This window comes from Pantoea pleuroti (assembly GCF_014156615.1).
Taxonomy (GTDB): domain Bacteria; phylum Pseudomonadota; class Gammaproteobacteria; order Enterobacterales; family Enterobacteriaceae; genus Pantoea; species Pantoea agglomerans.
On sequence record NZ_SBFD01000009.1, the window covers coordinates 115344 to 156323 of the forward strand.

A 40980-nucleotide genomic window follows, 5' to 3' on the forward strand; every position below is an offset into this window, starting at 1 on the left:
ATGACGCATGCGAGCCAGATCGCGCGGACGTGCGGTGCGCAGGGCCAGGCGAGCCAGGATTCGCTCCAGATCGCCGACCTGACGCAGCACCGGTTGCAGCACGTCGCTGAGATTTTGCAGCTCAGCAATCGACTCCTGACGCTGGTTAATGATGCGCGCATCGCGCAGCGGCATATGCAGCCAGCGTTTCAGCATCCGGCTACCCATCGGGGTGACCGTTTTATCCAGCACCGCCGCTAAGGTGTTGTCGGTGCCGCCTGCCAGGTTCTGGGTGATTTCCAGATTACGGCGGGTGGCCGCATCCATGATGATACTGTCCTGCTGCCGCTCCATGCTCAGCGAGCGGATGTGGGGCAGCGTGGTGCGCTGGGTATCTTTGGCATACTGCAGCAGGCAGCCCGCCGCGCTCAGTCCGAGGTGCGCATTCTCCACGCCGAAGCCATTGAGATCGCGGGTGCCGAACTGCAGGTTCAGCTGCTGGCGCGCGGTATCGATCTCAAACTCCCACAGCGGACGGCGTCGCAGGCCGCGTCGCTGATCGATCAGCGACATCGCCTGGAAATCTTCGGGGTAGAGCAGCTCCGCCGGATTGGTGCGCTGCAGCTCTGCCGCCATGGTTTCCGCATCGGCAGGTTCGCTGAGGCGAAAACGGCCTGAGCTGATATCCAGCGTGGCGTAGCCAAAACCGCGCGGGCTTTGCACAATCGCCGCCAGCAGATTGTCGTGTCGCTCCTGCAACAGCGCCTCATCACTGATGGTACCTGGAGTAACGATGCGCACCACTTTGCGTTCGACCGGGCCTTTGCTCAGCGCCGGATCGCCTATCTGCTCGCAGATGGCAACGGATTCGCCCAGCTGCACCAGTTTAGCCAGGTAACCTTCAACCGCATGATAGGGCACACCCGCCATCGGAATCGGCTCGCCCGCTGACGCACCGCGCTTGGTGAGTGAAATCTCCAGCAGCTGCGAGGCACGTTTTGCATCGTCATAAAACAGCTCGTAGAAGTCACCCATACGGTAAAACAGCAGAATGTCAGGATGCTCCGCCTTGAGGCGCAGGTACTGCTGCATCATCGGCGTATGGGAAGGAAAGTCCTTTTCGGTTGGCTCTTGCATAAGGTTTTAGCTCATCTTTAATGCGGTGAATTTCTGGCGGTCAACGCCCATGAAACCGAAAGGGATTCCAGGCGCGCAGGATAATCAGATGATAACGAATAGGGCAGGGCATATGCCAGCGTGATGCACAGCCGCGATCCTGACCGGGTGTAACCTGACGGGCATCCTGGCAAATGTGGCGGCGGCTGGCGACAAAAAAGTGCCTGTTCTCATGACGCTGATGCGGGGCTGCGAGGCGGCACGCGATTTTTGCGGCAGTTTACGGCCGGCAGGAGGGTACTGCGCCACATCTGGGAAGGGAGAAGGGTCAGTGCAGCCCGTTCTGCAGCGCCCAGACGGCGGCTTCAAGTCGGGATTTAAGGTTCATCTTCTTCAGCAGATATTTAACGTGAACCTTAACCGTGCTTTCACTGATGGCGAGCTTGCGGGCAATCGCTTTATTGGTCATCCCGTCGCTGATCAGTTGCAGAATATCGCGTTCGCGCCGGGTCAGCTGATTGATGTCGCGCGTCTGAGCAGGCTGCGCTTCACGCAACCGGGCGACCAGAATCGGGGTTAACGCCTCGCTCAGCACGATCTGACCGGCAGCAGCCTGATGCAGCGCTTTCAGTAAGGCTTCCGGTTCCATATCTTTAAGCAGATAACCATCAGCGCCGCGCTTCAGCGCGCTGACCACATCCTCTTCATTATCTGAAACGCTGAACACCACCACCCGGCCAGAAAGAGCTATCTCACGCAGCTGGGTCAGGGTATCCAGTCCGTTCAGACCTGGCATATTAAGATCAAGCAGGATCAGGTCGGGATCATGCTGCTGCGCCAGCGCCAGGCCATCAACACCATTACCCGCTTCGGCAACCACCTGTAGCCTTTCATCCAGCGCAATCAGCTGCTTCAGGCCGTTGCGCAGCATGGGATGGTCGTCGATCAATAAAAGCGTAAATTTCTCTGCCGTCACAATGGCTCCTGTTCCTGTTACATACGCCAGCCCTGAGCGGGCGAAGAGCCTATCTTACCGGTGAAGCGGGGTCGCTATATACCCCCAATGGACTACTCCTTTATTTCCAGTCGGACACCCTTTTACAGAAGGCATGGGCGGCCGTGTTTAAACCTTATGATTTATAAGGATTATCTCAATTCAGTCAACTACTTAACCGGGGTGAATAGAGGGCGGCGTGCCTCTGTAACCTGCATTGCCGTTGATTTGTATCAAGCCCGACACCACGCCGGATGCGCAGGATACGCACAATTATTATTCTGCTGATGAGAGATTTATGACCCAATCCACCTCTTTGCAAACCCCGACGCGCGGCGCGTTAATTCAGGACTGGCAACCGGAAAACGACGCGTTCTGGCAGGCGCGTGGTAAACGTATCGCCAGCCGTAACCTGTGGATTTCTGTCTTCTGCCTGCTGCTGGGCTTCTGCGTCTGGATGCTGTTCAGCACCGTTGCGGTTAACCTGAATAAAGTTGGCTTTACCTTCAGCACTGAGCAGCTCTTTTTACTGACCGCGCTGCCGTCGGTTTCTGGCGCGTTGCTGCGTGTGCCTTACTCTTTTGTTATTCCCATCTTTGGGGGACGCCGCTGGACCGCCTTCAGCACCGGCATCCTGATTATCCCCTGCCTGTGGCTCGGCTTTGCCGTACAGGACAGCCAGACCTCATTCACCACTTTTATGGTGATTTCCCTGCTGTGCGGTTTTGGTGGCGCTAACTTCGCGTCGAGCATGGGCAATATCAGCTTCTTCTTTCCCAAAGCCCGTCAGGGCGGCGCGCTGGGCATCAACGGCGGCCTCGGTAACCTTGGCGTCAGCGTGATGCAGTTTGTCGCCCCGCTGGCGATCTCCTGTGCCATTTTTGGTTTTGCCGATGTGGGTCAGACCACCGTCACCGGCGATAGCATCTGGCTGGAAAATGCCGCCTGGATCTGGGTGCCGTTCCTGGCGATCGGCACGCTGGCGGCCTGGTTCGGCATGAACGACCTGGCGGCGGCGAAATCCTCGCTGCGTGAGCAGTTGCCGGTACTGAAACGTCCACACCTGTGGGTTATGGCGCTGCTCTATCTGGCCACCTTTGGCTCATTTATCGGTTTCTCTGCCGGTTTTGCGATGCTGACGAAGACGCAATTTCCTGATGTCGTGATCATGCATTACGCCTTTTTCGGCCCCTTTATTGGCGCGCTGGCCCGTTCAGCAGGCGGCATCATTTCTGACCGCTTCGGCGGTACCCGCGTCACGCTTGTCAACTACGTGCTGATGGCGCTGTTTGCTGCGCTGCTGTTCCTCACCCTGCCGGGTGCCGGACATGATGGCTCGTTCGTTGCCTTCTTCGCCGTGTTTATGGGTCTGTTTCTGACCTCCGGTCTGGGCAGCGGCTCCACCTATCAGATGATTGCGGTGATCTTCCGTAAGCTGACGCTGGAACGTATCAAAGCTGAGGGCGGCGACGATGCGCTGGCACAGCGCGAAGCGGCAACAGAAACCTCTGCTGCGCTCGGCTTTATCTCCGCCATTGGCGCGCTGGGCGGTTTCTTTATTCCGCAGACTTTTGGCCTGTCGCTCGCCATGACCGGTTCACCCGCCGGCGCGATGAAAATCTTCCTGGTCTTTTATCTCTGCTGCATCGCGGTGACCTGGCTGGTTTATGGCCGAAAAGCACGCGCCTGATAACGACAAAGCCGGTATGGCGCACCGGCAAAATTTCACTTTCTGTGTCGGTACAGATGCAGAGTCAGCAATGTCACATTAAGCCTTCAGGAGTATTCCGGATGAGCAAGTTTCTTGATCGGTTTCGCTATTTCAAACAGCTGGCCGAGCCCTTTTCCGGCCAGCATGGCCAGACGTTAAACAGCAACCGCGACTGGGAAGATGGCTATCGCAGTCGCTGGCAGCACGATAAAATCGTGCGCTCCACGCACGGTGTTAACTGTACCGGCTCATGCAGCTGGAAAATCTACGTCAAAAATGGACTGGTCACCTGGGAAACCCAGCAGACCGACTATCCGCGTACCCGTCCCGATCTGCCAAACCATGAGCCGCGTGGCTGCCCACGCGGTGCCAGCTACTCGTGGTATCTCTACAGCGCTAACCGCCTGAAATATCCGTTGATGCGCAAGAAGCTGATTCAGCTCTGGCGCGACGCGAAAGCGCAGCACAGCGACCCGGTGGACGCCTGGGCATCCATCATCAGTAATCCTGAAAAGGCCAGAAGCTACAAACAGGCGCGTGGACGCGGCGGCTTTGTCCGCTCCAGCTGGCAGGAAGTCAACGAGATGATCGCCGCCGCGAACATCTGCACCGCGAAGACCTACGGCCCTGACCGCATTATGGGATTCTCACCGATTCCGGCAATGTCGATGGTCTCTTACGCTGCGGGCGCACGTTACCTGTCACTGATTGGCGGCACCTGTCTGAGCTTCTACGACTGGTACTGCGATCTGCCGCCGGCCTCACCGATGACCTGGGGCGAGCAGACCGACGTGCCGGAATCGGCTGACTGGTACAACTCCTCCTACATTATTGCCTGGGGCTCTAACGTGCCGCAGACCCGTACCCCGGATGCGCACTTCTTTACGGAAGTCCGCTATAAAGGGACGAAAACCGTGGCGATCACGCCGGACTATGCTGAAGTCGCGAAGCTGTGTGACCAATGGCTGAGTCCGAAGCAGGGCACCGACAGCGCGATGGCGCTGGCGATGGGCCACGTGATGCTGAAAGAGTTTCATCTTGATCGCGAAGTTGGCTATTTCCGCGACTACGTGCGCCGTTACACCGATATGCCGATGCTGGTGCTGCTGGAACCCCGTGAGGGCGGTTTTTACGCAGCCGGCCGTCAGCTGCGTGCCAGCGATCTGGTGGATGGGCTGGGTCAGGAGAATAACCCTGAGTGGAAAACCGTCGCGATCAACGAGGCGACCGGGGAGCTGACCGCGCCGCAGGGATCTATCGGCTTCCGCTGGGGCGAAAAAGGCAAATGGAACCTTGAGCAGCGTGATGGGGCATCACATCAGGAAGTTGAACTGCAGCTCAGCCTGCTCGGGAGCCACGATGAGGTGGTCGAGGTCGGTTTCCCTTACTTCGGTGGTATTACCAGCGAGCATTTCAACAGCGTTGCGCTGGACGAAATCCTGCTGCACAAGCTGCCGGTGAAACGCCTGCAACTGGCGGATGGCAGTGAAGCGCTGGTTACCAGCGTCTACGATCTGACGCTGGCGAATTATGGTCTGGATCGCGGTCTGGATGATGCCAACTGCGCGCAAACCTACGACGACATCAAAGCGTACAGCCCGGCCTGGGCGGAGCAGATTACGGGTGTCTCCCGTCAGAACATCATTCGCATTGCCCGTGAATTTGCCGAAAACGCCGAGAAGACCCGCGGTCGTTCAATGATCATCGTCGGTGCCGGTATGAACCACTGGTATCACATGGACATGAACTATCGTGGCCTGATGAACATGCTGATTTTCTGCGGCTGCGTCGGTCAGAGCGGCGGTGGCTGGGCGCACTATGTCGGCCAGGAGAAACTCCGTCCGCAGACCGGCTGGACCCCGCTGGCCTTCGGCCTGGACTGGCAGCGTCCGCCACGTCAGATGAACAGCACCTCCTTCTTCTACAACCACTCCAGTCAGTGGCGCTATGAAACCCTGGCCACCAGCGAATTGCTCTCCCCGCTGGCGGATAAAAGTCGCTACAGCGGCAGCCTGATCGACCTTAACGTCCGTTCCGAACGTATGGGCTGGCTGCCTTCAGCGCCGCAGCTTAACGTCAACCCACTGCACATCGCGGCGCAGGCGAAAGCCGCCGGTCAGTCGCCGCTGGATTACACCGTGGAAAGTCTGAAGCAGGGCACCATGCGGTTTGCCGCTGAACAGCCGGACGATCCGCAGAACTTCCCGCGTAACCTGTTTGTCTGGCGCTCCAACCTGCTCGGCTCATCCGGTAAAGGGCATGAGTACATGCTGAAGTATCTGCTGGGCACGGAAAACGGCATTCAGGGCAAAGATTTAGGCCAGCAGGGCCGCGTGAAGCCGGAAGAGGTGGAGTGGCTGGATCAGGGCGCCGAAGGCAAACTGGATCTGGTGGTCACACTCGACTTCCGCATGTCGAGCACCTGTCTCTACTCCGATGTCGTGCTGCCAACGGCGACCTGGTATGAAAAGGACGATATGAATACTTCGGATATGCATCCGTTTATTCATCCGCTCTCGGCGGCCGTCGATCCTGCCTGGGACTCAAAAAGTGACTGGGAGATCTACAAAGGCATCGCCAAAGCCTTCTCCGATCTCTGCCCGGGTCATTTAGGCGTTGAAACAGACATCGTTACTCTGCCGGTGTTGCATGACTCGCCCGCGGAACTGGCGCAGCCTTTTGAGGCGAAAGACTGGAAAAAAGGCGAATGCGACCTGATTCCGGGTAAAACCGCGCCACACATTATGGTGGTGGAGCGCGACTATCCGGCGACCTGGGAGCGCTTTACCTCGCTGGGACCGTTGCTGGAGACTCTGGGTAACGGCGGCAAAGGTATCAGCTGGAACACCAGCAAAGAGGTCGATTTCCTCAAGCAGCTGAACTACGTCAAAGCGGATGGCCCGGCAGCGGGACGGCCGAATATCGACACGGCGATTGATGCGGCAGAAGTGATCCTGGCGCTGGCACCGGAGACCAATGGTCAGGTGGCGGTGAAAGCCTGGCAGGCGCTGGGCGTAATTACCGGGCGTGACCACACCCATCTGGCGCTCAATAAAGAAGATGAGAAGATCCGCTTCCGCGATATCCAGGCGCAGCCGCGCAAAATTATCTCCAGCCCGACCTGGTCAGGGCTGGAAGATGAACATGTCTCTTACAACGCCTGCTACACCAACGTTCATGAGCTGATCCCGTGGCGAACTCTGAGCGGCCGTCAGCAGCTCTATCAGGATCATGAGTGGATGCGCGCCTTTGGCGAGAGCCTGATGGTCTATCGTCCGCCAATCGATACCCGTGCGGCGAAACCGTTGCTGAACAGCAAACCCAACGGTAACCCGGAGAAGGCGCTGAACTTCCTGACGCCACACCAGAAGTGGGGCATTCACTCCACCTACAGCGACAACCTGCTGATGCTGACACTGTCGCGCGGCGGACCGATTGTCTGGATGAGTGAAGATGACGCCCGTGAGCTGGGTATTGTGGATAACGACTGGATCGAGGCGTTCAACGCCAACGGTGCGCTGACCGCACGTGCAGTAGTGAGCCAGCGTATCCCGGCGGGTATGACCATGATGTACCACGCGCAGGAACGTATCGTGAATATCCCTGGCTCGGAGATCACCAGCCAGCGCGGCGGGATCCATAACTCGGTGACGCGTACCTGCCCGAAACCGACCCATATGATCGGCGGTTATGCGCAGCTCTCCTGGGGCTTTAACTACTACGGCACCGTCGGCTCGAACCGCGATGAGTTCGTGGTAGTGAGAAAAATGAACAACGTTAACTGGTTAGATGGGGAAGGCAACGATGCCTGCCAGGGCAGCCAGCAGGAGGTAAAACCATGAAAATTCGTTCACAGGTCGGCATGGTGCTGAACCTCGACAAATGTATCGGCTGCCACACCTGCTCGGTGACCTGTAAAAACGTCTGGACCAGCCGCGAGGGCATGGAGTACGCCTGGTTTAACAACGTCGAAAGTAAACCGGGCGTTGGCTATCCGCACGCCTGGGAAGATCAGCAGAAGTGGAAGGGCGGCTGGATCCGTAAGATCAACGGTAAGCTGGAGCCGCGCATGGGCAGTCGCATCGGTCTGCTGTCGAAGATCTTCGCCAACCCGGATGTGCCCGCGCTGGATGATTACTATGAACCGTTCGATTTTGATTATCAGCATCTGCACAATGCGCCCGCCGGTAAGCATCAGCCGATTGCGCGTCCGCGCTCGCTGATCACCGGTCAGCGGATGAAAAAGATCGAAAACGGCCCGAACTGGGAAGAGATTCTCGGCGGCGAGTTTGCCAAACGTTCGCAGGATAAGAACTTCGATAACATCCAGAAGGAGATTTACGGTCAGTTTGAGCACACCTTCATGATGTACCTGCCGCGCCTGTGTGAGCACTGCCTCAACCCGGCGTGTGTGGCGACCTGCCCAAGCGGCGCGATCTACAAGCGCGGCGAAGATGGCATTGTGCTGATCGACCAGGATAAATGTCGCGGCTGGCGGATGTGCCTCACTGGCTGTCCGTACAAGAAGATCTACTTCAACTGGAAAAGCGGCAAATCAGAAAAATGTATTTTCTGTTATCCGCGCATTGAAGCGGGCCAGCCCACCGTCTGTTCAGAAACCTGTGTCGGCCGTATCCGCTATCTCGGCGTGTTGCTCTATGACGCTGACCGGATTGAACAGGCGGCCGCAGCGGAAAACGAGAAAGATCTCTATCAGAGCCAGCTGGACATCTTCCTCGATCCCAACGATCCGGTGGTGATTGCGCAGGCGCTGAAAGATGGCGTTGCGCAGAGCGTGATCGACGCAGCACAGCGTTCACCGGTCTATAAAATGGCGATGGAGTGGAAGCTGGCGCTGCCACTTCACCCTGAATATCGCACGCTGCCGATGGTCTGGTATGTGCCACCACTGTCACCGATTCAGTCGGCGGTGGATGGCGGGGCGCTGGCGCACACCGGCGTGCTGCCGGATGTGGAGAGCCTGCGCATTCCGGTTGAGTATCTGGCGAACCTGCTGACCGCAGGCGACACCGCACCGGTGCTGCTGGCACTGAAGCGGATGCTGGCGATGCGTCATTATAAACGCGCAGAAAGCGTGGACGGTGAGCATGATATCCGGGCGCTGGAGCAGGTCGGCCTGACCGAAGCGCAGGCGCAGGAGATGTACCGCTATCTGGCGATCGCGAACTATGAAGATCGCTTTGTGGTGCCCTCCAGCCATCGCGAACTGGCGCGTGAAGCCTTCCCGGAAAGCAAAGGCTGCGGTTTTAGCTTTGGCGATGGCTGTCACGGCAGTGACAGCAAATTCAACCTGTTCAACAGCCGCCGTATTGATGCCATCGACATCAGTAAGAAAACCATCCGTCCGGAGGATGCCTCATGATGACGTTACGTATTCTTTCGCGGCTGCTGGACTACCCGGACGAGGCGCTGTTCACCCACTCTTCCGACCTGATCGCGGCGCTGGATGACGCCACTGAACTCAACCTGCAGCAGAGCGCACGGCTGGTGCGGTTTATCAATCAGCTCTGTGCCCGGCCACTGCTCGACGTGCAGGCTGACTACTGCGAACTGTTTGATCGTGGCCGCGCCACCTCGCTGCTGCTGTTTGAACACGTGCACGGTGAGTCACGCGATCGCGGTCAGGCGATGGTTGATCTGCTGGAACAGTATCGTGCCGATGGTCTGGAGCTGGACAGCAAAGAGCTGCCCGATTTCCTGCCGCTCTACCTGGAGTATCTCGCCTGTAAAAGCGATGAGGCCGCGCGTCAGGGACTGGACGACATCGTGCCTATCCTGGCCTTGCTGGCGGCGCGGCTTGAAGAGCGTCAGAGCCCCTACGCCGATCTCTTCACAGTGTTACTGACGCTGTCCGGTAGCGCGGTTGATCCTGCAGCCCTAAAACCACAGGTGGCGCAGGAAGCACGCGACGATACGCCGGCAGCACTGGATGCTGTCTGGGAAGAGGAGCAGATTAAATTTCTCGGCGAACAGGGCTGCGCCTCGGCGCAGCAGGCGATGCATCAGCGTCGCTTCGCCGATGCGGTCGCGCCGCAGTATCTGGACATCGCCGCGGCGACGGCGCGTACCACAGGAGAATCAGCATGAATTTTATTAACACTTTCTTCTTCGATATTTACCCCTATCTCGCCGGAACAGTCTTCCTGGTGGGAAGCTGGCTGCGTTATGACTACGGGCAGTACAGCTGGCGTGCCGGTTCCAGTCAGATGCTGGACAAAAAAGGGATGCGTCTCGCTTCCAACCTGTTCCACATCGGCATCATCGGTATTTTCTTCGGTCACATCGTCGGAATGCTGACGCCGCACTGGATGTATGAATCCTTCCTGCCGATCGACGTGAAGCAGAAACTGGCGATGATCGCTGGTGGCCTGTTCGGGGCGATGACCCTGCTGGGCGGTGGACTGCTGCTGAAGCGCCGCCTGACCAATCCACGGGTGCGGGCGACCAGTAGCGTCGGTGATATTCTGATCATGACCCTGCTGGTGGCGCAGGCGACGCTGGGCCTGCTGACCATTCCCTTCTCCGCCCAGCACATGGACGGCAGTGAAATGATGAAGCTGGTGGGCTGGGCGCAGGCGGTGGTGACCTTCCACGGTGGCGCTTCGCAGCATCTCGACGGCGTGGCGTTTATCTATCGCGTGCACATGGTGCTGGGAATGACACTGTTCCTGCTGTTCCCGTTCTGCCGCCTGGTGCATATCTGGAGCGCGCCGGTTGAGTATCTGACCCGTCGCTATCAGCTGGTGAGAAACCGCCGCTAAGCGCATGATGGCTGCGGGACAGAGAGAGACCCGCAGCCATTTTAGCCCACGGTTGCCTTGACGTTTTTTTAAGATTTTGCCCTGTATGTCATTGCGCTGAACGTCTACTATTACCGCATCTGAAATTACCCCTCGTTTATGGATAACCGATGCGCCTCAAGTTAGCCTTCCTTGCGTTCATCCCGCTTCTGGCCTCCTGCAGCAGCAAACCTGAAGTCCCGTCCCAGCAGAAGATGCTGGCTGCGCCACAGGGCGGTTTTTTACTGCAGCCGTCGCACAGCGGACAGGCGATGTTTGGCGACTTTGCCGGTAACCCGGCAGCAGAGCAATTTATCGATAAGATGGTGGAGAAGCATGACTTTGACCGTCAGCAACTGCACAACATCATCGGTCAGGCCAAACGACTGGATTATGTGCTGCGACTGATGGACCGTCAGGCACCAAGCTATACGCCAGCGCCAGGCCCTAATGGCGCCTGGATCCGCTATCGCAACAAGTTCATTACGCCCGATAACGTGCAAAATGGGGTGGCGTTCTGGAATCAGTATCAGGATGCCCTGCAACGCGCACAGCAGGTTTATGGCGTGCCGCCAGAAATTATTGTGGGCATCATTGGCGTGGAAACCCGCTGGGGTCGCGTGATGGGGAAAACGCGGATTCTGGATGCGCTTGCGACCTTATCCTTTAATTATCCGCGCCGCGCAGAGTACTTCAGCAGCGAGCTGGAAACCTTTCTGTTAATGTCGCGCAAAGAGCAGGATGACCCGCTGGCGCTGAAAGGCTCTTTTGCCGGGGCGATGGGCTATGGTCAGTTTATGCCCTCCTCTTACAATGATTATGCGGTTGATTTCAACGGCGACGGTCATGCAAACCTGTGGGATCCGGAGGATGCTATCGGCAGCGTGGCGCACTATTTTCAGAAGCATGGCTGGCGCAGCGGCGAAAACGTGGCGGTACCGGCCAGCGGTCAGGCACCGATGCTGGAAGATGGCTTCAAAACCCGTTACAGCGTGAGCATGCTGGCGGCGTCAGGATTGTCACCACAGGGCTCGCTGGACGGTAACGATCAGGTCAGCCTGCTACGCCTGGATTTGGGCACCAGCTACCAGTACTGGTACGGCTTACCCAATTTCTATGTTATTACCCGCTACAACCACAGTACCCATTATGCGATGGCGGTGTGGCAGTTGGGTGAGGCGGTGAGCAAGGCACGTCAGGGCGGCCTGTTATAAAGGCTGTCCTTGTTAACTGTAAGGTTATATGATGGCGCCCTTTTTCAGGCCACACAGCCACTGATATTTCTGGAGTCATTATGTCTTTACCTGCCTGCCCGGCTTGTCATGCCGATTACACCTGGCAAGATGGCGATAACCTTAACTGCCCCTCCTGCGGTCACATCTGGACCGAGGGAGAAGGTGACAGCAGCAACGCAACACTGGAAGTGCGTGATGCCAACGGCAATCTGCTGGCAGATGGCGACAGCGTCACGGTGATCAAAGATCTCAAGGTGAAGGGCAGTTCTTCATCGCTGAAGATCGGCACTAAAGTGAAAAGCATTCGTCTGGTTGAAGGGGACCACAATATCGATTGTAAAATCGACGGTTTTGGCCCGATGAAATTAAAATCTGAGTTTGTGAAAAAGAACTGAGATCGGGGGCGCAGAGATGCGCCCGCTTTCCTGCTTAGCTGAACAACTTATCAATTGCGGCACACTGTTCCGCATTCAGCGTGCCACCGTAGTTTCGTGAGCCGCTGCTCATCGAGTCATAGCGCCGTGCCACGGCCGTTTTAATCGTCGTCACGAAATCATCTCCGATACTGTAAATCGCCATCAAACGACCGATCTGTTGCTGCAGGCGCGTCAGCTCCGGCAGATTGCCACTTCGCCACGCCTTCATCATCTGCGCAAAGTACTCCGGCACAATATTATTCAGTCCTGAAATTACGCCGGCTCCGCCCGCCAGCAGGTTCGGGAGCAGGTACTCGTCATACCCCGACAGTACGGCAAAATCGCTACGCACCTTGCGGGTCTCTTCAATCATCATCCGGTTATGCGACAGGCAATCCACCGTATCTTTAATGCCGGCGAAGTTGGGCAGCTTTGCAGCCAGGGTGGCAATCAGCGCGGGCGTCAGATCGCAGCCGGTGCGTGCCGGAAAGTTGTAGGCAAACCATTTACCACCCAGCTGCGCGTCCAGTGCTTCGAAGTAGTGCATCAGCTGGTTTTGCGTCTGACCGTAATAGTAGGGCGGCAGCACCATCATCGCGTCAAAGTCATTTTTCCAGGCGGCTTCAGCCAGCTCCAGCATGTCAGGAATGCAGGTTGCCGAGACGTTCGCCACCATCTTCAGCGATGACAAGGGTCTGGCTTCCTGAATCAGTTGTAAGCGTTCCTGCTGCGTCAGTGAGGCGAACTCGCCAATGCTGCCCATCACCAGTAAGGTATCAATACCGGAGTCATTGAGGCGGGAGAAATGTCGTCCGAGCGCATCAATATCGACCGCACCCTGCGCATTGAACGGGGTGACTGAAGGGCACCAGACACCGGCAAAGGGCGATTCTTCACTCATAAATGACTCCTGAAACGGATGTTAAAAAAATGAAACAGTGTTTTAACTTAATGACTCCGGCCGGTCTCTGCCAGCGCATGATTCAAAAATGAGCAACGGGTCGCACTTTTTCCTCTTTCATCCGTCTCAGTAAGCGGATGCATCTGATAACTGAGCGAGAGGTCATGATGAAAGAGTGGGATCCTGTGCTGTACCGTAAGTTTGAAGCGGAACGAACCCGTCCAGCCCGCGAACTTCTGGCGCGCCTCAGCCTGGAACAGGTTGAGCAGGTGACCGATCTGGGATGCGGGCCCGGTAACAGCACCGAGCTGCTCGCCGATGCCTGGCCACTGGCGCAGATTACCGGGCTGGACAGTTCCGCCACGATGTTAACTCAGGCCGCTGAACGCCTGCCGCACTGTCGTTTTATCCAGGCGGACATCCGCAACTGGCAGGCGGATGTGCCGCAGCAGGTGGTCTACGCCAACGCCTCTCTGCAATGGCTGGCTAATCACGCAACGCTGTTTCCCCATCTGGTCAGCCAGCTGGCGCCCGGTGGCGTGCTGGCGATCCAGATGCCTGATAACCTTAATGAGCCGTCGCACCGGCTGATGCGCGAGGTGGCGGCAACGGATCGCTGGCGCTCACGCATCAATGCCGGTGCCGCTGAACGTACACAGCTGCTTTCCACGGGCGAGTATTACGATTTGCTGACGCAGGCAGGCTGTGAGGTGGATATCTGGCGTACCACCTATTATCACGTGATGGCCGATGCACAGGCGATTATCAGCTGGCTGCAGGCGACTGGTTTACGGCCTTTCCTGGCAACGCTGGATGAGACCGAACAGACGGCGTTTCTGACCGATTATCACAAGCGTTTGCTCGCGGCTTATCCGGCTCAGGCCGATGGTCAGGTGTTGCTCGCCTTCCCGCGTCTTTTTATGGTTGCGGTGAAAAATCGGTAAGCGCAGTGGAATGCTGGCCCCAAAAACAGCGTAATAATGGTGAGTGACCTTGAAAAAGCGGTTTTTCTGCACCACCTTCAACCCACAGCCAAAGGGAGAATCGCAATGGATGATCAGCAATTGCAGGCGCTTAGTGCGCAGATAGGTGAGAAGCTGAAGCAGCGCAATGCCACTGTAACCTGTGCGGAATCCTGCACGGGGGGATGGATTGCCAAAGTCTTTACCGATATCAGCGGCAGCTCCGCCTGGTTCGAGCGGGGTTTTGTGACCTACAGTAATCAGGCCAAACAGCAGATGGTCAGTGTTCAGGCTGCTTCGCTGTTGCAGTATGGTGCGGTAAGTGATGTGGTGGTGCGGGAGATGGCGCTGGGTGCCCGCAGGGCGGCCCATGCTGACTACGCGATCTCCGTCAGCGGTATTGCCGGTCCGGATGGCGGCAGTGAAGAAAAACCAGTGGGCACGGTGTGGTTTGGCTTTGCCGGGCCGCAGGATAACGTATTGACTTTTCAGCAGCATTTTAGCGGCGATCGTGATGCCGTACGCCGCCAGTCGGTGGCATGGGCCCTGCAGAAACTGTATGGCGAATTTCTGACAAATTAAACTTGATACTGTATGACTATACAGTATAATTGTCGGCAACAGAAAGAGTACAGGCACCCTGAGTGCGTGTTTACCCGGCTTGATTAGGAGTTGAAATGGCGATTGATGAAAACAAACAGAAGGCTTTAGCTGCCGCGCTTGGCCAGATTGAGAAGCAATTTGGTAAAGGCTCCATCATGCGCTTGGGTGAAGACCGCTCAATGGATGTGGAAACTATCTCTACCGGCTCGCTGTCGCTGGATATCGCATTAGGCGCAGGCGGTCTGCCAATGGGCCGTATCGTTGAGATCTACGGACCTGAGTCTTCAGGTAAAACCACGCTGACTCTGCAGGTTATCGCATCTGCACAGCGTAAAGGTAAAACCTGTGCCTTTATCGATGCCGAGCATGCGCTTGATCCGGTTTACGCCAAGAAACTCGGCGTAGACATTGATAACCTGCTCTGCTCTCAGCCAGACACTGGTGAGCAGGCGCTGGAAATCTGTGATGCGCTGGCGCGCTCTGGTGCCGTTGACGTGATCATCGTCGACTCCGTCGCGGCGCTGACGCCTAAAGCGGAAATCGAAGGTGAAATCGGTGACTCACACATGGGCCTCGCGGCACGTATGATGAGCCAGGCGATGCGTAAACTGGCCGGTAACCTGAAGCAGTCCAATACCCTGCTGATTTTCATCAACCAGATTCGAATGAAAATTGGTGTGATGTTTGGTAACCCGGAAACCACCACTGGTGGTAACGCGCTGAAGTTCTACGCCTCTGTCCGTCTTGATATCCGCCGTATCGGTGCAATCAAAGAGGGCGATAACGTGGTCGGCAGTGAGACCCGCGTTAAAGTGGTGAAAAACAAAATCGCCGCGCCATTCAAACAGGCTGAGTTCCAGATCATGTACGGCGAAGGTATCAATACCTTTGGTGAGCTGGTCGACCTGGGCGTGAAGCACAAGCTGATTGAAAAAGCGGGTGCATGGTACAGCTACAATGGCGACAAGATTGGTCAGGGTAAATCGAATGCCGGCAACTTCCTGAAAGAGAATGCTGCTGTGGCAAACGAGATTGATCTGAAGTTACGTGAGATGTTGCTCAACGGCGCGGATGAAAAACTCGCAGCAGCCGACAAGGCTGCTGAGAAAGAAGACGCGGCCGAAGCGAACGAAGACTTCTAATCTCTGATGCGGGAGGGGCGAAAGCCTCTCCCGTAGTTTTATCCCCCTCTATTGCCTTTCTTGCCTTCCCTCTGTCCTGTTCTGTCGCCATAATCTCCCTCTGTTTGTACAAGGTGCGCAGTATGACTGAACCCTCTCAGCCCCAACCTAATGTCGTCTCTTACTCCCGTCTGCTTGACCGTGCGATGCGTATTCTGGGTCAGCGCGATCACAGCCGTGCAGAGTTAGCGCGTAAACTGCAACAATCAGCGCAGCGTGCTGCGTGGGCGCAGAAAAAAGAGCCCGAAATTGTTACTGAAGCGTTGCTGGAACAGGTTCTTAACTGGTGTCAGGAAAGCGGCTGGTTAAACGACGAGCGTTTCACAGAACGATTTATTCAGAGCCGGAGCCGTAAGGGCTTTGGATCGCAGCGCGTGCGCCTTGAACTGGCCCAGAAAGGCATCGACCGTGAAGCCATTGATCTTGCAATGGAAGAGACAGAGGTAGACTGGGCGGCGTGTGCGGCTCAGATGGCTGAACGGAAATTCGGACACCCGCTGCCCACAGAGTGGAAAGAGAAAGCGAAAGTACTACGCTATCTGCAGTCAAAGGGTTTTATGAGCGAAGATATCCAGTCCATTTTCAGAAATTTTGATGACTAAAAGCCGATGTAATTTTACTTCCCACTGAAGAAAATTTATCTTATTCCCACTTTTTGTTCCGCTAATCAGGCACCACCAGAATGTGGTCGCGCCGATCAGAGGGAACGTTCGTTAGCGTGATTCCAGGATATATATGAGCAAGAGCACTGCTGAGATCCGTCAAGCGTTTCTCGACTTTTTTCATAGCAAGGGACATGAGGTTGTAACCAGCAGCTCCCTCGTACCGAATAACGATCCAACGTTGTTGTTTACTAACGCCGGGATGAACCAGTTTAAAGATGTGTTCCTCGGTCAGGACAAACGTGACTACACACGTGCGACCACGTCACAGCGCTGCGTACGCGCAGGCGGCAAACACAACGATCTTGAAAACGTCGGTTACACCGCACGTCACCACACCTTCTTTGAAATGCTGGGTAACTTCAGCTTTGGTGACTATTTCAAGAGAGAGGCGATTGGTTTTGCCTGGGAACTGCTGACGAGCGAGCAGTGGTTCAGCCTGCCAAAAGAGCGTCTGTGGGTGACGATCTATGAAACCGACGATGAGGCCTTTGATATCTGGGCGAATGAAATCGGTGTGCCACGTGAACGCATTATTCGCATCGGCGACAACAAGGGCAGCGCGTATGCGTCAGATAACTTCTGGCAGATGGGCGATACCGGTCCTTGTGGTCCGTGCAGCGAGATTTTCTACGATCACGGCGATCACATCTGGGGTGGTCCGCCGGGCAGCCCGGAAGAAGATGGTGACCGTTACATTGAGATCTGGAACATCGTCTTTATGCAGTTCAACCGTCAGGCTGATGGCACCATGCTGCCACTGCCAAAACCGTCGGTTGATACCGGAATGGGCCTTGAGCGTATTTCTGCCGTTCTGCAACACGTCAACTCCAACTATGAAATCGACCTGTTCCAGAAACTGATTGAGGCCGTGGCACAGGTTACCGGTGCCACTGACCTTAGTAACAAATCGCTGCGTGTCATTGCCGACCACATTCGCTCCTGTGCTTTCCTGATTGCCGATGGCGTCATCCCGTCTAATGAGAACCGTGGCTACGTGCTGCGTCGTATCATTCGTCGTGCCGTGCGTCATGGCAACATGCTGGGCGCCAAAGAGGCCTTCTTCTATAAGCTGGTTGCGCCACTGGTTGAGGTCATGGGTGCCGCAGGCGAAGAGTTACAGCGCCAGCAGGCTCAGGTTGAGCAGGTGCTGAAAAGCGAAGAAGATCAGTTTGCCAGAACCCTGGAGCGCGGACTGGCGCTGCTGGACGAAGAACTGGAAAAACTGCAGGGCGACACGCTGGATGGCGAAATCGTCTTCCGTCTCTACGATACCTTTGGTTTCCCGGCTGATTTAACGGCTGACGTCTGTCGCGAACGCAATCTGAAGATCGACGAAGCCGGCTTTGAGCGGGCGATGGAGCAGCAGCGTCAGCGCGCACGTGAAGCGAGTGGCTTCGGTGCTGACTACAGCAACGTTATTCGTATTGATGCCGCCTCATCCTTCAAAGGCTACGACCAGCTCGATTTAGCTGCCACGGTGAAAGCACTCTATGTTGCAGGCGAGGCGGTTGATGAAGTGACCGCGGGTCAGGATGCCGTGGTCGTGCTGGATGAAACGCCATTCTATGGCGAATCGGGTGGTCAGGTAGGCGATACCGGTCTGCTGAAAGGGAAGAATGCTGAATTTAGCGTCCAGGATACACAAAAATATGGTCAGGCAATCGGTCATGTCGGTAAGCTGACCGCAGGGCAGTTGCGTATCGGTGATCGCCTTGAGGCGCAGGTTGATGCAGCACGCCGTGCGCGCATCCGTCTTAACCACTCTGCTACCCACTTACTGCATGCCGCCTTGCGTCAGGTTTTAGGTGAGCATGTGGCGCAGAAAGGCTCGCTGGTTAACGACAAGTACCTGCGTTTCGATTTCTCGCATTTCGAAGCGATGAAACCTCAGGAGATTCGTCAGGTCGAAGATATCGTCAATGCGCAAATTCGTCGCAACCTGCCGGTTGAAACCGAAGTGATGGATCTGGATGCGGCGAAGTCTAAAGGGGCAATGGCACTGTTTGGCGAGAAATATGATCAGCGCGTGCGCGTTCTGACCATGGGTGATTTCTCTGTTGAGCTGTGTGGTGGCACCCATGCTGCGCGCACGGGTGACATCGGGCTGTTCCGTATTCAGGCGGAGTCAGGTACCGCAGCCGGTATTCGTCGTATCGAAGCGATTACGGGTGAAGGCGCGCTGGCGCAGGTCAATGCGCAGAGCAGCCAGCTGCAGGATCTTGCGCAGCTGGTCAAAGCGAACAGCAGCAACCTGAATGAGAAAGTGCGTGGTCTGGTCGATCATGTACGGGCTCTGGAGAAAGAGTTGCAGCAACTGCGCGATCAGCAAGCCGCGCAGGAGAGCGCTTCATTGAGCAGCAATGCTATCGACATTAAGGGAGTGAAACTGCTGGTCAGTGAGCTCAACAATGTTGAACCTAAAATGTTGCGTACCATGGTTGATGATCTTAAGAATCAGCTGGGGTCGGCGATTATTGTGCTGGCAACGGTTACTGAAGGTAAGGTGTCGCTGATTGCGGGTGTGACCAAAGATCTGACTGACCGTGTTAAAGCGGGTGAGTTGATTGCCGGTCTGGCTCAGCAGGTTGGCGGGAAGGGCGGTGGCCGTCCTGATATGGCACAAGCTGGTGGTAACGATGCGGGTGCTCTGAAAGGCGCATTAGCAGGGGTTGAGGACTGGGTCAGCAGCCGTCTGTAAGTGAATTAAAACAAGGCATCGTAAAAAGCGTCAGAACGGTTGTTCCGGCGCTTTTTAATACGATGCTAAAGCAGCAAATGACAAAGTCAGGTTGATGTAGTGTATTTCGGCTAAACTAACTATCAGCAGAATGTATTGGCGCATCGATGTGCATTGGTGTATTTCTCATACACATTGTGCAGCGTTAAATGATGGATAATGCCGGGAGCCTGTACAAGCCCGACTCTTTTAATCTTTCAAGGAGCAAAGAATGCTTATTCTAACTCGTCGAGTTGGTGAAACCCTCATGATCGGTGATGAGGTAACTGTAACGGTGCTGGGTGTTAAGGGTAACCAGGTTCGTATCGGTGTTAACGCGCCGAAAGAAGTGTCTGTGCATCGCGAAGAGATCTATCAACGCATCCAGGCTGAAAAAACGCAACAAACCAGCGTTTAACGGATTCAGCGTCTCGCACTCGTGCGAGGCGCTACCGCTTTCTGTAAAAATCCTGCCTTTTCTTTCTACCTGTTCCTCCTCTGTTTTGTTAACGCCATCATCTTTCATTGTTGATAATTCACTCTTTTTGTCGCCATTTTGTCCCAATTGTGTGTGATTTGCTCAATCAAACAAAGTTTCGGAAAAATTGTTTGACTTAAAAGTCCGGGAAAGTAATATGTGCGCCACGCAGTGCCGATGAGCAGAAACAACGTTCAGGCGCGCAGTTCGAAAGAAAGCGTAAGGTGAGGTGGCCGAGAGGCTGAAGGCGCTCCCCTGCTAAGGGAGTATACGGTCAAAAGCTGTATCGAGGGTTCGAATCCCTCCCTCACCGCCATTTTCGATGCATCCATAGCTCAGCTGGATAGAGTACTCGGCTACGAACCGAGCGGTCGGAGGTTCGAATCCTCCTGGATGCACCATATTTTCGAATATGGAGAAGTGCCTCGGTGTGACATGACGCATTAGCGTACAGGCCGCACTAAGGAGGATAACGTTGCATCAGCAACGGCCCGCAGGGCGAAGCGCAAGCTGAGTAATCCTCCTGGATGCACCATCGAAAAAAAGAAACAAAGCGAATTAGCAATTCCTTTCATGGTGAGTAGTTAGCACCCTGCGTTGTACAAGAATTTGATTTATGCATCCATAGCTCAGCTGGATAGAGTACTCGGCTACGAACCGAGCGGTCGGAGGTTCGAATCCTCCTGGATGCACCATTCTTCGTAACATCCTCAGGTTGGTTTCTGAAAGTCCATAAAAAAGTGTGACCCCCAAAAGATAGATCCCAATGCATCCATAGCTCAGCTGGATAGAGTACTCGGCTACGAACCGAGCGGTCGGAGGTTCGAATCCTCCTGGATGCACCATCTTCTCGAATGTTGGCAGTTCCTCAGTGTGACATGACGCAATAAGCGTTCCGGCCGCACGAAGGGGGATAACGTTGCATCAGCAACGGCCCACAGGGCGAAGCGCAAGCTGAGTCATCCTCCTGGATGCACCATCTTCTTCTTTAGCCTCAAAATCCCTCAAAGTATCATGGCGCGATGATCGCTAAGACCTCACTAAACACGATAGCGTTACTTCCGTAACCGTCCGTACAGCAAACGCTGAGTGAGTATCCTGAAAAACCTCTGCAGTTTCCCTCTGGCTTCACACGCACTCTTTTCCTGTTTAATCTGCCCCATTGATTCATCATCCTGACTTAAGCGATCCGAAACGCCTGTTTCCCGCATCAACGCCTTCTGTTTTGCTGCCCATGCCTGTCCGCTGCCGCTTGTCTGCCAGAAGAATGTTAAAAAAACGCTGGAATTTCGTACGTTTATCGCTGGTCGTGCACGATCACCTTTATCTGAAAACAAAAATTGTTAATGCTTTCAAAGCATTTGCTGTTCATCCCCCCTGGCGACAACCTGTCCACATTAGGCTAAAGTAATGTCTCATTTGATGAATGTCCGGAGTGACAATGTACGATCAATATGACGCCCTGATTTTCGATATGGACGGCACGATTCTTGATACTGAGCCGACACATCGAAAAGCGTGGCGCCAGGTACTGACGCGTTATGGATTAACGCTGGATGAAGCACGTATTATCGACTTCAATGGCGCACCAACCTGGCGGCTGTCGCAGTTCATCATTGAATCCAATCAGTCGTCACTCGACCCTTATCTTCTTGCCGCAGAAAAAACCGCTGCCGTGAAAGCGATGCTGCTGGAAAACGTGAAGCCACTGCCTTTAATGGAGGTGGTGAAAGCTTATCACGGGCGGCGTCCGATGGCGGTCGGTACCGGAAGCGAACACAGCATGGCAGAGGCGTTACTGACGCAGCTGGGCGTACGTGAGCTCTTTTCGGCCGTCGTCGGTGCTGACGACGTACAGCGTCATAAACCTGAGCCTGAAACCTTCTTACGCTGCGCTGAGCTGATGGGTGTAACGCCGGCACATTGTGTGGTGTTTGAGGATGCGGACTTTGGTATTCAGGCAGCGAAGGCAGCAGGTATGGCTGTGGTGGATGTCCGCTTACTGTGAGTGACGTTCTTACCTATGCCTCGATGTTCGGCAGCAGCTTTTTAAGTGCAACGCTCCTGCCGGGAAGTTCTGAAGCACTGCTGATAGCACTATTGATAGCAAAAAAGACATCAGTTTACGGGTTGCTTTTGGCCGCATCACTGGGAAACACCTTGGGCGGCTTAACCAACATTCTTATTGGTCGCTTGCTGCCGTTAAAACGTCAGGGGCGATGGCATGACACAGCAATGACGTGGTTGCACCGACTGGGACCAGCAGCACTGTTATTCAGCTGGCTGCCAGTGATAGGTGATCTGCTCTGCGTTCTGGCAGGCTGGTTACGTTTCGCCTGGCTACCTGCGATGCTGTTTCTCGCTGTCGGCAAAACACTGCGTTATATCGTTATCGCGACTGCCACATTACAGGGTATGCAATGGTGGCATTGATTCGCACAGATTCGAGGCTACGGTTAACATTATGCTGAACAAAAATAAATTATTATCACAGCGGGGGGGTAATGTGATCCCGGACGTATCTAAAGCGCTCTCCTGGCTGGAAGCGCATCCCAATGCCCTTAAAGGTATTGGCCGTGGCATCGAGCGTGAAACGCTGCGTGTACAGGCAAATGGCGAGCTGGCAAAAAGCGGCCACCCGGAATCTCTGGGGTCGGCGCTGAAACATGACTGGATCACCACTGACTTTGCCGAAACGTTGCTGGAATTTATTACGCCAGTGGATCACAGCATTGATCATATGCTGGCATTCCTGCGCGATATTCATCGTCACGTTGCCCGTGAACTGGGTGATGAACGCATGTGGCCATTTAGTATGCCGTGCGTGATTGACGATGCGGACAATATTGAGCTGGCGCAATATGGCACGTCCAATATCGGTCGGATGAAGACGCTCTACCGCGAAGGGCTGAAAAACCGCTACGGCGCGTTGATGCAGACCATCTCCGGCATTCACTATAACTTCTCACTGCCACTCTCATTCTGGCAGGAGTGGGCTGACGTGAAAGATAAGGAAAGCGGAAAAGAGACGATCTCGGCGGGCTATCTGCGGCTGATCCGCAACTATTATCGCTTCGGCTGGGTGATCCCCTATCTGTTTGGCGCATCGCCTGCTATCAGCTCCAGCTTCCTGCAGGGCCGTGAAAGCGCGCTGCCGTTCGAAACCAACGACAAAGACACGATGTGGCTGCCGTACGCTACCTCGCTGCGTCTGAGCGATTTAGGCTACACCAATAAATCGCAGAGCTCTCTGGGCATCACGTTTAACTCGCTGGAAGGCTATGTCACTGCGCTGAAGAAAGCGATCAAGACGCCGTCAGAAGAGTATGCAGCGATGGGCACTAAAGATGCCGACGGTAACTGGCTGCAGCTCAACACCAACGTGCTGCAGATTGAAAACGAGCTCTATGCGCCAATCCGGCCTAAGCGTGTGACACGCTCGGGTGAAGCGCCTTCTGATGCGCTGCTGCGTGGTGGTATTGAGTACATTGAAGTGCGCTCGCTGGATATCAATCCGTTCTCTGCAATCGGCGTAGATGAGAATCAGGTTCGCTTCCTCGACCTGTTCCTGATCTGGTGTACCCTGGCCGATGCGCCGGAAATGAGTGCAGATGAGTTGCAATGCACCCGTATAAACTGGAATCGGGTTGTGCTGGAAGGGCGTAAACCGGACCAGAAAATTGCCGTAGGCTGCGGAGAAGCGGAACATTCGCTGGTTGAAGTGGGCAAAACCCTGTTTGCCGATCTGCGTCGGGTTGCTGAAGTGTTAGACAGTCATAATCAGGACAGCACGGAATATCAGCAGGTTTGCGATCAACTGGTAGCATCGTTCGACGATCCTGAGCTAACCTACTCGGCGCGCATCCTTCAGGCAATGAAGGACAATGGTGTAACCGGAACCGGCGTGGCGCTGGCTGAACAGTATCGCCATCTGCTCTGCGAAGAGCCGCTGGAAGTGCTGACAGAAGAAGATTTCACGCGTCAGGCGCAGGCGTCTGTTGCTGCACAGCAGCAGCTGGAAGCGAATGATAAGCTGGATTTTGAAGCGTATCTGGCGAGCCGGGAAGGGTAGAAAAGAAAAAGGCCACATCAATGTGGCCAAATTAACATCTCTGTTGTCAGGGATGATGATAACAAATGCGCGTCTTTCATATATTCAGACGTTGGGCGAACAGAAAAGTTTCATCGTTTTAAAAAAAATTCTCAGAACAGGAGGTGACGTATGCCACTACTGGACAGTTTTACCGTTGATCACACCATCATGGGCGCACCGGCAGTTCGCGTGGCGAAAACCATGAAGACTCCGCATGGCGATACGATTACCGTTTTTGACCTGCGTTTTTGCCGCCCGAACATTGATATTCTCACTGAGCGTGGCATTCATACGCTGGAGCATCTCTTTGCCGGATTCATGCGTGATCACCTGAATGGTGATGGTGTGGAAATCGTCGATATCTCGCCAATGGGTTGCCGCACCGGCTTCTACATGAGCCTGATTGGTACACCAGACGAGCAGCGCGTTGCCAAAGCGTGGAAAGGGGCGATGGAAGATGTTCTGAAAGTGAAAGATCAGAACCAGATCCCTGAGCTGAATGAATACCAGTGTGGTAGCTACAAGCTGCACTCACTGGATGAAGCGCAGCAGATCGCCCGCAATGTGCTGGCGCATGATATCGGCGTTAACCGCAACGAAGATCTGAAACTGCCTGCTGAAAAGCTGAAAGAACTGCACATCTAGTCAGGGCTTTGCTGCTAAAAAAAACGCCGCATCATGTCGATTGCGGCGTTTTTTTATCGCTTCAGGACCCTACCGATTTTTTCAGTGGCGTCTTTGGCGTGATACGCACCTGTTTAATCATATTGTCCTGCACATCCAGAATATCGATGTTGTAGTGACCGATCTGAACACGTGTGGCGATGGCAGGGATCTCTTCCAGCGCTTCCAGCAACATGCCGTTGATGGTGCGCGCTTCCTGCTCTGGCAGCTGCCAGTTAAACGCCTTGTTAATTTCACGCACACTGGCGCTGCCTTCAATTAGTACGGATCCATCATTCTGCGGCATCACTTCTTCTGCCAGTGACGGTGACATGGAGGTGGTGAAGTCACCGACAATCTCCTCCAGAATGTCCTCTATCGTTACCAGCCCTTTGATATCGCCATACTCATCCACCACCACGCCCGCTTTCTCTTTGTTGCGCTGGAACTTCACCAGTTGGGTGTTCAGCGGCGTTCCTTCCGGAATGTAGTAGATCTCATCGGCGGCGCGCAGCAGCATCTCTTTGGTGAACTCTTTTTTCTCCGTCATCATACGCCAGGCTTCGCGCACCCGCAGCATGCCGACGCAGTCATCCAGCGAGTCCCGGAACAGCACAATGCGGCCGTGTGGCGAGTGGCTTAACTGGCGAACGACTGACTTCCAGTCATCGTTGATGTTAATACCGACGATCTCATTACGCGGAACCATGATGTCGTCAACACTGACTTTCTCCAGGTCGAGTACCGATAAAAGCATGTCCTGATTACGACGTGATATCAGATTACGCGATTCATAAACGATGGTGCGCAGCTCTTCTTTACTCAGCGCGGAGTTAACCGAGCCATCGGTGCGAATGCCTGCCAGCCGCATCAGCAGCCGGGTAATGGTATTCAGTAACCAGACCAGGGGGAGCATGACATACTGCAACGGACCCAGCAGAAAACTACTGGGATAGGCGACCTTTTCCGGATAGAGCGCCGCTATGGTTTTCGGTAATACTTCGGCAAACACCAGCACCACGAAGGTCAGTACACCGGTGGCTATTGCGACGCCGGCATCGCCGTAGAGGCGCATCCCGACGATGGTGCTGAGGGCAGAGGCAAGAATGTTGACCAGGTTATTACCGATCAGCACCAGACTAATCAACCGGTCAGGGCGACGCAGCAATTTTTCGACGCGACGGGCAGCACGGTGACCATTTTTAGCCTGATGGCGCAACTTATAGCGATTGAGGGTCATCATGCCGGTTTCGGAGCCAGAAAAATAAGCCGAAACCAGCACCATGATGATCAGCGTAATAATCAGCGTGGTGGTTGAAACATTCTCCAACGCAGAACTTCCTTTTTAACGAGAGGTGGGGACAAGCAGATGCTGCAGGATGCGACTGCCGAAGTAAGCCATGGTTAACAGCACCGCACCGCTGCAGTTAAACCAGACGACGCGGCGACCACGCCAGCCTTCATGATAGTGCCCCCAGAGCAAAACGATATAAACAAACCACGCGATGATAGAGAGTACCGCTTTATCGACGTTTTCTTCGCTGAAGAGATCCTGCATATAAAACAGCCCGGTGCAGAGCACCAGCGTCAACAGCACGACGCCCACCTGGGTGATGTGAAACATCTTACGTTCGATGGTCAGCAGCGGCGGCATATCCTGTGTGAACGCCAGACGCTTGTTTTTTAACTGATAATCGATCCACGCCAGTTGCAGTGCATAGAGTGCGGCAATAATCAGCGTCGCATAAGCGAACAGCGACAGACCGATATGGATCATCATGCCTGGCGTGGTTTCCAGATGGGTGATGAACGCATTGGGCACAAAAGTGGCGAAGGCCAGATTGATCAGCGCGAAGCTGTAAACAATCGGCAGCAGCAGCCAGCCACGGTTGCGTGACGCCACAATGGTCATGATGGCGCAAATCAACAGGCTGACCAGCGAGCCTATGTTGAGCAGGCTTAAATTCTGTCCGCTATCAACAGCAAATATGCGTTGCTGCAAGGCCACCGCGTGTGTCACCAGCGCCACGCAGGCAGAGAGCATCGCCATTCGCCGCCAGCCGCCGTTACGTTTCAACAGGCTGGGAATGATCAGGGCAAGACTTAAGGAGTAGGCGAATAGCGCCACTATCGCGAAAACGAACATAGATCCTTTCAGGTTCAGTCAGATAAGGAAAAAGGCAGTATAGCGCCAGCCGAAGCAGGCTCCAAACGATCTGAGGGGCAATTGCAGAGATCGCTGAGGCTTCGTGTTATAATCCGCCGCATTCTGCCGATCAGGCGCCTCGCGATCTTTTTTTTAGTGAGAGACCATGTTTGATAATTTAACCGATCGTTTGTCGCAAACCCTGCGAAACATCAGCGGCCGCGGAAGGCTGACTGAAGAGAACATCAAAGAGACCCTGCGTGAAGTGCGCATGGCACTGCTTGAGGCTGACGTTGCGCTGCCGGTGGTGCGTGACTTCATCAACCGTGTGAAAGAGAGCGCGGTCGGCCATGATGTGAATAAAAGTCTGACTCCAGGTCAGGAATTTATCAAAATCGTTCGTAACGAGCTGGTTACGGCGATGGGTGCAGAGAACAATGCTCTCGACCTGGCTGCTCAGCCGCCAGCCGTGGTGCTGATGGCGGGTCTGCAGGGTGCCGGTAAAACAACCAGCGTCGCTAAGCTGGGTAAATTCCTGCGCGAGAAGCACAAAAAGAAAGTCTTAGTGGTTTCTGCCGACGTCTATCGTCCAGCGGCAATCAAACAGCTGGAAACGCTGGCACAGCAGGTGGGTGTGGATTTCTGCCCGTCCGATCTCAGTCAGAAGCCGGTTGATATCGTTAACAATGCGCTGCGTGAAGCTCGCCTGAAGTTTTACGATGTACTGCTGGTGGATACCGCCGGTCGTCTGCACGTTGACGAAGCGATGATGGACGAAATCAAACAGGTTCATGCCGCCATCAATCCGGTAGAAACGCTGTTTGTGGTCGATGCCATGACCGGTCAGGATGCGGCAAACACGGCTAAAGCTTTTAATGAAGCGCTACCGCTGACCGGTGTTATCCTGACCAAAGTCGATGGTGATGCACGAGGCGGTGCGGCGCTGTCGATTCGTCATATCACCGGTAAGCCGATTAAATTTATGGGTGTCGGTGAAAAAACCGATGCACTTGAGCCGTTCTATCCGGAGCGTATTGCTTCGCGTATCCTCGGCATGGGTGACGTGCTGTCACTGATCGAAGATATCGAAAGCAAGGTTGACCGCGATCAGGCTGAGAAACTGGCTAAGAAGCTGAAAACCGGCGACGGTTTTGATCTCAACGACTTCCTTGAGCAGCTGAAGCAGATGCGCAACATGGGCGGCATGGCCAGCCTGATGGGCAAACTGCCCGGTATGGGACAGTTGCCTGACAATGTGAAGTCACAGATGGATGACAAAGTGCTGGTGCGCATGGAAGCGATCATCAACTCGATGACACGCAAAGAGCGTGAGAAACCAGAGATCATCAAAGGCTCACGCAAGCGTCGCATTGCGACCGGCTCCGGTATGCAGGTGCAGGACGTTAACCGCTTATTGAAGCAGTTTGACGACATGCAGCGTATGATGAAGAAAATGAAGAAGGGCGGTATGGCGAAAATGATGCGCGGCATGAAGGGTATGATGCCGCCAGGTTTTCCTGGCCGCTAAAGCGTTCCACAAAAAAGCCCGAAATGGCACGGTTTAGGTTGCTTTTTTCGCCAAAATGAGTAAAATTTTCGGGCTTTTTATATAGCACCCGGACCCCGTTCCTCGATGGGGGCCGGGTGTTTTATTAACTGAAGAGGATGTTATGGTAACAATTCGTTTGGCACGTCACGGCGCTAAAAAGCGTCCGTTCTATCAGGTCGTCGTCACTGACAGCCGCAATGCACGCAACGGTCGTTTTATCGAGCGCGTTGGTTTCTTCAACCCGATCGCATCTGGTCAGGCTGAAGGTCTGCGTCTTGATCTGGATCGTATCGAGCACTGGGTTGGCCAGGGCGCAACGCTTTCTGATCGCGTTAACGCGCTGGTCAAAGAAGCTAAGAAAGCAGCTTAATCTGTCACGGTGGTGAGCATGAGCAGACAAATTGCCGCACAGCCTCCTGTTAACCCGATTGTATTGGGTAAGATGGGAGCCGCCTACGGTATTCGCGGCTGGCTCAAAGTGTTTTCCTCCACTGAAGACGCTGAAAGCATCTTCAACTACCAACCCTGGTTCATCCAGCGCGCCGGTAAATGGCAGCAGGTCGAACTGGACGGTTGGAAGCACCACAATCAGGACCTGATCATCAAAGTCAAAGGCATTGAAGATCGGGATGCGGCGGCTCAGTTAACCAATTGCGAAATTCAGGTTGACTCGACGCAGTTGCCATCGCTGGAAGAGGGCGACTACTACTGGAAAGACCTTATGGGCTGCCAGGTGGTTAACCTCGAAGGCTACGAGATGGGTAAAGTCATCGATATGATGGAAACCGGCTCGAACGACGTTCTCGTCGTTAAGGCAAACCTGAAGGATGCATTCGGTGCTCAGGAGCGGTTAATTCCGTTTCTTGATGAACAGGTTATCAGGAAAGTCGATCTCTCTACTGGCATCATTGAGGTAGATTGGGATCCTGGTTTTTGATCTCCGAATCGAACGGTAACGTAACGGCGAATACAATGTGGATTGGTGTTATTAGCCTGTTTCCAGAAATGTTTCGCGCTATTACCGATTACGGGGTAACTGGCCGGGCTGTAAAAAACGGTCTGCTCAGCATTCAGAGCTGGAGTCCTCGTGACTTCACGCACGACCGGCACCGTACCGTGGATGATCGTCCTTACGGCGGCGGACCGGGAATGCTGATGATGGTACAACCCTTACGGGATGCCATCTCCGCAGCGAAAGCAGCGGCAGGTGATGGGGCCAGGGTGATATATCTTTCACCTCAGGGTCGCAAACTGGACCAACAGGGCGTTTGCGAACTGGCGGCACGGGACAAGTTAATTCTGGTCTGTGGCCGTTATGAAGGGATTGATGAGCGCGTAATCCAGACCGAAATTGATGAAGAATGGTCAATCGGTGATTACGTTCTCAGCGGCGGGGAACTGCCAGCGATGACGATGATTGACGCAGTCGCCCGGTTTATTCCTGGCGTGCTCGGCAAGCAGGCGTCAGCCGATGAGGATTCGTTCTCGGAAGGTTTGCTGGATTGTCCGCACTATACCCGACCTGAAGTGTTAGATGGCGTGGAGGTCCCGGCAGTATTACTGTCAGGCAACCATGCTGATATTCGCCGCTGGCGTCTGAAGCAGTCGCTAGGCCGTACCTGGCTGAGAAGACCTGAACTTCTGGAAAACCTGGCTCTGACTGAAGAGCAAGCAAGGTTGCTGAATGAGTTCCAGCGGGAATCTCAGCAGCAACAAAACGATGATGTGGAAGAGTAAGCTCTTCCCCGACTATCAGTTTACCCAGGATATGAGATTTAATTATGAGCAACATTATCAAGCAAATTGAACAAGAGCAGATGAAACAGGACGTACCTTCCTTCCGCCCGGGTGATTCCGTGGAAGTGAAAGTATGGGTCGTTGAAGGTTCTAAAAAACGTCTGCAGGCATTCGAGGGCGTGGTTATCGCTATCCGTAACCGCGGTCTGCACTCTGCATTCACTGTTCGCAAAATTTCTAACGGCGAAGGCGTTGAGCGTGTATTCCAGACTCATTCACCTGTAATTGACAGCATCGCTGTTAAACGTCGTGGCGCTGTGCGTAAAGCCAAACTGTACTACCTGCGTGAGCGTACTGGTAAGTCTGCTCGTATTAAAGAGCGTCTTAACTAAGGTATCGCTAACGCGACATCTAAAAGTTAATAGCAAACAAGGGGTTGGCATCTGCCAGCCCCTTTTTTTATGTCACTGCCAACCTTGCTGCCTACAGTTAACAGGCGTCCGGCCGCTGAAAATGATAAATCGCGGTATTAACCGGCCCCTCCTCTAATACGATCAGGCCATAGCGACAGCCAATGAACTGACCACCGCACTTCTCAGCCACGCCCCGACTGGCCAGGTTATCCTCTGCTGCCAGAATCTCAATCACCCGGGTCTCTGGGCGTGAAAACCCCAGCGGCAGCAACGCGGCTACCGCGCGGCTGGCGATTCCCTGACGCTGGGCATCACTGCGAACCCAGTAGCCAATTGCGCTGGTGTCACCCGGATGACGGGCAAAGCGTATTCCTGCGCCCCCCAGCAGCTGGTCATGCTGATCAACGATGGCAAACTCTTCCGCTTCCTCCTTCATCCGTTGCCAGTGGGTAAAGCGGATCCAGCTTTCTGCTTCATGCGGCTGATAATCGTGATGCGCCCAGACCATCCACGGGATAAGGCTGTCCAGAGAGGCATTAACCGCAGTGGTAAACGCAGATACGTCGCTGAGCTCAAAAGGTCGCAGATAAATATTTTGTGGTGATGGGCGCATAACTCTCTCAGCGCGAACAGAATGATTTTTTTATTCTGCATGGGGGTAGCAGAAAAGCAATAACCTTGACTGTAAACTTATTTTTACATATGAGTTTGGTTTTTTTTGGACAAGGCTTGAGTTATTTATATGATTTTATTGGATATTTTAAGTGTATTTCTCGCCTTGCTTGATCCGTGGTAATAAATGTGTACATATAATATTGCGCTATGTATTGTCTGTGATACAGTATTTGCATTCCTCAGTGAGGAGTCCACGACTGCCAATACGAGCCAAAGGATCGCCATCATGCAAAAAGACGCGCTGAACAATGTGCATATCGCCGGTGAACAGGTATTAATCACGCCTGAAGAGCTGAAAGCGAAGTTTCCACTGACCACTGAACAGCAGGAGCAGGTCGCGGCGTCGCGCCAGACCATCTCTGACATTATTGCCGGCCGCGATCCGCGTCTGCTGGTAGTGTGCGGACCCTGCTCAATTCACGATACCGAAGTGGCACTGGAATATGCTCGTCGTCTGCAAACCCTTTCCGAACAGCTGAATGATCAGCTGTTTATCGTGATGCGCGTCTATTTTGAAAAACCTCGTACCACCGTCGGCTGGAAAGGGCTGATCAACGATCCTTTCATGGATAACTCGTTTGATATGGAAGCGGGTCTGCACATTGCGCGCCAGCTGCTGGTGAACCTGGTTGAAATGGGTTTGCCTCTGGCCACTGAAGCGCTGGATCCTAATAGCCCGCAATATCTGGGCGACCTGTTCAGCTGGTCTGCCATTGGCGCCCGTACCACTGAATCGCAGACGCACCGTGAAATGGCCTCGGGCCTGTCGATGCCGGTAGGCTTTAAAAATGGCACCGATGGCAGTCTGGGAACGGCAATCAACGCCATGCGTGCAGCCGCAATGCCACACCGTTTTGTCGGGATTAATCAGGCCGGTCAGGTCTGCCTGCTGCAGACTCAGGGCAATCCGGATGGTCACGTGATCCTGCGTGGCGGCAAAGCGCCGAACTACGGTCCTGAAGATGTCGCGCAGTGTGAAAAAGAGATGCTCAAGGCGGGACTGCGTCCAGCCTTAATGATAGATTGCAGCCATGGTAATTCGAACAAAGACTACAGCCGTCAGCCTGGCGTAGCGGAATCCGCTATTGCGCAGATCAAAGACGGGAACCGTTCAATCATTGGTTTGATGCTGGAAAGCCATATCAATGAAGGTAACCAGTCTTCTGAGCAGCCACGCAGCGAAATGAAGTATGGCGTTTCCGTAACCGATGCATGCATCAACTGGGAAGTGACCGAAACGTTGCTGCGTGAAATGCATCAGGATCTGCAGGGAGTGCTGTCGGCGCGTCTGTCACAAGAGGTGTAAGAGCAATGGTGGCTGAACTGACCGCGTTACGCGATCAAATTGACAGTGTTGATAAAGCGCTGCTTGACCTGCTGGCTAAGCGACTGGAACTGGTGGCCGAGGTAGGTGAGGTGAAGAGCCGTTACGGCCTACCTATCTATGTGCCTGAGCGTGAAGCGTCAATGCTGGCTTCACGTCGCAAAGAGGCCGAAGCGCTCGGCGTACCACCGGATCTGATTGAGGATGTGCTGCGTCGCGTGATGCGGGAATCCTATACCAGCGAGAATGACAAAGGTTTTAAAACCCTCTGTCCTGAACTGCGCCCGGTGGTCATTGTCGGTGGTAAGGGCCAGATGGGCCGGCTGTTTGAAAAAATGCTCGGGCTATCTGGCTATACGGTTAAAACGCTGGATAAAGATGACTGGCCTCAGGCTGAAAGTCTGCTCAGCGATGCCGGAATGGTGATCATTAGCGTGCCGATTCACCTGACCGAGCAGGTGATTGCACAACTGCCACCAATGCCGGAAGATTGTATTCTGGTCGATCTGGCGTCGGTCAAAAACCGGCCTCTGCAGGCGATGCTGGCTGCCCATAACGGGCCTGTGCTGGGTCTGCATCCGATGTTTGGCCCGGACAGCGGCAGCCTGGCAAAACAGGTGGTGGTCTGGTGTGATGGACGACAACCGGAAGCGTATCAGTGGTTCCTGGAGCAGATTCAGGTCTGGGGTGCGCGTCTGCATCGTATCAGCGCTGTTGAGCATGACCAGAATATGGCATTCATTCAGGCGCTGCGTCACTTTGCTACCTTCGCTTATGGTCTGCATTTAGCCGAAGAGAACGTCAATCTGGATCAGCTGCTGGCGCTCTCGTCGCCAATTTACCGGCTGGAACTGGCGATGGTGGGGCGGTTGTTCGCTCAGGATCCGCAGCTCTATGCGGATATCATCATGTCTTCAGAGAGTAATCTGGCGCTGATAAAACGCTATTACCAGCGGTTTGGTGAAGCGATTGCACTGCTGGAGCAGGGCGATAAGCAGGCGTTTATCGCCAGCTTTAACCGGGTTGAACAGTGGTTTGGCGATCACGCAAAACGTTTCCTGGTCGAAAGCCGAAGCCTGCTGCGATCGGCCAATGACAGCCGCCCATAAATGACAGCCATCCATTAATGAAAAAGGCATCCAGTTGGATGCCTTTTTTTCTTCTTTTATTCGCCAGGTTCAGCGGGCACCACATTTTCGCTGGGGTAACAGCCCAGTACCTTCAGAGAGCGGGTCATGGTCTGTAATTCCTGCAGCGCCTGCTGCATCCGCTCCGATTGCAGGTTGCCCTGCACATCAATGTAAAACATCTCTTCCCACGGATTACCATTAATCGGGCGGGACTCCAGCTTGCTCATAATCAGGTTGTGCTGACGCAGTACCAGCAGCGCGTCGACCAGCGCACCCGCCTGCTGGCCGGTTGCCATAATCAGCGTGGTTTTCGCTGGCACCTGGTCAGAAACCTCGATTGCTTTGCGGGCCAGCACGATAAAGCGGGTGTGGTTCTGCTGCTGATTGGCCAGATTACGTTCCAGCACCTGCAACTGATAGAGTTCGCCACCGGCTTCACTGCCCAGCGCCGCCACCTTAGGTGAGTTGAGCGCAGCCACTTTCTCCATCGCTGCCGCGGTACTCTCGGTATATTCGATTTTCCAGTGCGGGAAACGATTAATAAACTGGCTGCACTGCTGGAACGGTTGAGGATGGCTGTAAACCGTCTCAATCTGCTGAAGATCGGTGGGGCCATTCACCAGCACGCAGTGGTCGATAGGCAATGTCAGCTCGCCCACGATTGAGAGGCTTGTCTGTTGCAGCAGATCGTAGACATCGTTGATAGAGCCTGAACTGGTATTCTCAATCGGCATCACGGCGTAATCAGCTACGCCATTTTCGACCTGTTTGATGATGTCGTGAAACTTCAGGCAGCCACACTCCACCATGCTATCGAAATGGCGCGACGCGTAGTTACGTGCTGCAAGATGCGAATAAGAGCCTTTCGGGCCCAGGAAGGCGATACGGGCGGCATGCGCATGGGGATGGTTGAGGTTTTTTTGCAGCAGCGCTTGCTGAGTCAGCACGGAATCTTCAATTACCAGCTGGAACAGACGGGTGATGTAGTGCGCATCCAGGTTGTGTGCCTTACCCAGTACGATAAGATTTTCCAGTAGCGCGCGTTCGCGCTCCACATCCCGAATCGGGCGATGCGTCGCCAGTTTCGCTTGTGCAACTTCCACTGCCAGCAAACGACGCTCGGCCAGCAGCGTCAGAAGTTTTTTATCCACGGCGCTGATTTTATCGCGTAGCGCCAGCAATGGATTATCGGGATTCATAGGGCTCACCTGTATGCTATCCAAAAAAAAAGCCTCCCGGTTGGGAGGCTTCGGTGTTCGTCTTCGCTTTCATTTTCACACGACGAATGGCCTCCCGTTCAGGGGAAGGTAAAAAAGAAAGCGAAGAAAAACAGATCAGATTTCATTGTAATGTCCGAAAAGAGAGTGACCTGAGAGTAACCGTACTGCTTAAAAGCTGTCAATAAAAAACGCGCCCGCAGGCGCGTTAAGAAACAGCGTTAAGAAAATCAGGACTCTTCGTCGGCGGGAATGATGTCTTTCACGCTGGCACTGGCGCGGCGTGCTTCAGACTTGTGCTGAACTTTATTCAGCTGACGCTCGAGCTTGGCAATCAAATCGTTGATAGCGGTATACATATCATCGTGCTTGGCGCTGGCCACCAGAGTCCCGTTAGGTGTGTTAATAGTGGCGTCAGCCACGAATTCTTTGGGCTCTTTAGAAAGGACAATATGCGGATTAATCAGGTCGGTTTGCCATTTTTCGAGCTTGGCGAGACGGTCTTCGACATGGCTTCGGATTGCCGGAGTGATGTCCATTTGTTTACTGGTAATGTTCAGAATCATCGTTCTTACCTCTCTGTCATTTCCGTCTTGGTCTTCTCAGCATAGCGCGAAAAAGCGTTCAATGTGGGATTTCGATCACGAAAAAATGTCACTTTTTGTCAGTCACAACATTCTGTGAGAAAGGCAGAGAAACTGGCCGAAATGGCTTGAAGCGAAACGATTAACACGGCATGCTTGATGAGATAGCTCGCTGAGATCAGATCCAAATCTGACTGTTCTGTGAGCAAAAAAAAGCAGCCCTGAGAGGCTGCTTTTTTTATGGCTGGAAATCTGTCTGACTATCAGCTTTTGTTAGCTGCAATGATTTTCGCCACTTTATCGGCTTCAGCGTTCAACTGCAGATTGCGGTAAGCATTCTCCATCAGCGGCAGAGCATCGTGTGTTGCCTGCGTATCCGGATAATCGCGCATCATACCTTCGACACGGTTAACAACCGCGACATAAGCCTCACGCTTAGTATAGAATTGCGCCACTGACAGCTCATATTTAGCCAGACGGTCTTTCAGATAGACCAGGCGTTTCTGAGCATCAGCCGCATACTGGCTGTTCGGGTAACTCCGCAGCAGCTGAGAGAAGTCGCGGAAAGCATCACGAGCGTGCGTCGGATCGCGGTCAGAACGATCAATACCAAAGAAGCCCTGCAGCGCGGAGTCATCCAGCGCCATGTCCGTCAGACCTTTCATATAGATGACATAGTCAATGTTCGGATGCGTGGGGTTCAGACGCATAAAGCGAGCAATGGCAGCCTGCGCCAGGGGCAGATCGGCATTTTTATAGTACGCGTAGATTAAATCCAGCTGCACCTGCTGCGAATAAGGACCGAACGGATAACGATTATCCAGCGCTTCCAGTTGCTTAATCGCAGCTTTAAAGTTACCGTCCTGCAGCTTTTGCTGCGCTGTAGCATAGATTTCAGAAGGCGGGCTGTCCGGTACCGCGTCATTTGAGCCGGAACAACCAACAAGTGCCAGGCTCAGTGTGGCAGCAGCCACCAGATGTTTCATACGCGTCATGACGAAGTGATTATCCTCAAATGTTATGGCGGAAGCTGTCCGTATAGCTCCCGGTAATGACCAGGTACGATAGCACATTATATTAAACGGCATCGCCGTGAAAACCCAACGTTAACGAAGAAGCTGTATATGGCACAACAAGTTCAACTCACCGCAACGGTATCCGAATCACAACTCGGACAACGCTTAGATCAGACTTTGGCGGAATTGTTCCCTGATTATTCACGTTCTCGCATAAAAGAGTGGATCCTCGATCGTCGCGTTACTGTAAACGGCGTCATGGTCGATACACCCAAAGAAAAAGTGCTGGGCGGCGAGCTGGTCGCGATTGACGCTGAGATCGAGGAGGCGCAGCGCTGGGAACCGCAGAATCTGCCACTCGACATCGTTTATGAAGATGAAGACATTATTGTCATCAACAAACCACGCGACTTCGTGGTTCACCCTGGCGCCGGTAATCCGGATGGCACGGTATTAAACGCTTTACTTCATCACTATCCGGCGATTATGGATGTGCCGCGCGCGGGCATCGTACACCGCCTGGATAAAGACACCACCGGTTTAATGGTGGTCGCGAAAACCGTTCCGGCTCAGACGCATCTGGTGGACTCGCTGCAGCGTCGCGAAATCACCCGTGAATATGAAGCGGTTGCGATTGGCAATATGACTGCGGGCGGCACCGTTGAGCAGCCTATCAGCCGTCACTCAACTAAACGCACCCACATGGCGGTACACCCAATGGGTAAACCGGCGGTCACTCATTACCGCATCATGGAGCACTTCCGGGCCCATACCCGTCTGCGCCTGCGTCTGGAAACCGGTCGTACTCACCAGATCCGTGTGCATATGTCTCACATCAGCCATCCGCTGGTGGGCGATCCGCTTTACGGTGGCCGTCCGCGTCCGCCAAAAGGCGCGTCAGAGGCATTTATTACTACGCTGCGCGGTTTCGATCGTCAGGCACTGCACGCCACGATGTTGCGCCTCTATCACCCTATCAGCGGTATTGAAATGGAATTCCATGCTGCGCTTCCGCAGGACATGGTTGATCTAATCGCGGCGTTAAAAGCAGACACTGAAGAATTTAAAGACCAGTTGAATTGGTGATGAATCTGATTACTCCTCAATGGCCCGCTCCGTCACGCGTTCGGGCCTGCTCGACGCAGCGACAGGGCGGCATCAGCACATCGCCCTGGGATGCACTGAATCTCGGCGGGCATGTGGGGGATAATCCGGATGCTGTGGCGCGTAACCGGCAGTTGCTGTTGGAAGAGGCAGGTTTACCTGCCATGCCGCAGTGGCTGGATCAGGTTCATGGCACTGAGGTTGTGCGTCTGACTGCAGGGGAAAGTACGCCATTACGTGCTGATGCCTGTATTACCGATCAGCCCGGTGTCGTCTGTGCCATCATGACCGCTGACTGTCTTCCGGTCCTGTTCTGTTCGCAGGATGGCACGGAAGTGGCGGCGGCACATGCAGGCTGGCGCGGACTTTGTGCGGGAGTACTGGAAAATACGCTGGCGCAGTTTCGTTCGCCACCTGATCAGATTCATGCCTGGCTTGGACCGGCAATCGGACCTGATGCGTTTGAGGTCGGTGCCGAAGTGCGTCAGGCCTTTATGGCTCAGGATCCTCGGGCTGTGCAGGCTTTCCGTCCATCAGGTGACCGCTTTTACGCCGACATCGGCCTGCTGGCGCGGATGCGATTGCAGGCAGCGGGCGTGAATTCAGTCAGCGCCAGCAGCCGTTGTACCTTTACGCAGCGCGACGATTTCTTCTCTTTCCGCCGCGATGGGATCACCGGGCGTATGGCAACTTTGATCTGGCTGTTATAACCTTACGCCATAAGACGGTCCAGTTAGCGTATTTTTTACTCAAATCTCAGGTCATTAACCTTGAAATTTTGAGGGATGACCTCATTTAATCTCCAGTAGCATTTTGACCTGTAATGGGAGGAATTATGCGTCTGGATCGTCTTACTAACAAATTTCAACTGGCTCTCGCCGACGCGCAGTCCCTCGCTCTGGGACACGACAATCAATTCATTGAACCTCTGCATCTGATGAGCGCATTGCTCAAACAGGAAGGCGGATCGGTTTCACCTTTACTGACTTCGGCCGGTGTCGACGTTACGCCATTTCGCGCTCAGGTTGAGCAGGCTATTGATCGCCTGCCACAAGTTGAGGGCAGCGAAGGCGATGTACAACCCTCATCTGACCTCGTCCGGGTATTAAACCTGTGCGACAAGCTGGCGCAGAAGCGCAACGATAACTTTATTTCATCCGAATTATTTGTTCTGGCCGCGCTGGAATCACGGGGCTCACTGGCCGATCTGCTCAAAGCAGCGGGCGCAACGCGTGAAAAAATCACCAGTGCGATTGAACAGATGCGGGGAGGAGACAACGTGAACGATCAGGGGGCTGAAGATCAGCGCCAGGCTTTAAAAAAATACACTATCGACCTGACCGAGCGGGCAGAGAAGGGCAAACTCGATCCGGTCATCGGTCGTGATGAAGAGATTCGCCGCACCATCCAGGTTCTGCAGCGCCGTACCAAAAACAACCCGGTACTGATTGGTGAACCTGGCGTAGGTAAAACCGCGATTGTCGAAGGGCTGGCGCAGCGCATCATCAATGGTGAAGTGCCTGAGGGTCTGAAAGGACGTCGGGTACTGGCGCTGGATATGGGTGCGCTGGTGGCCGGGGCGAAATATCGCGGTGAATTCGAAGAGCGTCTGAAAGGCGTACTGAGTGACCTGTCGAAACAGGAAGGCAACGTCATTCTGTTTATCGACGAGCTGCACACCATGGTGGGAGCCGGTAAAGCGGACGGTGCGATGGACGCCGGCAATATGCTTAAACCTGCGCTGGCGCGTGGTGAACTGCACTGTGTGGGTGCCACTACGCTTGATGAGTATCGCCAGTACATTGAAAAAGATGCCGCGCTGGAGCGTCGTTTCCAGAAAGTCTTTGTGGCTGAGCCAAGTGTGGAAGATACCATCGCCATTCTGCGTGGTCTGAAAGAGCGTTATGAACTGCATCACCATGTGCAAATCACTGACCCGGCGATTGTCGCGGCGGCGACCCTGTCTCATCGTTATATTGCTGACCGGCAGCTGCCGGATAAAGCGATTGACCTGATCGATGAGGCAGCTTCCAGCATTCGTATGCAGATGGACTCGAAGCCGGAGTCACTGGATCGCCTGGAGCGCCGTATCATTCAGCTGAAGCTGGAGCAGCAGGCGCTGAAGAAAGAGGCGGACGATGCCAGCATCAAGCGTCTTGAAATGCTGGAAACCGAGCTCAACCAGAAAGAGCGCGAATACGCCGAGCTGGAAGATGAGTGGAAGACAGAGAAAGCCTCGCTGTCCGGCACGCAGAACATTAAAGCGGAACTTGAGCAGGCGCGTCTGAATTTAGAGCAGGCACGTCGCCAGGGTGACCTCGCTCAGATGTCAGAGCTGCAGTACGGTAAAATTCCGGCACTGGAAAAACAGTTAGCCGCAGCGACTCAGGCGGAAGGCAAGACCATGAAGTTACTGCGTAACCGGGTAACCGATGTGGAGATTGCCGATGTGCTGGCACGCTGGACCGGTATTCCGGTCGCACGAATGATGGAAGGTGAGCGCGATAAGTTACTGCGCATGGAGCAGGACTTACATGGCCGGGTCATCGGACAGGATGAAGCGGTTGAGGCGGTATCAAATGCTATTCGCCGTAGTCGCGCAGGCCTTTCTGATCCAAACCGGCCTATCGGTTCCTTCCTGTTCCTGGGGCCAACCGGGGTCGGTAAGACCGAACTGTGTAAAGCGCTGGCTAATTTCCTGTTCGACAGTGACGATGCGATGGTTCGTATCGACATGTCTGAATTTATGGAAAAACACTCAGTATCACGGCTGGTGGGTGCACCTCCGGGCTACGTCGGCTATGAAGAGGGCGGTTATCTGACCGAAGCTGTGCGCCGTCGGCCTTATTCGGTCATCCTGCTGGATGAAGTAGAGAAAGCGCATCCTGATGTCTTTAACATTCTGCTGCAGGTGCTGGATGATGGGCGTCTGACGGATGGGCAGGGCCGGACGGTCGATTTCCGTAACAGCGTGGTGATTATGACCTCCAACCTGGGATCAGATTTAATCCAGGAGCGGTTCGGCAATCTCAGTTACCCGGAAATGAAAGATATCGTGATGGGTGTGGTCGGACAGCATTTCCGTCCTGAGTTCGTCAACCGTATTGATGAGGTGGTGGTGTTCCATCCGCTGGCTGAGAAACATATTGCGTCCATTGCGCAGATTCAGCTGCAGCGGCTGTACAAACGTCTGGATGAACGGGGTTATCAGCTGCACATCTCTGATGATGCGATCAAACTGCTGGCGGAGAACGGGTATGATCCGGTCTACGGTGCACGTCCGCTGAAACGTGCGATACAGCAGCAGATCGAGAACCCGCTGGCTCAGCAGATCCTTGCCGGTTCGCTGGTGCCAGGCAAAACCATCGAAATGGATGTGGAGAACAACATCATTACTGCACATCAGTAAGGTGTGGAATGAAAAACGGGCCTCTGGCCCGTTTTTTTTGCCCTTTTGAGGGGTTTTTGCTTATTTAATACTCCTTTTGAGTGCGAAATGAACGGTCAGTAAAAAAGTCTCAATTTGCACTTGCGCTATCTGAGCCGTTCCCTATAATGCGCCTCCACTGACA

37 protein-coding genes, 4 tRNA genes and 1 other annotated feature (1 of these 42 cut by a window edge) are annotated in these 40980 nt (G+C 54.2%); of the genes, 31 read left to right on the forward strand and 10 right to left on the reverse strand.

Annotation, left to right across the window (positions count from 1 at the left end; genetic code table 11):
- Both mutS and narL read right to left on the reverse strand, forming a co-directional pair.
- Positions 1 to 1116, reverse strand: the 5' end (the start) of a protein-coding gene (mutS, locus tag EPG66_RS18650; RefSeq protein WP_064703507.1) for a DNA mismatch repair protein MutS. The gene continues 1446 nt to the left of window position 1, outside the view; the window shows 1116 of its 2562 coding nt (coding positions 1-1116); its start codon is at positions 1114 to 1116; the stop codon falls past the left edge of the window.
- Between the two features lie 307 nt (positions 1117 to 1423).
- A complete protein-coding gene (gene narL, locus EPG66_RS18655) occupies positions 1424 to 2071 on the reverse strand; it encodes a two-component system response regulator NarL (RefSeq protein ID WP_115387245.1) in 648 nt (215 codons plus the stop codon).
- Between the two features lie 316 nt (positions 2072 to 2387).
- On the opposite strand from narL, the gene EPG66_RS18660 reads away from it, so the two are divergent.
- The 7 genes from EPG66_RS18660 (at position 2388) to EPG66_RS18690 (ending at position 12230) form a co-directional block, all read left to right on the forward strand.
- Positions 2388 to 3779 carry a NarK family nitrate/nitrite MFS transporter gene (locus EPG66_RS18660; RefSeq protein ID WP_010248529.1) on the forward strand — a complete coding sequence of 464 codons (1392 nt, stop codon included), beginning with the start codon at positions 2388 to 2390 and terminating at the stop codon, positions 3777 to 3779.
- Positions 3780 to 3880: 101 nt separating this feature from the next.
- Positions 3881 to 7642, forward strand: coding sequence for a nitrate reductase subunit alpha (locus EPG66_RS18665; RefSeq protein ID WP_182687741.1), 3762 nt, complete (start codon positions 3881 to 3883; stop codon positions 7640 to 7642).
- Positions 7639 to 9183, forward strand: coding sequence for a nitrate reductase subunit beta (gene narH / locus EPG66_RS18670; RefSeq protein ID WP_031594453.1), 1545 nt, complete (start codon positions 7639 to 7641; stop codon positions 9181 to 9183). The genes EPG66_RS18665 and narH overlap by 4 nt, the downstream gene beginning before the upstream one ends.
- Positions 9180 to 9908: a nitrate reductase molybdenum cofactor assembly chaperone gene (gene narJ / locus EPG66_RS18675; RefSeq protein ID WP_033772484.1), complete on the forward strand. Its 729-nt coding sequence runs from the start codon at positions 9180 to 9182 to the stop codon at positions 9906 to 9908. The genes narH and narJ overlap by 4 nt, the downstream gene beginning before the upstream one ends.
- Positions 9905 to 10582 (forward strand): respiratory nitrate reductase subunit gamma, encoded by a 678-nt coding sequence (gene narI / locus EPG66_RS18680; RefSeq protein WP_010248521.1) that lies wholly within the window; start codon positions 9905 to 9907, stop codon positions 10580 to 10582. Before narJ ends, narI begins: the two co-directional genes overlap by 4 nt.
- Before the next feature lie 149 nt (positions 10583 to 10731).
- Entirely contained in the window at positions 10732 to 11814 is a 1083-nt protein-coding gene (gene mltB / locus EPG66_RS18685) for a lytic murein transglycosylase B (protein WP_031594452.1), read from the forward strand.
- 80 nt (positions 11815 to 11894) lie between these two features.
- Entirely contained in the window at positions 11895 to 12230 is a 336-nt protein-coding gene (locus tag EPG66_RS18690; protein ID WP_010248517.1) for a zinc ribbon domain-containing protein YjdM, read from the forward strand.
- 34 nt (positions 12231 to 12264) lie between these two features.
- Here the strand turns inward: EPG66_RS18690 and EPG66_RS18695 are convergent, their stop codons facing one another.
- A complete protein-coding gene (locus EPG66_RS18695; protein ID WP_182687743.1) occupies positions 12265 to 13152 on the reverse strand; it encodes a dihydrodipicolinate synthase family protein in 888 nt (295 codons plus the stop codon).
- A 167-nt stretch (positions 13153 to 13319) separates the two neighbouring features.
- On the opposite strand from EPG66_RS18695, the gene tam reads away from it, so the two are divergent.
- The 14 genes from tam to luxS all read left to right on the forward strand — a co-directional run bounded on the left by tam (position 13320) and on the right by luxS (position 24495).
- Positions 13320 to 14096, forward strand: coding sequence for a trans-aconitate 2-methyltransferase (gene tam, locus EPG66_RS18700; protein WP_083070216.1), 777 nt, complete (start codon positions 13320 to 13322; stop codon positions 14094 to 14096).
- 105 nt (positions 14097 to 14201) lie between these two features.
- Positions 14202 to 14696 (forward strand): nicotinamide-nucleotide amidase, encoded by a 495-nt coding sequence (pncC, locus tag EPG66_RS18705; RefSeq protein ID WP_010672121.1) that lies wholly within the window; start codon positions 14202 to 14204, stop codon positions 14694 to 14696.
- 95 nt (positions 14697 to 14791) lie between these two features.
- Complete coding sequence (gene recA / locus EPG66_RS18710) at positions 14792 to 15859, forward strand: recombinase RecA (protein ID WP_010248510.1); 1068 nt, start codon at positions 14792 to 14794, stop codon at positions 15857 to 15859.
- A gap of 122 nt (positions 15860 to 15981) precedes the next feature.
- Complete coding sequence (locus EPG66_RS18715; RefSeq protein ID WP_182687745.1) at positions 15982 to 16500, forward strand: regulatory protein RecX; 519 nt, start codon at positions 15982 to 15984, stop codon at positions 16498 to 16500.
- Between the two features lie 133 nt (positions 16501 to 16633).
- Positions 16634 to 19261: an alanine--tRNA ligase gene (gene alaS, locus EPG66_RS18720; protein ID WP_115387249.1), complete on the forward strand. Its 2628-nt coding sequence runs from the start codon at positions 16634 to 16636 to the stop codon at positions 19259 to 19261.
- Positions 19262 to 19511: 250 nt separating this feature from the next.
- Complete coding sequence (gene csrA, locus EPG66_RS18725) at positions 19512 to 19697, forward strand: carbon storage regulator CsrA (RefSeq protein ID WP_008927091.1); 186 nt, start codon at positions 19512 to 19514, stop codon at positions 19695 to 19697.
- Between the two features lie 283 nt (positions 19698 to 19980).
- Positions 19981 to 20073 (forward strand) — tRNA-Ser (locus EPG66_RS18730).
- Between the two features lie 8 nt (positions 20074 to 20081).
- A tRNA-Arg gene (locus EPG66_RS18735) sits at positions 20082 to 20158 on the forward strand.
- A gap of 217 nt (positions 20159 to 20375) precedes the next feature.
- Positions 20376 to 20452: transfer RNA gene (locus EPG66_RS18740), tRNA-Arg, on the forward strand.
- A gap of 73 nt (positions 20453 to 20525) precedes the next feature.
- Positions 20526 to 20602, forward strand: a tRNA-Arg gene (locus EPG66_RS18745).
- Positions 20603 to 21198: 596 nt separating this feature from the next.
- Positions 21199 to 21765 (forward strand): fructose-1-phosphate/6-phosphogluconate phosphatase, encoded by a 567-nt coding sequence (yqaB, locus tag EPG66_RS18750; protein ID WP_182687747.1) that lies wholly within the window; start codon positions 21199 to 21201, stop codon positions 21763 to 21765.
- Complete coding sequence (locus EPG66_RS18755) at positions 21762 to 22190, forward strand: YqaA family protein (protein WP_010248498.1); 429 nt, start codon at positions 21762 to 21764, stop codon at positions 22188 to 22190. Before yqaB ends, EPG66_RS18755 begins: the two co-directional genes overlap by 4 nt.
- Before the next feature lie 31 nt (positions 22191 to 22221).
- Positions 22222 to 23829, forward strand: a complete 1608-nt coding sequence (gene gshA / locus EPG66_RS18760; protein WP_031594175.1) for a glutamate--cysteine ligase — start codon at positions 22222 to 22224, stop codon at positions 23827 to 23829.
- Between the two features lie 150 nt (positions 23830 to 23979).
- Positions 23980 to 24495 carry an S-ribosylhomocysteine lyase gene (luxS, locus tag EPG66_RS18765; protein ID WP_031594174.1) on the forward strand — a complete coding sequence of 172 codons (516 nt, stop codon included), beginning with the start codon at positions 23980 to 23982 and terminating at the stop codon, positions 24493 to 24495.
- A 61-nt stretch (positions 24496 to 24556) separates the two neighbouring features.
- Here the strand turns inward: luxS and EPG66_RS18770 are convergent, their stop codons facing one another.
- Both EPG66_RS18770 and EPG66_RS18775 read right to left on the reverse strand, forming a co-directional pair.
- Complete coding sequence (locus EPG66_RS18770) at positions 24557 to 25843, reverse strand: HlyC/CorC family transporter (protein WP_163657863.1); 1287 nt, start codon at positions 25841 to 25843, stop codon at positions 24557 to 24559.
- A 15-nt stretch (positions 25844 to 25858) separates the two neighbouring features.
- On the reverse strand, positions 25859 to 26659 hold the full coding sequence (locus tag EPG66_RS18775) for a cytochrome C assembly family protein (protein WP_031594172.1): 801 nt from the start codon (positions 26657 to 26659) through the stop codon (positions 25859 to 25861).
- 166 nt (positions 26660 to 26825) lie between these two features.
- On the opposite strand from EPG66_RS18775, the gene ffh reads away from it, so the two are divergent.
- The 5 genes from ffh (at position 26826) to rplS (ending at position 30337) form a co-directional block, all read left to right on the forward strand.
- Entirely contained in the window at positions 26826 to 28187 is a 1362-nt protein-coding gene (gene ffh / locus EPG66_RS18780) for a signal recognition particle protein (protein WP_010248486.1), read from the forward strand.
- A gap of 142 nt (positions 28188 to 28329) precedes the next feature.
- Entirely contained in the window at positions 28330 to 28578 is a 249-nt protein-coding gene (gene rpsP, locus EPG66_RS18785; RefSeq protein WP_003849041.1) for a 30S ribosomal protein S16, read from the forward strand.
- An 18-nt stretch (positions 28579 to 28596) separates the two neighbouring features.
- Positions 28597 to 29145: a ribosome maturation factor RimM gene (gene rimM / locus EPG66_RS18790; RefSeq protein WP_010248480.1), complete on the forward strand. Its 549-nt coding sequence runs from the start codon at positions 28597 to 28599 to the stop codon at positions 29143 to 29145.
- A gap of 35 nt (positions 29146 to 29180) precedes the next feature.
- Complete coding sequence (trmD, locus tag EPG66_RS18795; protein ID WP_010248477.1) at positions 29181 to 29945, forward strand: tRNA (guanosine(37)-N1)-methyltransferase TrmD; 765 nt, start codon at positions 29181 to 29183, stop codon at positions 29943 to 29945.
- A gap of 44 nt (positions 29946 to 29989) precedes the next feature.
- Entirely contained in the window at positions 29990 to 30337 is a 348-nt protein-coding gene (gene rplS / locus EPG66_RS18800) for a 50S ribosomal protein L19 (RefSeq protein WP_003849035.1), read from the forward strand.
- A 97-nt stretch (positions 30338 to 30434) separates the two neighbouring features.
- On the opposite strand, the gene EPG66_RS18805 is transcribed toward rplS, so the two are convergent.
- Positions 30435 to 30971, reverse strand: coding sequence for a GNAT family N-acetyltransferase (locus EPG66_RS18805; protein WP_069025313.1), 537 nt, complete (start codon positions 30969 to 30971; stop codon positions 30435 to 30437).
- Between the two features lie 288 nt (positions 30972 to 31259).
- Here EPG66_RS18805 and EPG66_RS18810 point away from each other — a divergent pair, with 288 nt between their 5' ends.
- Entirely contained in the window at positions 31260 to 32339 is a 1080-nt protein-coding gene (locus tag EPG66_RS18810; protein ID WP_182687749.1) for a 3-deoxy-7-phosphoheptulonate synthase, read from the forward strand.
- Positions 32340 to 32344: 5 nt separating this feature from the next.
- Positions 32345 to 33466 (forward strand): bifunctional chorismate mutase/prephenate dehydrogenase, encoded by a 1122-nt coding sequence (tyrA, locus tag EPG66_RS18815; protein WP_182687751.1) that lies wholly within the window; start codon positions 32345 to 32347, stop codon positions 33464 to 33466.
- A 56-nt stretch (positions 33467 to 33522) separates the two neighbouring features.
- Here the strand turns inward: tyrA and pheA are convergent, their stop codons facing one another.
- From pheA to bamD, 4 genes are all read right to left on the reverse strand, one after another.
- Complete coding sequence (pheA, locus tag EPG66_RS18820) at positions 33523 to 34686, reverse strand: bifunctional chorismate mutase/prephenate dehydratase (RefSeq protein WP_010248448.1); 1164 nt, start codon at positions 34684 to 34686, stop codon at positions 33523 to 33525.
- 22 nt (positions 34687 to 34708) lie between these two features.
- Positions 34709 to 34833: a sequence feature (Phe leader region), on the reverse strand.
- Positions 34785 to 34832 (reverse strand): pheA operon leader peptide PheL, encoded by a 48-nt coding sequence (pheL, locus tag EPG66_RS22895; protein WP_193586062.1) that lies wholly within the window; start codon positions 34830 to 34832, stop codon positions 34785 to 34787. (Overlaps the previous feature by 48 nt.)
- Positions 34834 to 34934: 101 nt before the next feature.
- Positions 34935 to 35270, reverse strand: coding sequence for a ribosome-associated translation inhibitor RaiA (gene raiA / locus EPG66_RS18825; RefSeq protein ID WP_003849030.1), 336 nt, complete (start codon positions 35268 to 35270; stop codon positions 34935 to 34937).
- Positions 35271 to 35551: 281 nt separating this feature from the next.
- Positions 35552 to 36283, reverse strand: a complete 732-nt coding sequence (gene bamD / locus EPG66_RS18830; RefSeq protein ID WP_010248444.1) for an outer membrane protein assembly factor BamD — start codon at positions 36281 to 36283, stop codon at positions 35552 to 35554.
- A 129-nt stretch (positions 36284 to 36412) separates the two neighbouring features.
- On the opposite strand from bamD, the gene rluD reads away from it, so the two are divergent.
- From rluD to clpB, 3 genes are all read left to right on the forward strand, one after another.
- A complete protein-coding gene (gene rluD, locus EPG66_RS18835) occupies positions 36413 to 37390 on the forward strand; it encodes a 23S rRNA pseudouridine(1911/1915/1917) synthase RluD (RefSeq protein ID WP_010248442.1) in 978 nt (325 codons plus the stop codon).
- Positions 37390 to 38118, forward strand: a complete 729-nt coding sequence (gene yfiH / locus EPG66_RS18840) for a purine nucleoside phosphorylase YfiH (protein ID WP_163657861.1) — start codon at positions 37390 to 37392, stop codon at positions 38116 to 38118. The genes rluD and yfiH overlap by 1 nt, the downstream gene beginning before the upstream one ends.
- Before the next feature lie 113 nt (positions 38119 to 38231).
- Positions 38232 to 40817 (forward strand): ATP-dependent chaperone ClpB, encoded by a 2586-nt coding sequence (clpB, locus tag EPG66_RS18845; protein ID WP_029519628.1) that lies wholly within the window; start codon positions 38232 to 38234, stop codon positions 40815 to 40817.
- The last annotated feature ends 163 nt before the right edge of the window (positions 40818 to 40980 follow it).

Bases quoted from the DNA above. Each gene is read 5' to 3' on its own strand.
- EPG66_RS18660 (WP_010248529.1), top strand. From the start codon at position 2,388: ATGACCCAATCCACCTCTTTGCAAACCCCGACGCGCGGCGCGTTAATT.
- EPG66_RS18665 (WP_182687741.1), top strand. From the start codon at position 3,881: ATGAGCAAGTTTCTTGATCGGTTTCGCTATTTCAAACAGCTGGCCGAG.
- narH (WP_031594453.1), top strand. From the start codon at position 7,639: ATGAAAATTCGTTCACAGGTCGGCATGGTGCTGAACCTCGACAAATGT.
- narJ (WP_033772484.1), top strand. From the start codon at position 9,180: ATGATGACGTTACGTATTCTTTCGCGGCTGCTGGACTACCCGGACGAG.
- narI (WP_010248521.1), top strand. From the start codon at position 9,905: ATGAATTTTATTAACACTTTCTTCTTCGATATTTACCCCTATCTCGCC.
- mltB (WP_031594452.1), top strand. From the start codon at position 10,732: ATGCGCCTCAAGTTAGCCTTCCTTGCGTTCATCCCGCTTCTGGCCTCC.
- EPG66_RS18690 (WP_010248517.1), top strand. From the start codon at position 11,895: ATGTCTTTACCTGCCTGCCCGGCTTGTCATGCCGATTACACCTGGCAA.
- EPG66_RS18695 (WP_182687743.1), bottom strand. From the start codon at position 13,152: ATGAGTGAAGAATCGCCCTTTGCCGGTGTCTGGTGCCCTTCAGTCACC.
- tam (WP_083070216.1), top strand. From the start codon at position 13,320: ATGAAAGAGTGGGATCCTGTGCTGTACCGTAAGTTTGAAGCGGAACGA.
- pncC (WP_010672121.1), top strand. From the start codon at position 14,202: ATGGATGATCAGCAATTGCAGGCGCTTAGTGCGCAGATAGGTGAGAAG.
- recA (WP_010248510.1), top strand. From the start codon at position 14,792: ATGGCGATTGATGAAAACAAACAGAAGGCTTTAGCTGCCGCGCTTGGC.
- EPG66_RS18715 (WP_182687745.1), top strand. From the start codon at position 15,982: ATGACTGAACCCTCTCAGCCCCAACCTAATGTCGTCTCTTACTCCCGT.
- alaS (WP_115387249.1), top strand. From the start codon at position 16,634: ATGAGCAAGAGCACTGCTGAGATCCGTCAAGCGTTTCTCGACTTTTTT.
- csrA (WP_008927091.1), top strand. From the start codon at position 19,512: ATGCTTATTCTAACTCGTCGAGTTGGTGAAACCCTCATGATCGGTGAT.
- yqaB (WP_182687747.1), top strand. From the start codon at position 21,199: ATGTACGATCAATATGACGCCCTGATTTTCGATATGGACGGCACGATT.
- gshA (WP_031594175.1), top strand. From the start codon at position 22,222: ATGCTGAACAAAAATAAATTATTATCACAGCGGGGGGGTAATGTGATC.
- luxS (WP_031594174.1), top strand. From the start codon at position 23,980: ATGCCACTACTGGACAGTTTTACCGTTGATCACACCATCATGGGCGCA.
- EPG66_RS18775 (WP_031594172.1), bottom strand. From the start codon at position 26,659: ATGTTCGTTTTCGCGATAGTGGCGCTATTCGCCTACTCCTTAAGTCTT.
- ffh (WP_010248486.1), top strand. From the start codon at position 26,826: ATGTTTGATAATTTAACCGATCGTTTGTCGCAAACCCTGCGAAACATC.
- rpsP (WP_003849041.1), top strand. From the start codon at position 28,330: ATGGTAACAATTCGTTTGGCACGTCACGGCGCTAAAAAGCGTCCGTTC.
- rimM (WP_010248480.1), top strand. From the start codon at position 28,597: ATGAGCAGACAAATTGCCGCACAGCCTCCTGTTAACCCGATTGTATTG.
- trmD (WP_010248477.1), top strand. From the start codon at position 29,181: ATGTGGATTGGTGTTATTAGCCTGTTTCCAGAAATGTTTCGCGCTATT.
- rplS (WP_003849035.1), top strand. From the start codon at position 29,990: ATGAGCAACATTATCAAGCAAATTGAACAAGAGCAGATGAAACAGGAC.
- EPG66_RS18805 (WP_069025313.1), bottom strand. From the start codon at position 30,971: ATGCGCCCATCACCACAAAATATTTATCTGCGACCTTTTGAGCTCAGC.
- EPG66_RS18810 (WP_182687749.1), top strand. From the start codon at position 31,260: ATGCAAAAAGACGCGCTGAACAATGTGCATATCGCCGGTGAACAGGTA.
- tyrA (WP_182687751.1), top strand. From the start codon at position 32,345: ATGGTGGCTGAACTGACCGCGTTACGCGATCAAATTGACAGTGTTGAT.
- pheA (WP_010248448.1), bottom strand. From the start codon at position 34,686: ATGAATCCCGATAATCCATTGCTGGCGCTACGCGATAAAATCAGCGCC.
- raiA (WP_003849030.1), bottom strand. From the start codon at position 35,270: ATGATTCTGAACATTACCAGTAAACAAATGGACATCACTCCGGCAATC.
- bamD (WP_010248444.1), bottom strand. From the start codon at position 36,283: ATGACGCGTATGAAACATCTGGTGGCTGCTGCCACACTGAGCCTGGCA.
- rluD (WP_010248442.1), top strand. From the start codon at position 36,413: ATGGCACAACAAGTTCAACTCACCGCAACGGTATCCGAATCACAACTC.
- yfiH (WP_163657861.1), top strand. From the start codon at position 37,390: ATGAATCTGATTACTCCTCAATGGCCCGCTCCGTCACGCGTTCGGGCC.
- clpB (WP_029519628.1), top strand. From the start codon at position 38,232: ATGGGAGGAATTATGCGTCTGGATCGTCTTACTAACAAATTTCAACTG.